Origin of the sequence: Frisingicoccus caecimuris, assembly GCF_004340975.1 — a bacterium.
Lineage (GTDB): Bacteria > Bacillota > Clostridia > Lachnospirales > Lachnospiraceae > Frisingicoccus > Frisingicoccus caecimuris.
The window spans coordinates 1-57,671 of sequence record NZ_SLXA01000007.1; the positions used below are offsets into that span (position 1 = coordinate 1).

53 protein-coding genes, 1 pseudogene and 1 other annotated feature (1 of these 55 running past the window's edge) are annotated in these 57,671 nt (G+C 42.2%); of the genes and pseudogenes, 44 read left to right on the top strand and 10 right to left on the bottom strand.

What is annotated here, in order from left to right; translation table 11 throughout:
* The 3 genes from EV212_RS07950 to EV212_RS07960 all read left to right on the top strand — a co-directional run.
* Positions 1–357: DUF4214 domain-containing protein (locus tag EV212_RS07950; RefSeq protein WP_132091477.1), on the top strand; the 357-nt coding region annotated here is incomplete at its 5' end.
* Positions 358–386: 29 nt separating this feature from the next.
* Complete coding sequence (locus tag EV212_RS07955; protein ID WP_165873334.1) at positions 387–2,120, top strand: DUF4214 domain-containing protein; 1,734 nt, start codon at positions 387–389, stop codon at positions 2,118–2,120.
* Between the two features lie 134 nt (positions 2,121–2,254).
* Positions 2,255–3,979 (top strand): DUF4214 domain-containing protein, encoded by a 1,725-nt coding sequence (locus tag EV212_RS07960; protein ID WP_132091483.1) that lies wholly within the window; start codon positions 2,255–2,257, stop codon positions 3,977–3,979.
* Between the two features lie 69 nt (positions 3,980–4,048).
* Here the strand turns inward: EV212_RS07960 and EV212_RS07965 are convergent, their stop codons facing one another.
* Genes EV212_RS07965 through EV212_RS07980 form a run of 4 tightly spaced genes read right to left on the bottom strand, consistent with a single transcriptional unit; the run spans position 4,049 to position 9,325 of the window.
* Positions 4,049–6,226 (bottom strand): DUF4214 domain-containing protein, encoded by a 2,178-nt coding sequence (locus EV212_RS07965; protein WP_132091486.1) that lies wholly within the window; start codon positions 6,224–6,226, stop codon positions 4,049–4,051.
* On the bottom strand, positions 6,223–7,167 hold the full coding sequence (locus EV212_RS07970) for a GDP-mannose 4,6-dehydratase (protein ID WP_132091489.1): 945 nt from the start codon (positions 7,165–7,167) through the stop codon (positions 6,223–6,225). The genes EV212_RS07965 and EV212_RS07970 overlap by 4 nt, the downstream gene beginning before the upstream one ends.
* A gap of 16 nt (positions 7,168–7,183) precedes the next feature.
* The gene (gmd, locus tag EV212_RS07975; RefSeq protein WP_132091492.1) at positions 7,184–8,215 is read right to left on the bottom strand and encodes a GDP-mannose 4,6-dehydratase; all 1,032 of its coding nucleotides are present in this window, start codon (positions 8,213–8,215) and stop codon (positions 7,184–7,186) included.
* Between the two features lie 39 nt (positions 8,216–8,254).
* The gene (locus EV212_RS07980; protein WP_132091495.1) at positions 8,255–9,325 is read right to left on the bottom strand and encodes a mannose-1-phosphate guanylyltransferase; all 1,071 of its coding nucleotides are present in this window, start codon (positions 9,323–9,325) and stop codon (positions 8,255–8,257) included.
* 143 nt (positions 9,326–9,468) lie between these two features.
* On the opposite strand from EV212_RS07980, the gene EV212_RS07985 reads away from it, so the two are divergent.
* Genes EV212_RS07985 through rfbD form a run of 6 tightly spaced genes read left to right on the top strand, consistent with a single transcriptional unit; the run spans position 9,469 to position 16,907 of the window.
* Positions 9,469–11,802 (top strand): type I phosphomannose isomerase catalytic subunit, encoded by a 2,334-nt coding sequence (locus EV212_RS07985; RefSeq protein ID WP_132091498.1) that lies wholly within the window; start codon positions 9,469–9,471, stop codon positions 11,800–11,802.
* A 28-nt stretch (positions 11,803–11,830) separates the two neighbouring features.
* Positions 11,831–13,558 carry a phospho-sugar mutase gene (locus tag EV212_RS07990; RefSeq protein WP_132091501.1) on the top strand — a complete coding sequence of 576 codons (1,728 nt, stop codon included), beginning with the start codon at positions 11,831–11,833 and terminating at the stop codon, positions 13,556–13,558.
* A 2-nt stretch (positions 13,559–13,560) separates the two neighbouring features.
* Entirely contained in the window at positions 13,561–14,442 is an 882-nt protein-coding gene (rfbA, locus tag EV212_RS07995) for a glucose-1-phosphate thymidylyltransferase RfbA (RefSeq protein WP_132091504.1), read from the top strand.
* 12 nt (positions 14,443–14,454) lie between these two features.
* Positions 14,455–15,030, top strand: a complete 576-nt coding sequence (gene rfbC / locus EV212_RS08000) for a dTDP-4-dehydrorhamnose 3,5-epimerase (RefSeq protein ID WP_132091507.1) — start codon at positions 14,455–14,457, stop codon at positions 15,028–15,030.
* A 3-nt stretch (positions 15,031–15,033) separates the two neighbouring features.
* On the top strand, positions 15,034–16,056 hold the full coding sequence (gene rfbB / locus EV212_RS08005) for a dTDP-glucose 4,6-dehydratase (protein WP_132091510.1): 1,023 nt from the start codon (positions 15,034–15,036) through the stop codon (positions 16,054–16,056).
* On the top strand, positions 16,053–16,907 hold the full coding sequence (gene rfbD, locus EV212_RS08010) for a dTDP-4-dehydrorhamnose reductase (RefSeq protein WP_132091513.1): 855 nt from the start codon (positions 16,053–16,055) through the stop codon (positions 16,905–16,907). The genes rfbB and rfbD overlap by 4 nt, the downstream gene beginning before the upstream one ends.
* A 123-nt stretch (positions 16,908–17,030) precedes the next feature.
* Here the strand turns inward: rfbD and EV212_RS08015 are convergent.
* From EV212_RS08015 to EV212_RS08025, 3 genes and pseudogenes are all read right to left on the bottom strand, one after another.
* Positions 17,031–17,180, bottom strand: a pseudogene (locus EV212_RS08015) (transposase); the annotation flags it as partial.
* Between the two features lie 18 nt (positions 17,181–17,198).
* The gene (locus EV212_RS08020; protein WP_132091516.1) at positions 17,199–18,329 is read right to left on the bottom strand and encodes an STAS-like domain-containing protein; all 1,131 of its coding nucleotides are present in this window, start codon (positions 18,327–18,329) and stop codon (positions 17,199–17,201) included.
* Between the two features lie 106 nt (positions 18,330–18,435).
* Positions 18,436–18,792 (bottom strand): sporulation initiation factor Spo0A C-terminal domain-containing protein, encoded by a 357-nt coding sequence (locus EV212_RS08025; protein WP_132091519.1) that lies wholly within the window; start codon positions 18,790–18,792, stop codon positions 18,436–18,438.
* A 115-nt stretch (positions 18,793–18,907) separates the two neighbouring features.
* Between EV212_RS08025 and EV212_RS08030 the strand changes: the two genes are divergently transcribed.
* Both EV212_RS08030 and EV212_RS08035 read left to right on the top strand, forming a co-directional pair.
* Entirely contained in the window at positions 18,908–19,873 is a 966-nt protein-coding gene (locus EV212_RS08030) for a ketopantoate reductase family protein (protein WP_132091522.1), read from the top strand.
* The gene (locus EV212_RS08035) at positions 19,873–20,520 is read left to right on the top strand and encodes a trimeric intracellular cation channel family protein (RefSeq protein WP_132091526.1); all 648 of its coding nucleotides are present in this window, start codon (positions 19,873–19,875) and stop codon (positions 20,518–20,520) included. Before EV212_RS08030 ends, EV212_RS08035 begins: the two co-directional genes overlap by 1 nt.
* A 64-nt stretch (positions 20,521–20,584) precedes the next feature.
* On the opposite strand, the gene EV212_RS08040 is transcribed toward EV212_RS08035, so the two are convergent.
* On the bottom strand, positions 20,585–21,889 hold the full coding sequence (locus EV212_RS08040) for a GntP family permease (RefSeq protein ID WP_132091530.1): 1,305 nt from the start codon (positions 21,887–21,889) through the stop codon (positions 20,585–20,587).
* Between the two features lie 27 nt (positions 21,890–21,916).
* Entirely contained in the window at positions 21,917–23,491 is a 1,575-nt protein-coding gene (locus tag EV212_RS08045; RefSeq protein WP_132091533.1) for an acyl CoA:acetate/3-ketoacid CoA transferase, read from the bottom strand.
* A 342-nt stretch (positions 23,492–23,833) separates the two neighbouring features.
* Here EV212_RS08045 and EV212_RS08050 point away from each other — a divergent pair, with 342 nt between their 5' ends.
* From EV212_RS08050 to EV212_RS08190, 29 genes are all read left to right on the top strand, one after another.
* On the top strand, positions 23,834–24,712 hold the full coding sequence (locus tag EV212_RS08050) for a LysR family transcriptional regulator (protein ID WP_132091536.1): 879 nt from the start codon (positions 23,834–23,836) through the stop codon (positions 24,710–24,712).
* A gap of 164 nt (positions 24,713–24,876) precedes the next feature.
* Positions 24,877–25,680: an electron transfer flavoprotein subunit beta/FixA family protein gene (locus tag EV212_RS08055; RefSeq protein ID WP_132091539.1), complete on the top strand. Its 804-nt coding sequence runs from the start codon at positions 24,877–24,879 to the stop codon at positions 25,678–25,680.
* A gap of 13 nt (positions 25,681–25,693) precedes the next feature.
* Positions 25,694–26,698 carry an electron transfer flavoprotein subunit alpha/FixB family protein gene (locus EV212_RS08060; RefSeq protein WP_132091542.1) on the top strand — a complete coding sequence of 335 codons (1,005 nt, stop codon included), beginning with the start codon at positions 25,694–25,696 and terminating at the stop codon, positions 26,696–26,698.
* Between the two features lie 128 nt (positions 26,699–26,826).
* Positions 26,827–27,963, top strand: a complete 1,137-nt coding sequence (locus tag EV212_RS08065) for an acyl-CoA dehydrogenase family protein (RefSeq protein ID WP_132091545.1) — start codon at positions 26,827–26,829, stop codon at positions 27,961–27,963.
* A 36-nt stretch (positions 27,964–27,999) separates the two neighbouring features.
* Complete coding sequence (locus tag EV212_RS08070; RefSeq protein WP_132091548.1) at positions 28,000–28,443, top strand: MaoC family dehydratase; 444 nt, start codon at positions 28,000–28,002, stop codon at positions 28,441–28,443.
* Positions 28,444–28,704: 261 nt separating this feature from the next.
* Positions 28,705–30,201 carry an LCP family protein gene (locus EV212_RS08075; RefSeq protein ID WP_132091551.1) on the top strand — a complete coding sequence of 499 codons (1,497 nt, stop codon included), beginning with the start codon at positions 28,705–28,707 and terminating at the stop codon, positions 30,199–30,201.
* A gap of 28 nt (positions 30,202–30,229) precedes the next feature.
* Entirely contained in the window at positions 30,230–32,197 is a 1,968-nt protein-coding gene (locus tag EV212_RS08080; protein WP_132091554.1) for a nucleoside-diphosphate sugar epimerase/dehydratase, read from the top strand.
* The gene (locus tag EV212_RS08085) at positions 32,197–33,399 is read left to right on the top strand and encodes a DegT/DnrJ/EryC1/StrS family aminotransferase (RefSeq protein WP_132091557.1); all 1,203 of its coding nucleotides are present in this window, start codon (positions 32,197–32,199) and stop codon (positions 33,397–33,399) included. Before EV212_RS08080 ends, EV212_RS08085 begins: the two co-directional genes overlap by 1 nt.
* Positions 33,393–34,076: a sugar transferase gene (locus tag EV212_RS08090; RefSeq protein ID WP_132091560.1), complete on the top strand. Its 684-nt coding sequence runs from the start codon at positions 33,393–33,395 to the stop codon at positions 34,074–34,076. Before EV212_RS08085 ends, EV212_RS08090 begins: the two co-directional genes overlap by 7 nt.
* 18 nt (positions 34,077–34,094) lie before the next feature.
* A complete protein-coding gene (locus EV212_RS08095; protein ID WP_132091563.1) occupies positions 34,095–34,823 on the top strand; it encodes an IspD/TarI family cytidylyltransferase in 729 nt (242 codons plus the stop codon).
* Between the two features lie 77 nt (positions 34,824–34,900).
* A complete protein-coding gene (locus tag EV212_RS08100; protein WP_132091566.1) occupies positions 34,901–36,895 on the top strand; it encodes an LCP family protein in 1,995 nt (664 codons plus the stop codon).
* Between the two features lie 129 nt (positions 36,896–37,024).
* The gene (locus EV212_RS08105; protein WP_132091569.1) at positions 37,025–37,210 is read left to right on the top strand and encodes a helix-turn-helix domain-containing protein; all 186 of its coding nucleotides are present in this window, start codon (positions 37,025–37,027) and stop codon (positions 37,208–37,210) included.
* Between the two features lie 356 nt (positions 37,211–37,566).
* The gene (locus EV212_RS08110) at positions 37,567–38,328 is read left to right on the top strand and encodes a DUF4367 domain-containing protein (protein ID WP_165873335.1); all 762 of its coding nucleotides are present in this window, start codon (positions 37,567–37,569) and stop codon (positions 38,326–38,328) included.
* 32 nt (positions 38,329–38,360) lie between these two features.
* Complete coding sequence (locus EV212_RS08115) at positions 38,361–38,831, top strand: hypothetical protein (RefSeq protein ID WP_132091575.1); 471 nt, start codon at positions 38,361–38,363, stop codon at positions 38,829–38,831.
* A gap of 206 nt (positions 38,832–39,037) precedes the next feature.
* Positions 39,038–39,763: a ComF family protein gene (locus EV212_RS08120; protein WP_165873336.1), complete on the top strand. Its 726-nt coding sequence runs from the start codon at positions 39,038–39,040 to the stop codon at positions 39,761–39,763.
* 153 nt (positions 39,764–39,916) lie between these two features.
* Positions 39,917–40,066: a 50S ribosomal protein L33 gene (gene rpmG / locus EV212_RS08125; protein ID WP_132091581.1), complete on the top strand. Its 150-nt coding sequence runs from the start codon at positions 39,917–39,919 to the stop codon at positions 40,064–40,066.
* A gap of 26 nt (positions 40,067–40,092) precedes the next feature.
* Positions 40,093–40,293, top strand: coding sequence for a preprotein translocase subunit SecE (gene secE, locus EV212_RS08130; RefSeq protein ID WP_132091583.1), 201 nt, complete (start codon positions 40,093–40,095; stop codon positions 40,291–40,293).
* Positions 40,294–40,306: 13 nt separating this feature from the next.
* Positions 40,307–40,822 carry a transcription termination/antitermination protein NusG gene (nusG, locus tag EV212_RS08135; RefSeq protein ID WP_132091586.1) on the top strand — a complete coding sequence of 172 codons (516 nt, stop codon included), beginning with the start codon at positions 40,307–40,309 and terminating at the stop codon, positions 40,820–40,822.
* Positions 40,823–40,902: 80 nt separating this feature from the next.
* Complete coding sequence (rplK, locus tag EV212_RS08140; protein WP_132091589.1) at positions 40,903–41,328, top strand: 50S ribosomal protein L11; 426 nt, start codon at positions 40,903–40,905, stop codon at positions 41,326–41,328.
* 69 nt (positions 41,329–41,397) lie between these two features.
* On the top strand, positions 41,398–42,090 hold the full coding sequence (rplA, locus tag EV212_RS08145; protein ID WP_132091592.1) for a 50S ribosomal protein L1: 693 nt from the start codon (positions 41,398–41,400) through the stop codon (positions 42,088–42,090).
* Between the two features lie 78 nt (positions 42,091–42,168).
* Positions 42,169–42,326: a sequence feature (ribosomal protein L10 leader region), on the top strand.
* Positions 42,327–42,357: 31 nt separating this feature from the next.
* Positions 42,358–42,852 carry a 50S ribosomal protein L10 gene (gene rplJ, locus EV212_RS08150; RefSeq protein ID WP_132091861.1) on the top strand — a complete coding sequence of 165 codons (495 nt, stop codon included), beginning with the start codon at positions 42,358–42,360 and terminating at the stop codon, positions 42,850–42,852.
* A 27-nt stretch (positions 42,853–42,879) separates the two neighbouring features.
* Positions 42,880–43,254: a 50S ribosomal protein L7/L12 gene (gene rplL, locus EV212_RS08155; RefSeq protein ID WP_132091596.1), complete on the top strand. Its 375-nt coding sequence runs from the start codon at positions 42,880–42,882 to the stop codon at positions 43,252–43,254.
* A 370-nt stretch (positions 43,255–43,624) separates the two neighbouring features.
* Positions 43,625–44,467 (top strand): tyrosine-type recombinase/integrase, encoded by an 843-nt coding sequence (locus EV212_RS08160; RefSeq protein ID WP_132091599.1) that lies wholly within the window; start codon positions 43,625–43,627, stop codon positions 44,465–44,467.
* A 379-nt stretch (positions 44,468–44,846) separates the two neighbouring features.
* Positions 44,847–48,323 carry an InlB B-repeat-containing protein gene (locus EV212_RS08165; RefSeq protein WP_165873337.1) on the top strand — a complete coding sequence of 1,159 codons (3,477 nt, stop codon included), beginning with the start codon at positions 44,847–44,849 and terminating at the stop codon, positions 48,321–48,323.
* A gap of 15 nt (positions 48,324–48,338) precedes the next feature.
* Positions 48,339–48,590, top strand: a complete 252-nt coding sequence (locus EV212_RS08170) for a hypothetical protein (RefSeq protein ID WP_132091605.1) — start codon at positions 48,339–48,341, stop codon at positions 48,588–48,590.
* Positions 48,583–49,146 (top strand): signal peptidase I, encoded by a 564-nt coding sequence (gene lepB / locus EV212_RS08175; RefSeq protein WP_243115507.1) that lies wholly within the window; start codon positions 48,583–48,585, stop codon positions 49,144–49,146. Before EV212_RS08170 ends, lepB begins: the two co-directional genes overlap by 8 nt.
* 31 nt (positions 49,147–49,177) lie before the next feature.
* Positions 49,178–50,179 (top strand): DUF7601 domain-containing protein, encoded by a 1,002-nt coding sequence (locus EV212_RS08180; protein ID WP_132091608.1) that lies wholly within the window; start codon positions 49,178–49,180, stop codon positions 50,177–50,179.
* A gap of 57 nt (positions 50,180–50,236) precedes the next feature.
* On the top strand, positions 50,237–51,004 hold the full coding sequence (srtB, locus tag EV212_RS08185; protein ID WP_132091611.1) for a class B sortase: 768 nt from the start codon (positions 50,237–50,239) through the stop codon (positions 51,002–51,004).
* 7 nt (positions 51,005–51,011) lie between these two features.
* Positions 51,012–51,641, top strand: a complete 630-nt coding sequence (locus tag EV212_RS08190; protein WP_132091614.1) for a Spy0128 family protein — start codon at positions 51,012–51,014, stop codon at positions 51,639–51,641.
* A 233-nt stretch (positions 51,642–51,874) separates the two neighbouring features.
* Here the strand turns inward: EV212_RS08190 and EV212_RS08195 are convergent, their stop codons facing one another.
* Positions 51,875–53,791 (bottom strand): sigma 54-interacting transcriptional regulator, encoded by a 1,917-nt coding sequence (locus EV212_RS08195; protein WP_132091617.1) that lies wholly within the window; start codon positions 53,789–53,791, stop codon positions 51,875–51,877.
* A gap of 251 nt (positions 53,792–54,042) precedes the next feature.
* On the opposite strand from EV212_RS08195, the gene EV212_RS08200 reads away from it, so the two are divergent.
* The 4 genes in view from EV212_RS08200 to EV212_RS08215 are tightly spaced (at most 46 nt apart) and all read left to right on the top strand, a layout consistent with a single transcriptional unit that may run on beyond the window.
* Positions 54,043–54,552: a TRAP transporter small permease gene (locus tag EV212_RS08200; protein ID WP_132091620.1), complete on the top strand. Its 510-nt coding sequence runs from the start codon at positions 54,043–54,045 to the stop codon at positions 54,550–54,552.
* Entirely contained in the window at positions 54,552–55,820 is a 1,269-nt protein-coding gene (locus EV212_RS08205) for a TRAP transporter large permease (protein WP_132091623.1), read from the top strand. Before EV212_RS08200 ends, EV212_RS08205 begins: the two co-directional genes overlap by 1 nt.
* 43 nt (positions 55,821–55,863) lie before the next feature.
* A complete protein-coding gene (gene dctP, locus EV212_RS08210) occupies positions 55,864–56,922 on the top strand; it encodes a TRAP transporter substrate-binding protein (protein ID WP_132091626.1) in 1,059 nt (352 codons plus the stop codon).
* Positions 56,923–56,968: 46 nt separating this feature from the next.
* Positions 56,969–57,671: the 5' portion of an MBL fold metallo-hydrolase gene (locus EV212_RS08215; protein WP_132091629.1), read on the top strand. The gene runs 47 nt beyond the window's last position; only the first 703 of its 750 coding nucleotides appear in the window; its start codon is at positions 56,969–56,971; the stop codon falls past the right edge of the window.

Consider the following 57,671-nt stretch of genomic DNA (forward strand, 5'->3'; position numbering starts at 1 on the left):
TTTTCGGATGAATTTAAAAATAAAGGGTTGTCGAATGAGGAGTATTTAAATGTACTGTACCGAGTATTTATGGGGAGAGAAGCAGACCCGGTCGGTTTAGCAGCCTGGAAGAAGATGTTAGATGAAGGCTGGAGAAGAGATGTGATTTTTTATGGATTTTCAAAGTCAGATGAATTCAGTGAAATCCTGGGTTCGTTTGGATTACAACAGACGGTGGGTGAAGCCGTATATGTGACAAGAACAGATGCGAAATATCATACAGCGAATTGCAGCAGGATTGGGAATAGCCAGACAAACGTATTGTTGCTTCAAGACGCACGGAGTATTGGATATGCGGCTTGTCCAGAGTGCCATTAAATGAAACAAGAATGATTAGGAGGATTCGAATGAGAAAACGTATAGGAGTAATAGTTTTATCGTTATCGTTGGCTATGACGCCAACAATGAATGCTTTTGCAGCGGATGAAACAGAAGTTACGGAAACAATGCCAGAGACAATCGAGGAGACGGTTATAGGAACAAAAACAGAAACGATTACTGAAACATCAGAGGAAACGTCTTTGCAGGAAGAAATTGAGTCGATAACTGTTGGAGCGACGGAAGAAACGATAGTGGAAACAGAGGATGGAACAGTTTCTGAGACAGAGACAGAATCTAGGGGATTTACGGAGCAGCTGATCGAAGAACATTCGGAAGAGGGAATTTTGGAAGAAGCGCCGGATGAATTTTATGCATGTTATGATGGAATCCTGGATTTTACGGATCCAAATTCAGAAATTATTCCGTTGATCCTTCCATGTACTTATAATTATTCAATGGCACATGAAGTATTGAGGTTGGTCAATCAAGTTCGTGCAGAATATGGAATAGCGCCATTGGTATGGGATTCTGAGCTGGAGGAAGCAGCGTGTGTACGCGCAGTAGAATGCAGCCTTGTTTTTGACCATACGCGTCCGAATGGACAGAGCTGTTCTAGTTTGACAGATAAAATGTATGGAGAAAATATTGCGGCAGGATTTGGAAGTGCAGAATCCGTTGTTGCTGGTTGGATGAATTCAGCAGGGCATAGAGCAAATATTCTGAATCCAGATTTTAAATCCATGGGTGTAAGCGCTGCTTATAGTGATGGAGTCATTTACTGGTCTCAGAATTTTGGCATTTCGAACGGGGATGGGCATTATATTGCAGATGGACAGGAAGGTATGGCGTTGATTATCGAAGCCAGAGGCACAGAGGCGGCTTGTCAGGTAAAAAACTTTGTAATCCGTCTTTACGAAAAAGTATTGGGACGAAAGGCTGATCCTGTAGGATTGGCGGAATGGTTTAATCAATTGATTTTAGGTAATAATACTGGAGCTGATGTGGCACAAGGCTTCTTCTTTAGCGACGAGTTTAAAAGTAAGAATACGTCCAATGAGGCCTATGTTGATGTTTTATATGCTACCATGTTTGACCGGGCGGCAGATCCGAGCGGTAAAAGTGCTTGGTTGGATATATTAGATACTGGCTTCTCAAGAACATATGCCTATAGAGGTTTTGTAGAATCGCAGGAGTTCACAAAGTTATGTGAAAGTTATGGTATTCAGCGCGGCTCGGTGACATTAACGGAACCAAGAGACCAGAATGATGGTATTACACGTTTTGTGTCGCGTTTATATAGCAAGGCTTTAGGTCGTACACCGGATATTTCCGGTTTAAATGCCTGGACGAATGTGATTCTAAATAAAGAATCATCGCCGGAAAAAGTGGCTTTTGGATTTTTCTTTTCAGATGAAATGAAGAAAAAGAATCTTTCTAATGAAGAATTTACCAAAGTGCTTTATCGGGTATTTCTTAACAGGGAAGCGGATAGTGCCGGTCTTGAAAGTTGGGTGAAGTTACTCGAAGACGGTATGCGTCGACAGGCTGTTATGTATGGCGTGTCTAAATCTCAGGAATTTGGAGATATTTTACGGTCTTTTGGATTAGAGCCGACGCAGGGCACAATTGTCTATGTAACCAGCAGTGGAGAAAGATACCATAAAAATGGCTGTAGAACAGTCAGGGGGAATACACTTCCGTTAATCATTGAAGATGCTGAGAGTATTGGATATACACCGTGTGGTGTATGTTATAGATAATTGAAGAATAATAGGATGGTTTAAGTCAGGAGATTTAAAAAGATCTCCTGACTTTTTAAGAAGTGTTAAAAAAAATACGCCAAGCGATATATTATAAACTTAAATATCGATTAGATGATGCTGAGGAACGCGAGATGAAAATTAAAAAAACAAGAGATTTTTTATGTATCTGGATATTTCTTTTAATCTTTTTTGTGCTTGGTAAGGGTGTATATGCAGAAGAGACAGACGGAATTCCGGAAGAACTTTTAGAGGAAATTGAGGAAGAAAATGTTTATACGGATGACATTGGAGGGGACATACTTTTTTCTGAAAACTATGCCGTACCATTCAGTGGAACGATTGAGTATGCAGAGGATGCGGAGACTGCTGTTCAAATATTGCGGCAGCAGATGATAAATCGCAATGGCCTGATTTCAATTTATTATCATGGGGAATATACAGAAGGTATGTCTGCTGAGTTTTTGGAACGGGCGGTGGCCTATGATGATACATTACCAGGCATGGCGGGAGATTATCTTCGATATCATTTTCAGCGTGTTGTTCGTCGAACATATAAAGGAGTGAATGAGGACGGCGAATATATTCGCTTTGAATATGAGATTTATTATTTGAGTTCGTATGATCAGGAACTTGCCGTTAACGAAAAGGTTTGCGATATTCTGGAAGAATTGGATGTGTATTCGGCGGATCGAGAGATGAAGATTCGGAGTGTTTATGCTTATATAACGTCCCATGTGCGTTATGATTCTATGATTTATGAAACATTTAATGTACATTCGGCTTATGGCGCTGCAGTTGAAGGAAAAGCTGTTTGCCAGGGATATTCTTTATTGTTGTATCGGCTTTTGCAGGAGCTCGGCATTCAGAATCGAATGATTTCGGGCGAGGCTGGAGGCACCAGCCATATTTGGAATATTGTGGAGATGGACGGTTATTGGTATAACATGGATGTAACATGGGACTGGGGAAAGGACGAGCAGTTTAAATGGTTATTGGTCGGGGCTGAAAGCTTTGACAGATCTCATATTAGAGACAGTGAGTTCATGGCAGAGGCGTTTTATCATATGTACCCCATGGCCTTAAAAGACTATTATAAAGAACCTGTAGAAGAACCGATAGACCAGGTGGAAGCTTTTGTGACGCGTTTATATAAAGAAATATTAGGAAGGGATGCGGATGCTTTCGGGCTTAAAGAGTGGAGTGAGGTTTTGAAGTCTGGTCGAGAGCAGGGAGCGAAAGTGGCTCAGGGATTTGTAGACAGTGATGAGTTTAAGGCGCGGAATTTATCTGATGATGCCTATATTCACGCCTTATATCGGACATTTTTTGATCGTGAGGCCGACAGTTCGGGTTTGACTGCCTGGAGAAAAGTTCTAGACAGTGGACTTTCAAGAATGCACGTGTTCAGAGGATTTGCAGAGTCGGATGAATTTACGGGGATTTGCGGCCGTTATGGTATTGTTCGAGGAAATGCGAATCTAACGGCGCCAAGAGATCAGAATGAAGGAGTGACAAAATATATTGTCAGAAATTATCGTCTTTGTTTGGGTCGCGAGGCGGATGAGAGAGGCCTGAACGATTGGTGTGATGCAATTTTATCCGGAAGAAATACGGCAAAAGAGGCTGCTTACGGCTTCGTATTCTCACAGGAGTTTTTGAAAAGAAATTTATCGGATGAAGAATATATACGAGTACTTTACCGGGTGTTTATGGACCGGGATGCGGATGGCCCGGGGCTGTCCGGCTGGAAAAGGGTGTTAAATGAAGGTAAGAGCCGGGAACATGTATTTGATGGATTTGCAGATTCGATAGAGTTTGCAAATATCTGTAATAGTTACGGTATTTTGAAAAAATAGTTTAGCTTCTAAGATAAATATTGGAGTGGAATTGTATCAATTCCGCTCCAATATTTTTTAGAACCTATTTTAATGACAGCCGTTTTGCTGGCATAAATAGTGGGCTGTTGGGTCTGTTGGGTCCCAAGTGTGCCATGATGGAATTGGGGAGAAGGCGGGCTTATCAAATGGCCCATTGTTTACATAAGGGTCAATATTGACATGGGTGCCTAAACCACAATTATCATAAATCCATTTAGCGTCTCCGGCCTGAAGGCGAATGCAGCCAAGAGATTGGGTTGTTCCGAGAAGGTTATACATCAAATCTGTATACAATGTTGTATTATCAGCAATTCTATAAGGAACTGAATGGAATAAGTAAGAACCTGTAATCTGGGTACACCATTGAGCTTTTGAACCGCCAACCATTGTGAGCCAGCGGAACTTGTTTGGTGTCCAGTAATCTCCGGTTGGTGTACTTTCGCCGCAGGAAGTAATCATAGCTTTGACAGGGATAGTGTAACCATTATCACCATCCTTTGCAAATACGATCAGATAATTTCCCCATTTATAAACTTTGATGAAATAGGAATCCTGAGGGCCAATAAGATAGTCGACGTCCTGTACAAGCTGGCCGTCGTTATTAAAGTATAATTTATAACCGTCAACATATTCCCATCCGATTTCCATAGCGCCATTTTTGGATGGGTTCAGATAGTATTTCTGTCCGTTTTCAATATGCCATCCCGTTTTACGCTGTCCATTTTCATAGAAATAAGTATTATCATTTTCCTGAATCCATCCGTCACGAACAAGTAAGATACCAACTTTCTGACAGAATATTTTGTATTCAGGGGACATGACAATTTGTTCTAAGACGTAGTCGCGGGTATTTGTCTGAAGTATTGTCAGCCAATTGGTAAGGTCTTCTGCGCCTGGATTACGTTTTAATAAAACATTATATAAATCATTAATATAAGTTTGGTCATCGGTATTCTTCTGGAGATATGTACTGGATGTAAAGAAAGCAGAGGCAAGTTCTTTGGCAACAACACGATGATTTAATACATCGCCGGTCCAGGCATTCAGTTCGTCATTTGTAGGGGTACGTCCAAAACAAGTGCTATATAAATGAGTGATATAAGCGGTAAGTTCTCGATTCTGATCTCTGGATTCGGTAAGAACAACATTGCCCCGGGAAATCCCATGGGTGTTGCAGAATTCGTTAAATTCATCAGAATGGATAAAACCGCCTAAAATATAGTGTTTGGATAAGCCTTCATTCATACATTTAAGCCATGCGTTCTTTCCCTCAACATCCGAAGGACGTCCAAGAATGGTCTGGTATAAGATTTCAATAAAGTCTTCATTACTTAAATTTTTGTTCTGGAATTCATCGCTAAAGATAAAGCCTTCGGCGATGGAGACACCATTAAATCGCTGTTCAAGCAAACCACCGGTCCAGTCATTTAAACCTTCAGCGTCGCCATTACGGTCCAGACACAGTTTGTAAAAATGGCTTACAAACCGTGTGATTTCCAGGTTTTGATCTCTGTTTTCTGTTAAAGGCAACCTTCCGGGAGTGATACCATAGGAAGCGCACATCTTATTATATTCGTCGGAACCAAGAAAACCGTTACACACGAATCTGCGGCTGACACCATCAGAGAAAGCGGTTGTCCAGGTATTCATACCCTCGGCATCGGCTTCACGATTAAAAATTGCGCGGTATAAGAGATGGATATATTCTTCTTCGGTGTGATTTTTATCTAAAAATTCTTTACTAAAGAAGAAACCATTCATAATGTCAGCTCCAGTATTTGTACCGGATACTAAGGTGTCGTACCATTCGCGGAGCCCTTTTCCATCAGGAGTACGTTCGAGAACAATTTCATACATACGTTTTACAAACTGGAAGACATTTTTATTCTCATAATCTTTTTCATCAATGCTGTCTTTTATGTCTGCATCAGCTTCTTTTTTGTCAAGCTCAGTTTCTTCAATTAATGTTTCAGTAACCGTTTCTGATTCCGTTTCTGGAAGTGTGTCTTCTGTTTCAGGAGTCACAGCGGTAGATTCAGTTTGAGGTTCGGTGGTAAATTCTGTTTCGGCGATGGTTTCAGTTCCATTCGTCGGAATTTCAATAGATTCAGTCTGCATTGTTTCGGCATCTGTCGTAGTCAGACTTTCTTCTGCGAAGGCAGGTGTGTAAGAAGAAACCATCAAAGTTGCACACAAAATAAAAATAAGTGATTTGCTTTTTTTCATAATAAAGTTCCTCTCCAATAGTTTAAAGTTTCGAGTAATGTTTGTTTCAGTGAAATTTCAGGATGCCAATTGATAGAATCCTGAAGTTTGGTGATATCGGCCTCAATGACTGGTATATCTGATGGACGAAGTCGTGCAGGGTCAGTGGATACAAGTATTTTTGCAGTAGATAAAGACAAAATGACATTCAGCAGTTCCTGTATGGAAATAGCATGACCACTGCCAATATTGTAGGTTTCGCCGGCTTTTCCGTGTTGAATTAAAATGCCGTAAGCACGGACGACATCTCGAACATCTGTGAAATCGCGTTTAGCAGAGAGATTTCCAACATGGAGGATTGGCTTTTTCTTTCCTGCTTCGATTTCGGCGACTTGTTTACAAAAGTCAGATGCGACAAAAACCGATGTTTGGTTTGGACCGATATGATTAAAAGCACGGACCATGATGAGCTGCATACCGTAGGCGCGGTAGTAAATATTTCCGAGCATATTCTGACAGGCTTTCGTGGCGGCATAAATGTTCCCCGGTCTTGGTGTAACCTGTTCATTAACAGGGGTCTCGTCAGGAAGAATATAGCCATATTCCTCTCCGGACCCGATCAGAAGTATTTTTGGGGAATAACCATCCAGTGAGCGAATCGTATCGAGAATGTTCAGTGTGCCTTTAATATTGATATCCACGGTAATCTGCGGATTATTCCAGGAAAGAGCAACCGAGCTTTGGGCTGCAAGGTGGAAGATATAATCCGGTTTTAATTTAGTGAAAAGTTCTCTGATTTCATCTATATTCAGGATATTTAAGTCATGAACATGGATGTCGGAAACAGATAGATTTTCATTGGGAAGTTTTGTTGCATGAATTTCCCAATCATAGGTTGTGGTCAGATGTTGGATAAGGTAGCTGCCGACAAATCCGGCAGCCCCCACAATCAGTGCTTTCATTAAATTACCTCATGAATTATAAATTATTGTATTTGATTTCTTTTTCTACTAATTCAAGGTCATTTTTTACCATACGTTCAACCAGTTCGGAGAAGGAAATCTCACGTACCCAACCTAAAGTGCTGTCAGCCTTTGCAGGGTTACCGATGAGTAATTCAACTTCAGCCGGACGGAAAAATGCAGGATTAACTTTGACGAGGGTTTTACCGGTAGCCTTGTTTTTACCGATTTCATCTACGCCGCTGCCAGACCATTCAATTTCGATATCCACATGTTTGAAAGCTGTTTCAACAAATTCACGGACAGTACGTGTTTCGTTTGTAGCAATAACGTAATCATCCGGTTTGTCCTGCTGGAGCATAAGCCACATGGCTTTGACATAATCCTTGGAATGTCCCCAGTCTCTTTTCGCATCCATGTTACCGAGTTCTACATGGTCTTGAACACCGAGTTTAATGCGGGCAACGGCATCCGTGATTTTACGAGTGACAAATTCTTTGCCTCGACGTTCACTTTCGTGATTGAATAAAATTCCGCTGCAGGCAAACATGTTATAACTTTCGCGATAATTTTTGGTAATCCAGTGACCATATAATTTGGCAACTCCATAAGGGCTTCTTGGGTAAAAAGGGGTCTTTTCAGTCTGTGGGATTTCCTGAACCAGACCAAACATTTCTGATGTGGAGGCCTGATAGAAACGCGCCTCAGGCTTTACGATACGGATAGCCTCCAACATATTGGTAACGCCAAGGGCATCAATCTGTGCGGTAGCAAGCGGCTGTTCCCAACTGGTTGCAACAAAGGATTGGGCAGCCAGATTATAAACTTCATCAGCCTGAGAGATTTTCATTGCATTCGTTAAAGATACAACATCCGTCATATCGGCATAGATAAAATGGATTTTATCTTTAATATGCTCAACATTGCCGTAATCAACCACACTTTTACGGCGCATGATTCCGTAAACTTCATAACCTTTTTCTAAAAGTAATTCGGCTAAATAGGAGCCGTCCTGTCCATTGATTCCTGTAATTAATGCATGTTTCATTTTTTAAAATCCTCATTTCTATTAAATATTAAACTTGTGTTATAAATAGTTTTCCCTGTCGGTGTCGCGCAATACAGCGAGAATCTTTTTTATATCTCCGGCGGAATTTTTATCGGCGATAAGAAGGGCGTCGTCCGTATCTACAATAATTAAATCTTTAAGGCCAAGAGCTGCGATTAGGCGTTTTTTGCCCTCAATGGTACAATGGCTTGTATTAAGGGCGATGACATTACCGGTAAGCGTGTTTTGGGCATCGTCGGTGCCTTTAACACGTTCAACGGCCAGCCATGATCCGACGTCGTCCCAACCGAAATTTCCCGGAATCAGGTAAATGCCGGAAGCCTTTTCCATAATACCGTAATCAATGGAATCGGAGACAAATTCAGGAAAGATATTTTTGAGTACGTTTTCTTCCTCAGGTGTTTTGATGGCGGCTTGAATTTTTAGAAGGCCATTATAAGTATCGGACATAAAGTTTTTCATATTTTCCAGAATACTGGACAGTTTCCAGATAAACATGCCGCTGTTCCAATAATAGTCACCGCTTTCAACATAAGTTTTGGCTAAATTAAAATCAGGTTTTTCAACAAAACGTTCAACAGAATAAGTTTTCTTTAGCTGTTTGTTTTTGTCCGCCTTAATATAGCCATAACCGGTTTCAGGATAATTCGGCGTGATGCCGATGGTGACGAGATTTGCATTTATCTCAGCGACATCGCAGGCATTGGCAAGGGTTTCGGTGAAAATATCATTATATTTAATCAGGTGGTCGGAAGGGAGCACTATCATAATAGCATCTTCATATTTGCGCTGAATATGCACGGCGCCAAGACCAATGCACGGCGCTGTATTTCGACCGACCGGTTCACATAAAATGTTTTCTGCCGGGATCCCTGGGAGCTGTTCTAAAACCAAATGCTTATAATTCGTATTGGTGGCGATATATATATCCTCAAGGCTAACGAGAGGAAGAATTCGTTCAACGGTAAGCTGAATCATTGTCTTCCCATCATTTGTCAAAGAGAGGAACTGTTTTGGTAAAGATTGTCGGCTTTTAGGCCAGAAACGTTCGCCTTTACCGCCGGCCATGATTAGAGCTGTTTTTTTCATAAAAAGTCTCCTTATATATTTTGTTACATTCTATTAATTAGAATACACTATGGTTGGAAAAAGTACAAGTTTTTTAGGTTGTAGTTTAGTAAGAAATTGCTTATAATAGTCATAGTATTAATTGTAGAAAAAAGGAGCTATTTATGAAGTGTATCGTATTAGCCGGAGGCAAGGGAAACAGCCTGTGGCCCTTGTCCAGAGAAAATTATCCGAAACAGTTCATGGATATAAAAAATAATCGTTCTCTTTTTCAAGAGAGTATCGCGAGGAATATTCCCTTTTGTGATGAGTTTATTATTTCTACTCATGAAGCCTATCATTTTATTGTGGAGAATCAGATGAAAGATTTTCAGGGGTTGAGATATCGGTGCTTTCTGGAAGAAGAACGAAAAAAGACAGCGCCGGCCATTGCTATCATCTGTATGTGTTTTAGTCCGTCGGAGTTGGTTTTTGTTGTGTCATCAGACCAGATTATTGAGGGAGAAAATTATAAGGATACGATTATTCAGGCACAGGCATTGGCCAGGGACGGAGCTATTGTTACCTTTGGTATGCAGCCGGAGGGACCAAGAACAGATTATGGATATATTCATTATGACGGTGAGCAGGTATTGTCATTTAAAGAAAAGCCGGGGTTTGATGAGGCTGAAAAGTATGTAAAGGCCGGAGACTATTTATGGAACAGCGGTAATTTTCTATTCCGTGCGGGTGATTTTCTTCAGGAGTTGAAGAGGCTGGCACCGGAAGCTTATTGGGCCTGTTATGAGTGTATGCGTCATGTGGATATTTCAAGCCGTAACATTCAGCTTCAGAAATATTTTACAAGAGATATACCGGCAATCAGCATGGAACATGCAGTTCTGGAAAAGTCGGATTTGGTTCGTGTGGTTAAATCGGATGTGCTCTGGTACGATGTCGGAGATTTGAATCGCTTATCGGATTATGCAAAAGCCGGAGATGACGAAGGGGTTATTGAAGAGAATTGTCAGGATGTTACGGTGATCAATAGGACGGGAGACCGTCTGGTTGTAGCGAATGGCCTTGAAGATACAGTCATCATTAATACGGAAGATGCCGTATATGTCAGCAAAAAATCGGCGGAATCGGATATTAGAGATATTGTTTTCAAGTATCATGATCAATACGGTAAATATTTTGAAAATCATCATATCTTTTATCGTCAGTGGGGGACTTATGAGGTTTTAGAAGAAACTTCTTATTTTAAAGTGCGGAAAGTGACCTTATATCCAGGGAAAACCCATAGTTTGCATAAACATGATCTGCGGAGTGAACAGTGGATTGTAGCGCGGGGAGTGGCGACAATTACATTAGGACGGGAAACAAAGGAGTATCGGGAGAAGGATTCGGTCTATATTCCTATCGGCGTAGAGCATTCGGTATCGAATTATGAAGAGGAAGATTTAGTGATCATTGAAGTAGCTATCGGAAAAATGCTCAATGATGAAGATAGTGTGACGATTGCGGAAAAAAGGAATTCACTTCGCTTAAATTCATCGATCATAAAGCTGGAACCTGCTTTTAAAGATTATCTTTGGGGTGGGACAAAGTTAAAAGATATTTATCATAAGCAATGCGATTATGACATTGTTGCAGAAAGTTGGGAACTCTCTGCCCATAAAGATGGTCAGAGTACTGTGGCCAGCGGACGCTTTAAGGGAATGCTTTTTGGGGATTATCTTAAAAAAATCGGCCGGGAAGCGCTTGGTTGGAAGAGTCAGGCATTTGAACGTTTTCCTATTTTAGTGAAAATTATTGATGCGAAACAGTCGTTATCAATTCAGGTGCATCCGGACGATGAATTTGCTCTCCGTGAGGAGAATGAATACGGCAAGAATGAAATGTGGCATATTATGGATTGCGAACCGGGGGCTTATATTTACTATGGAGTGAGCCAGTCACTGACAAAAGAAGAACTTAAGAAACGTGTGGAAGATAATACGGTTTTGGAAGCCCTGAATAAAATAGAGGTTCATAAAGGAGACACATTTTTCGTGGATGCAGGTACAATCCATGCGATTGGTGCAGGCATTTTGTTGTGTGAGATTCAGCAGAATTCGAATTGTACGTATCGTCTCTATGATTATGATAGAAGGGATAAGTATGGCAATCCACGGGAACTTCATTTGGAAAAAGCCCAGGCGGTCTCGAACTTAAATATGCGTGAGATTGAAGCCGTGGACAGTCAGCAGAAAGTAACGATATGTAATGGCTATGAAGAAGAAGTTTTGGGAAGCTGTAAATATTTTGAAAGTAAAAAGTATCAGGTTTATACGGAAGTGGAATTTGCGATGAATGATGCCTCTTTTTGCTCGATTATAATTATCGAGGGAGAAGGAATGATTCGTTGTGACGATGAGAGTTTTAAATTTTCAGCGGCAGACAGTTTCTTTATTCCGGCAGGGCAGAGAAAGGTTCTTGTCCGGGGCAAATGTTCGTTCATAAAAACACATGTATAATTAATATAGAAAAGAGGAAATAGGACAGATGAGTTACATGGATGTATATAAAAGTTGGCTTGACAGTGCTTATATTGATGATGCTACAAAAGAAGAGTTAAGAAGAATTCAAGGTAATGAAAAAGAAATCGAGGATCGTTTTTATAAGGATTTAGAGTTTGGAACGGGTGGTTTACGTGGCGTCATCGGCGCAGGAACAAATCGTTTGAACATTTATACAGTTCGTAAGGCAACCCAGGGACTGGCCAATTTTATCATGAGTGAAAACGGTCAGAATAAAGGGGTGGCGATTGCTTTTGATTCCAGACATATGTCTCCGGAATTTTCTAAGGAAGCGGCTTTGTGTTTGAATGCCAATGGCATAAAGACATATCGATTCGAGACACTGCGTCCGACACCGGAGTTGTCGTTTGCCCTTCGTGAATTAGGCTGCATTGCTGGAATCGTTATTACTGCCAGCCATAATCCGCCGGAATATAATGGATATAAAGTATACTGGGAAGATGGTGCGCAGATCACGGCGCCGAAGGACAAGCAGATTATCACAGAAGTAAATAAAGTTACAGATTTGAGCCAGGTAAAGACAATGACTGAGGCGGAAGCTGTAGCTAAAGGGTTATATCATATAATAGGCCAGGAAATTGATGACAGGTATATTGAAGCTTTGAAGACACAGATTATTCATCCGGAATATATTGAAAAGGCTGCAGATGAAATTAAAATTGTATATACGCCGTTACATGGAACCGGCAATCTTCCGGTTCGGCGGGTGTTGAAAGAGCTTGGTTTTAAACATGTCCATGTTGTGCCTGAACAGGAACTGCCGGACGGCGATTTTCCTACGGTTGGTTATCCAAACCCGGAAGATCCGAAGGCCTTTACACTGGCTCTCAATTTGGCGAAACAAATTGACGCGGACATTGTACTGGCGACGGATCCGGACGCGGACCGTCTTGGTGTTTATGCAAAAGATACTGCAACAGGCGAATATGTAAGTTTTACAGGGAATATGTCCGGCATGGTGATTGCACATTATATTCTGAGTCAGAGGAAAGAAAATCATACACTTCCTAAAAACGGCGCTTTGGTAAAAACCATTGTTACGACGAATATGGCGGATGCCTTGGCGAAAGATTTTGATGTTAAGTTGATTGAAGTATTGACCGGCTTTAAATATATCGGCGAGCAGATAAAATTTTTCGAGCAGCAGCACAATTATGAGTATGTGTTTGGCCTTGAGGAGAGTTATGGCTGCCTCGTAGGGACGCATGCGAGGGATAAGGATGCTGTTGTTGCGGTGATGGCCTTATGTGAAGTAGCTGCTTATTGTAAATTAAACAACAAGACACTTTGGAATCAGATGGTGGAACTTTATGAGAAATATGGCTATTATAAAGAGGATTTAAAATCGATTACCTTAAAAGGTATTGATGGTGTTAAGAAGATTCAGGCAATTATGGATGGTTTGAGAAAGAATCCGGTAAAGGCTTTTGGTGAATTTAAGGTGCTGAAAATGCGAGATTATAAAACGAATGAAGTGCTTGATATGGCAGACGGAGAAATCTCAAAAACAGGACTTCCGACATCCAACGTATTATACTATGAATTGGAACCGGATGCATGGTGCTGTGCAAGACCGTCCGGTACAGAACCTAAAATTAAGTTCTATATGGGTGTAAAGGGTGAGAGTGTTAAAGATGCTGATGATAAATTAAAGCATTTAACCGAAGCATTACTGCTTCAGATTGGAGAATAAGTATGAAAGGTATAATTCTTGCCGGAGGAGGAGGCACACGATTATATCCGTTAACAAAAGTAACATCGAAACAATTATTGCCGATATATGATAAACCAATGATATATTATCCGTTGGCAGTGCTTATGCGTGCTGGCATCCGTGAAATCTTAATTATATCTACACCAGAGGATACGCCAAGATTTGAGGCGTTATTGGGCGATGGAAACGAATTTGGACTGGAGATTTCTTATGCGATACAACCAAGTCCGGATGGGCTTGCTCAGGCATTTATTATTGGTGAAGATTTTATTAGCCGTGATTCCGTTGCCATGATTTTGGGAGACAATATTTTTCATGGTCATGGATTGGAAAAAAGACTAAAGGCGGCGGCGGCGAAAACGAGTGGAGCTACGATTTTTGGTTATTATGTAGATGATCCGGAACGGTTTGGTATTGTAGAGTTTGATGCGGAGGGGAAGGCTGTTTCCATAGAGGAAAAGCCGAAGCATCCGAAGTCAAATTATTGTGTGACAGGACTGTATTTTTATGATAATCGTGTAGTCGAATATGCAAAAAGTCTAAAGCCGTCGGCGAGAGGCGAATTGGAGATTACAGATTTAAACAAAATATATTTAGAAAATGGTGAGTTGGAAGTCACTCTGCTTGGGCAGGGATTTACCTGGATGGATACAGGGACACACGAGTCTTTAGTGGATGCGATAAATTTTGTGCGTACGGTTGAGACACATCAGCACCGAAAAATTGCCTGCCTTGAAGAGATTGCTTATTTGAAGGGATGGATATCCAGAAAGCAGCTGGAAGAAATCTATGAAATATATAAAAAAAATCAGTATGGTGTCTATTTAAAAGATATTTTGGACGGTAAATTTTTAGACAAATAGGAGTTTTAAGTGATGAAGGCGATAGAGACAAAAATACCTGGAGTAAAGATTATTGAGCCGGATTGTTTTGGCGATCATAGAGGCTGGTTTATGGAGACTTATAGTACGGCCAAATATGAAGCAATGGGTATTACCAATGTATTTGTCCAGGATAATCACTCGATGTCAGCTAAAAAGGGAACATTGCGTGGCTTGCATTTTCAGAATGCTCCGATGGCTCAGGCAAAGTTGGTGCGTTGTACCAAAGGTGCTGTTGTTGATGTTGCCGTAGATATCCGGAAGGGATCGCCAACTTATAAACAGTGGGTCAGTGTGGAACTAAGTGCAGAGAACAAACGTCAGCTCTATATTCCACAGGGGTTTGCTCATGGCTTTTTGACCTTAACAGATGATGTAGAGTTTGAATATAAAGTGGATAATTTGTATTCAAAAGAGCATGATCGGGGAATACGGTATGATGATCCCTCGATAGGTGTGGATTGGGGAATGTTATTAAATGGTATGGAACCGATTCTTTCGGAAAAAGATGTCAACGGGCCGCTTCTGAAGGATAGCGATGTGAATTTTGTGTACGAGGGAGATAAGTAGAAAATGAAAATATTAGTTACCGGCGGTGCAGGATTTATTGGAGGAAATTTTGTTCATTACATGGTGAATAAATATCCGGAGGATATGATTGTAAATCTGGATTTATTGACCTATGCCGGAAATCTTGAGACACTAAAGCCTGTAGAAAATAAGCCGAATTATAAGTTTGTCAAAGGCAATATCGCAGATCGCAAATTAGTGTTTGACCTCTTTGAAAAGGAAAAGTTCGATGCTATTGTCAACTTTGCTGCCGAATCTCATGTGGATCGCAGTATTGAAGATCCGGAGATTTTTGTCATCACCAATGTATTGGGAACGACAACACTTTTGGATGCATCGAGGGAATTTGGTGTAAAACGTTTTCATCAGGTATCTACGGATGAGGTTTATGGCGATTTGCCATTAGACCGTCCGGATTTATTCTTTACAGAGACAACACCACTGCATACATCCAGCCCTTACAGCAGTTCAAAGGCCAGTGCGGATTTGTTTGTTCTAGCTTATCATCGTACATTTGGCTTACCTGTAACGGTGAGTCGCTGCTCAAATAATTATGGGCCTTATCATTTCCCGGAAAAATTAATCCCATTAATGATATCCAGAGCTCTGGCAGATGAGGAACTTCCAGTGTATGGTACCGGCGAAAATGTTCGGGACTGGCTTCATGTAGAAGATCATTGCGCGGCGATTGATTTGATTTTAAGAAATGGTCGCATTGGAGAGGTTTATAATGTGGGCGGACATAATGAACGGACGAATCTTGAAGTCGTAAAGACAATCCTGAAGGCTTTAGATAAACCGGAAAGTCTGATTAAGTATGTTAAAGACCGTCCGGGACACGATATGCGATATGCGATTGATCCGACGAAACTGGAGACAGAATTAGGTTGGAAGCCGAAATATAATTTTGATACAGGTATTCAGCAGACGATTGAGTGGTATTTGAATCATAAAGAATGGTGGCAGAATATTATCAGTGGTGAGTACACGAAATATTTTGAGAAAATGTATGGAGACAGATTATGAAAATATTAGTGACAGGTGTCAAGGGTCAGCTTGGCTATGATGTGGTTCAGGAAGGCGAAGGCCGCGGACTGGAGATGTTTGGCACGGATGTGGATAATATGGACATTACCGATGCCGGACAGGTAAAACGGGTGATTGAAGAATGTAAGCCGGATGCTGTAATTCACTGTGCGGCTTATACCGCGGTAGATGCGGCTGAGGATAATCAGGAGTTGTGCCGTAAAATTAATGTGGATGGCACGCGAAATATTGCAGAAGTCTGTAAAGATATGGGTATTCCGATAATGTATTTTTCTACAGATTATATTTTTGATGGTCAGGGAGAGAACTTTTGGAAAGAAGACGACCCGAAAAAACCACTAAATGTCTACGGGCAGACAAAATATGAAGGTGAACTGAATGTACAGGAATTGATCGAAAAGTACTTTATTCTCAGAATTTCCTGGGTCTTTGGTGTGAACGGCAATAATTTTATTAAAACTATGCTTCGTGTAGGACCACAGTGTGGAGAAGTCGGTGTGGTTGCGGATCAAATTGGTTCACCGACGTATACGTATGACTTAGCAAAATTGGTCATCGATATGATTCAGACAGATAAGTATGGGACTTATCATGTGACTAATGAAGGTATTTGCAGCTGGTATGAATTTGCCTGTGAAATCTTTAAACAGGCAGGCTTGGATGTTAAGGTGAATCCGTTGACGACAGCAGAATATCCGGCAAAAGCAGCACGGCCGTTTAATAGCCGTATGTCGAAAGATAAGTTGATTAATGCCGGATTTAAGATGTTGCCAAGCTGGCAGGATGGATTGAAGCGTTATTTGAATTTAATATTGGAGAGAGGAATTTAAATTAAATTAAAAAGTCTGTCAATAAGATTCTTCTATGATAAGACTGGGTGAAAGGTTAAAAAAATGAGCGTTTCATGGAATTCGGATATTTTGGTGCCCATTTCTCTGTTACCTGCTCAAGAGCTTCCCGTCTTTATCTGGAACATACTTCAAAGTGTTTCTCACCTGATGGACAACGTCGCGCTGATGTTCTGTTTTTGGAAAGGCAGCTGCAATGGCTTCTTTGATCCCAGTCAGACCATCAGCGCAAAGAATCAGGATATCTTTCACACCGTCCCTTTATAAGATGAACTAATTACCATTTTTTACATGATTAATCATTTTTTCCACTTCTTTTGAGATATTTAGAGGACTCAACTTTACATTTGGATGTTCTCTGGTGAAAACGACAAATAATTCATGGGCAAATCCCTGACCGATTTCTTCGATTCCGGAAAAATCTAATTCTATTTCCTGAAATTTATCAAAACGATTGTATAGGCGTTTTGCTTGAGATCTTGACACAGGGTATGTTTCATATATATTTTTTATTGGTATGCGTGTTTTTATAAAACCGCCGTCAATATCAGCAAACATATCAAATACCTCCTTTAAAACTTTCTTGCTATAATTAGACAATCGCATAAATATTACAGTTCCGCGTTGATTGGCCCATTCTTTTAAAGAATCTATTTCTTTTATGTCCTGGGCTATATCCTCATATTTGTTGTGTGAAAATATTTTACCATCGGACAGAGCAAGAAAATCGTCTAATATTCGAGAAGTAAAGAAAATTCCTTCTCCTGAGTGATTTTTAGTATCCGTTGTTAATTTGCCTTTAAAAAGTTCATTCACAGCATCATCCAGAGAATCGTAATTGTAATAATCTTTAATTTTTTTGAATATTCCGATGCCTTCATCATAAATCGCGATGGTTGTATTCATATAATTTTGAGCGATTAGTATGAATACTTTTTCTGCCTGTGAATGGTCAATGGCGTTGTTCATCATTTCCATAAAAGAATATTGCCATATTTGTTTAACATTATCCGGTAATTTTTCAATATATTTTTTTATATACTTTGCATAAATAATATCTTCTTCATCTAATTGGCCGTCCGTCCTGGTTAAAACGAAGATTTTTGTATCTTCAACGAAAGTATAGGTTCTTGCGTTTTTACTTATTATTTCCGCTTTCTCCAATTCTCGGATGTATCTGTAAATCGTATTGAGTGAGACATTGAAAGCTTCCGAAGCTCTTTTGGCAACATCCTTTTGTCCATCACCGATTTTCTCTAAGATGTATTTTTTTATTTGGTCTCTTTTTTCCGACGTAAAACTCATATAAATCGCCACCTGTGTTTTAACTATATTTTTTTTTATTTTAATTATAATGCTTGCGGGAGTATTTGTAAAGTTAAAATATAATTCAAAACGCCCCATATTTCTACAGGGCGTTTCTAAAAACTGTATATAGGCAATTCGCTTTATAGAGAATTTCAATCATCATTTTATGGCTTGCATCTTTGACGGATGCAAGCCTCCGCTTTTATTGTTGCTCTTTTCTCATTTCTTTTTCTACCTGTTCTGCAAGAATTTCAATAATTTCTCTTGGGAACGGGCGATTGTAAAGGATAACGCCGCATTGTTCTTTAAAGTATTCGTAGCCGGAGTTTTGCCAGAAGGCATCACGGAGCGTCCGAAGATTTTTCTCAACGGCTGTTGGTGCGACCCCAAAATGTTCGGCAACTTTCACGTATACTTCATTATAAATATGGCATAAACGAGATTCGTTTTCGATTACCAGATATATGGCATATTCCAGAAATGGATATCCTTTGTATGCTTTGGAGATCCGTGCCTGAAGCAGGATTTCCCGAATCTTTAGTTCTAAAGTTGACATCATGGTCAAATCGATGGCAGACAAATTTATTGTATAACGAAATTAAAAATAATGAAATAGGTTTTCAGAAAGAAATTTGTATTTTATAATAAAAGTATAGATAAGGGGGAAAGGGAAAATGAAGTTTCTTATTGTAGGCGCCGGGGGTACCGGCGGATGTATTGGCGGATATCTGGCGAAACTGGGAGAGGATGTCACGTTTATTGCGCGTGGCAGACATCTTGAAGCCATGCGTAAAGATGGGCTTCGGGTGAAATCGGCACGTATCGGTGATTTCGTGTCAAATCCAGTGAAGGCATATACAATGGAGGAATATAAGGATGTGCCGGATGTGGTATTTGTCTGCGTAAAATATTATTCATTAGATGAAGCGGTAGAATTTTTAAAACCGATTGTGGGGAAAGATACGATTGTCATTCCCATTTTAAATGTTTATGGCACAGGCGGAAAAATACAGCCAAAGTTGGATTGCACGGTGACCGACGGCTGTGTCTATATTTTTTCAATGATTGAAGCCCCTGGGGTGATTGTTCAGCCAACACCGATTTTCCGGTTATTTTTTGGGCTTCGGGGAGGACGGGAAGCGTCGGGGGTGATTGACAAGGCCGTCAATCCGGAACGTGAAAAACAGGTGCGAGAACGGCTGGGTGAAGTTGAGAAACTTCTGAATGAGGCTGGAATTGAGGCCTGTATGACAGAAAATATTGAAAAAGACGCACTGCAGAAATTTTCTTTTGTGTCGCCCATGGGCGCCGCCGGGCTTTATTATGATGGCGTGGCTGCTGATTTTATGGTACCGGGGGAAAGGCGGGAGATGTTTTTTGATCTGGTGCGTGAAGTGGAAATGGTTGGTCGGTCGATGGGTATTACCTTTGATGTGAATCTGGCAGAAAATGCGGGGAATATTTTGGCCGGTTTAACACCGGATGCCACAACATCCATGCAGCGGGATGTGGCGGCCGGAGGGAAGTCAGAGGTGGACGGTCTGGTACATGAAATGGTACGCCTCGGGGAAACTTATCATGTAGATGTGCCAAATTACCGGCGCATCAGCGAGTGGGTAAAAATGAAAGGGATTCAGTAATGGCATTTGGAGAGATATTTTTTGCTGCTCTGGAAGTGGCGGGAACCATTTCTTTTGCCATCTCCGGAGCGATGGCCGCTCTGGAAAAGCGGGTGGATTTGTTTGGCGTTATTTTCCTTGGAGCGACAACGGCGTTGGCCGGCGGCATTATCCGTGACATACTGGTCGGCAAGACACCGCCCGCCGCCTTTTCAAATTACCGTTATATGGCCATTGCAGTGGTAACGGCGCTTGTTGTATTTTTTATTGCCTGGCTGTCAAAAGAATACTATGAGCACAATGTGGCCGTGGTAAATGCGGTTAATAATGTTTTTGATGCGGCGGGACTTGGGGCTTTTACGATTACCGGGGCGAAGGTCGCGATGCGTATGGGATATATGAATAACGGCTTTTTTGTTGTTTTCCTGGCAATGGTCACAGGCATCGGGGGCGGCGTCCTCAGAGATTTAATGATCGGAGAGATTCCTTTTGTTCTCCGAAAGCGGATTTATGCGGTGGCTTCCATACTGGGAGGTATTGTTTATTATCGCTTAGTGTATTATCAGATGGAAGACATGGCGGCGGCTTTTGTCGGCATCGGCACCGTCTTTGGACTTCGGATGTTGGCTACAGTCTTTAAATGGAATCTTCCTAAGGCTTATGAGTAGGGAGATACAGAGAAAGGGATGAATTCCGATGCGACGGAATTCATCCCTTTGTTATGTAGTGGGACTATACAATACCCATACTTCCAAGGATGATGGCAACAATAACAGCGAGTGTCGGAAGTGCTGTACAGCACATAAAAATGTCAATATAGGAATCTTTGTGGGTCAATCCGCACACACTTAATAAGGTAATAACTGCGCCGTTATGAGGCAGTGTATCTAAACCGCCGCAGGCGATGGAGGCAACTCGGTGGAGTGCTTCCGGAGAAAGCGTCGGATCATTTGCAGCCAGTTCCATATATTTTGGACCGAGAGCTTCCAGGGCGATGGATATACCGCCGGAACCTGAACCGGTGGCGCCGGCCAGCAGAGATGTGGCGATAGCTTCTGAAATCAGTGGGCTGCCTTTAATACCGAAAACAAAGCTGGTCAATGTGGTAAAACCAGGAACGGCTTTAACAACTGCGCCAAAACCATTGGCAGCAGCAGTGTTACCGATGGAGACAAGACCGCCGGCTGCGCCTTCGTTAAGACATTTCTCAAACAGTCTGAAGCATTTGTAGTTTAACAATGCGGTCAGAACAATGGCGATCAAGAGTGAAGCCACCAGTTCCAGTTTCAGTATGTTGAGAGTGATCGGAACGGAAATCAGAGGAATCAGGGAAACAAAAGCGTTCGGAAGTGAAGATTCGTCAAATACTTCCAGGTTTGTCGGTTCTGTAAAGTGAAGACCCTGAGCTTTTAATTTCCGCTCGCGGTATTTCATCCAGAGGACGCCGCCAACGGCCATAACAGCACCGGCTGCCAGAGCCATGATCGGAGCCGCCATCGCGGTCGTGCCATAATACTGGGTCGGAATGATATTCTGAATCTGCGGAGAACCTGGAATACCCGACATGGAGAACGAGAAAGCCCCAAGTGCGATTGGTCCCGGAATGAGTTTATTCGGAATATCAGCTTCCCGATATACAGCCACAGCCAGTGGATAAATGGCAAAAACAACAACAAACAGAGATACGCCTCCGTAGGTCAGAGCCGCGCAGGCGATAACTACGGCCAGAATCGCCTGTTTTGCACCGATAAAACGCGTAATCATCAGACCGACAGATTTAGCGGCCCCTGTGGCTTCCATCATTTTACCAAAAACAGCGCCAAGCAGGAAAGCAGGAAACCAGCTCATGGTGAAATTCGCCATACCCTGCATATAGTTTTCTGTGTACATGGTCAAAACATTGATGGAAGGATCTTCAAACATTCCGAAAAGTGCAACAACAGCTGCACAGATCGGAGCTACCCAAAGAATGGATTGTCCTTTAAATGCAAGAAAAATTAAAAGGACCAATCCCAAAATAATACCAAATAAACTCATAAACAAACCCTCCTCTGTATAAGTTTTTTATTTGACTTTGCTCAAAATTTCATCTTTGATGCCCATTGGCGCATCGGTGAAGATACGGACATCCATCGTCTTCAGATTTTCGGCAACAAGCGGTTTAAATTCCATTTGGTCGAGGACCTGAGTCTGCAGGTCGATGCCTGGAGCAATTTCTGTTACGGTGAGACCTTCAGGAAGCAGCTCAAGAACTGCGCGCTCTGTGATAAATTTTACGTTCATTTTGTTTCTGCGGGCATATGCACCGGAGAAAGTAATTTGTTGAACGGAAGGTACAAATTTTTTGCTCTTGCCTTCCTGAAGAATGACAAGTTTTCCGTCTTCACAGGCAGTTTTTAAACCTCCGGCTGTAAATGTGCCACAGAAAATACAGTTTTTTGTATTTTGGGAAATATTAATAAATCCGCCGCAGCCAGTAACGCCCGGTCCGAATTTGCTGACATTTACATTTCCGTCAGTGTCGGCTTCGGCCATGCCAAGGAAAGTAACATCCAGACCGCCGCCATCATAAAAGTCGAACTGGCTGACTTCCGGAAGTTCTGCCCAGCCGTTGACTCCGGCGCCGAAGGAACCGCCGCCGCTTGGAATGCCGCCGATCATACCGGATTCGGTGGTCAAAATCAATTGATCGGCCAGACCCTCTTCACCGGCTACTGCAGCTACTTTTTCAGGGATACCGACACCGAGATTGACAACGGCGTTTGGAACGAGTTCCATAGCGCAGCGCCTTCCGATCAACGCTTTTGTGTCAAATTTCATTGGTTCCACAGCGCTGACAGGAATCTTGAAAGATCCGGTTAATGCCGGGTTCATGTAATAATCGCTGGTCTGCTGATGTGTTTCTTCCGGGTTTTCCGGAACGACAATAGCATCAACAAAAATGCCCGGAACAGCAACTTTACGAGATGGAATTGTTTCCGGAGCAACGATATTTTTGGCCTGAACGATAACCTTTCCGCCCTTGCCTTTTGCGGCCATAGCAGCGCTCAGGATATCCAGCGGAAGAATCTCATCTTCAATCGTACAGTTTCCGTTGGTATCTGCTGTTGTCACACGAATAAGAGCGATATCTACGTCCGGAAGCAGATAATACAGATATTCATCCCCTTCAATTTCCACGACTTTAACAATATCTTCGGTGGTGCGGGCATTTAATTTTCCACCTTCCAGACGTGGGTCAACATAGGTCTCCAGACCAACATTTGTAATATAGCCTTTGCGGTTTTGCCCCATGGCGCGGTACATTTCGATGATGACACCCTGTGGCAGATTGTATGCTTCCACTTGATTGTTAGCGATCATTTCCACGGCTTTTGGTGAAAAAGCATAATGGCCGCCAATCCAGCGTTTGATCAAACCTTCTTTGGCCCAGCGTTCCTGCTGGCCGCCCCGTTTGTTTCCCTGACCGGCGCCAAACATTACCGTCAGATTATTCGGGACGCCTGTCGCTTCAAAAGAATCGGCTACAGCCTGCATCAGTGCATCCGGGGTCGCGGATGTGAGGAAACCGCTGTTGATGACAAAATCACCGGGCTTGATCATGGCAACGGCCTGTTCCATAGTAACTACTTTGTTCATTCTAAAACCTCCTTTGTAAAAGTTAATCTTTTGACAAACTATTGTAATTTCATTATAGCTTTGCCTTAGTTGGAAAGAGAAATACCAAAAACGCATGAGATTCATGCCTGAAAAACATAAATAAAAACTTTGTAAATGTGAAAAAAGCGAGGAAATATGCGGATAAAAAAGAAGAGTAAGGTTGAATTTTCAGATATCAAAAGGGGAATAACTGGAAAAAAAGAAGGAAAAGTTTGATTGATAAATAAAAAACAATTGGATATACTAAAATTAAAGTGCGCCCTATGGGATGATAATTCAAGTTAGTGTGAAAATATCTTTTGACGTAAAGGGGGAAAACATATGGAATATAGGCAGTTGTATTATTTTGTGTGTATTGCCAGGGTGAGAAGCTTTTCCCAGGCTGCAGAAAAAATTCGGGTTTCTCAATCGTCTTTGAGCCGGACTGTCCAGTGCATAGAGGATGAATACAATGTCCAATTGATCAACCGGACGACCCGGAGTTTCAAATTAACACCTGCCGGAAGAAAATTGCTGGAGAGGGGCGAACGGGTCATTAAAGAATTTGAGGAACTTCAGGAATATCTCCAAAGTTATAGTGTCAATGATGTGGGTGAAATACGACTGGGTATTCCGTCGGTGCTGAATACGATCATGGCGCCGTTGTTTATGCCGGATTTTAATAAGCAATATCCGGACGTGAAGCTTTGTTTTACTGTGGAAGGCAGTCGGCTGATTCATAAAGAGATACTGGAAGGGATGCTTGACGTGGGATTGGTCATTCGGCCTGTCGATGAAAATCGTTTTGACGTGAAAGAAATTATCAGTGACCGTCTGGCTGTCATGGTTCCGGAGGGGCATGCGTTGGCCGGACGCAAAGAGGTGGGAATTGAAGAGCTGAAGGGAGAATCTTTTATTATGCTGGATTCTACATATCAGTTATTCAGCAATGTTTATACGATGTGCCGTAATGAAGGGTTTGAGCCAAACATTATTCATTGCAGTCCAAGCTGGGACTATATTGCCGCGCTGGTGTCTTTGGCGCAGGGAATTTCTGTTCTGCCAAGACCGATTGCACCATATATTGGTAAAGGCGTTGTCGCTGTACCCCTTCGGGGAGAGTTGGCCGAATGGAAAGTGGTGACCATTACCAAGAAAGGCACAAAAGTTTCTGCCAACGTAAAAAATTTAATAAAACATTTAGTTAAAGCCTATAAATGATATAAACAGCGCCGTTGTTTCAATGCAGACGGCGCTTTTTATGTTCTGAAAAAAGAACGTATTTATGCGTTGGCGCGATAAAAGGTATGCAATTTTAATATTTCTCTTTATTAAAATCAGAGGCTATACTTTAAGCAACAGTTTACAACAGAAGGAGGTATATCATGAAAATCTTAGTATGTGTAAAGCAAGTGCCGGATACAACGGAGATTAAGATCGATCCTGTTACGAATACCCTCATTCGGGCAGGTGTACCGAGTATTGTCAATCCATTTGACGCCTGTGCGCTGGAAGTGGCGGCAAGAGTCAAAGATGTGACGCCGGACACGGAAATTACAGTATTGTCCATGGGACCGATGCAGGCCAAGGAGGCTCTGACCGAGTGCCTTTCCGTTGGAGCGGATAAGGCTTATCTTTGCAGCGACAGAGCATTTGGCGGTTCAGATACTTTGGCAACCAGTTATATTTTAGCCAGCGCCATTGCTGCAATTGAAGAAAAAGAAGGTAAATTTGATTTGATTTTGAGCGGAAAACAGGCCATTGATGGTGATACCGGTCAGGTAGGCCCGGAAATTGCCGCCCATATGGGACTGGCCCAGGTAACTTATGCTTCAGAAGTCAGTGTTCATGGAGAGGACGTCATTGTCAAAAGAGAAAGCGACCAGGGGTACGATATTATTTCCGTCAGAAAACCGGCGTTGGTCACAGTTGTCAAAACAGCTTTTGATCCAAGATTTCCGACATTAAAGAGCAAAATGGCGGCGCGGAAGGTGCCGATTCAGGTGATTACGGCGGATGATATTCCAAACATTGATTTAAGCAGATGCGGTCTGAAGGGTTCTCCGACAAAGGTAAAGAAGACCTTTACACCGGTGAGAAATAAGACGTGTGTAAAAATTGCCGGAGAAGAGGCGGCTGTATCCGCAGCGAAACTTGTCGGCATGTTAGCGGATGCGAAGGTGCTGTAAGGAGGTTGGAGTTATGCAGTTTGAGGAATATAGAAACCTTTGGGTATTTGTAGAAACGGAAGAAAATACAGCGAAATCCGTGGGATACGAACTTTTATCCCCGGGACGTGTTTTGGCAGATAAAATGGGCGGAAAGCTTGTTGCTGTAGTCATTGGCGGCAATGTGAAAGATGTTGCTGAAAAAACGATTGATTATGGCGCGGATGAAGTCATTCTTGTAGAGGGTGACGAATATTTTAACTACTCCACAGATGCTTACAGTTATGCGATGAAAACATTAGTGGAAAAATACAAGCCATCCACAATTTTGATCGGCGCCACAAATAATGGACGAGATTTAGGACCAAAGATGGCCTGTGATCTGAATACGGGCCTGACAGCGGACTGTACGATGCTGGATTATGATACGGAAACAGGGAATATGATCTGGACACGTCCGGCCTTTGGCGGGAATCTGATGGCAATGATTCTTTGCCCGGATAATCGGCCTCAGCTTGGTACGGTCCGCCCGGGAATATTCAAGAAGCCAGAGCCGGTCACAGGGAAAATAGGAACCATGATTTATGAAGATATTCATATTGCTCCGGAAAATATCCGGACAAAATTATTAGATCGGATTAAAGAAGTGGCTGAAGCAGTCAATTTGGAAGAAGCAGAAATCATTGTTTCCGGAGGCCGGGGCGTTGGTTCACCGGAAGGATTTGAAATCATCCGAAGGCTGGCTGAAGAATTAAATGCGACGGTAGGAGCTTCTCGTGCCGTAGTAGATGCAGGATGGATGCCTCATGCTCATCAGGTTGGCCAGACAGGAAAAACTGTATCGCCGAAGCTTTATATTGCCTGCGGCATTTCCGGCGCCATTCAGCATTCCGCGGGAATTACCGGATCGGATTGTATCGTAGCGATCAATAAAGATGAAGAAGCGCCGATCTTTGATGTGGCTGATTATGGCATTGTCGGAGATTTATTTACGGTGATTCCTGAATTGATTAAAGAGATTCAGAAATTAAATGCATAAAAACTGAAATATTTATGTGCGTAGCATATAAATTCTATGTTTTTTTAGTATTTCACTTTGAAAAAAATAGAAAGTATAATGAAATTGTGAAAAATAAAACAAAAAACAATTGAGAAGGAGGAAAACACATGGGTTACAAGTTTACAGAAGAACAGAAAGATATTCAGGCAATGGTTCGTGATTTTACAAAGAAGGAAGTAGAACCGAGAGGGCGTGAGATGGACCAGAATGGATGGTGTCATGAGCTTTATCAGAAGTATATTGAAACAGGTCTTCAGTCCACACCTATTCCTGAAGAATACGGCGGCGCCGGACTCAGCGACGTAGAATGCGCCATCATTACCCACGAATTGGCGAAGGGGGACGCCGGTTTTGCGATGGCTATGGAAATTAGCTGGGTATGTACCGACATGATTTTAAAACACGGTAGTGAAGCACAGAAACAGAAATATTTATCCGGCGTTGTTGATGGCAAACTTTTTGCATTCTGTCTGACAGAGCCGGGTGCGGGTTCCGATGCGGCCGGACTTCGTACAAGAGCAAAAAAACAGGCGGACGGCAGCTATGTGATCAACGGAAGTAAAGCATGGATCACAAACTCTGGCATTGCTGATTATTATGTAATCATGGCAGTAACAGATCCGGAAAAAGGCGCCAACGGTATTTCAGCATTTATCGTTGATAAAGGAACACCAGGCCTGATTATTGATGCGGAAGAAGATAAGATGGGTATGCGCAGCTCCGATACACATGGTATGACTTTTGATGACCTGAAAGTTCCTGCAGAAGCATTGCTTGATAAAGAAGGCATGGGCTTCAAGATGGCTATGGAAGGCCTTGACGGCGGACGTGTCAGCTGTACTGCAATTTCTACCGGTATTGCTGAACATGCTCTGGATATTGCTAAAAATTATGCATTGGAACGTGTAGCTTTTGGAAAACCAATCGCAAAACATCAGGCCATTGCATTTAAGATTGCCGATATGGCTATGTACATCGAAGCAATGAAACTGATGCTCTATGATGTGGCTGAAATGAAGGCCAGCGGCGTACGCTGCTCCGTTCAGGCTGCTGAAGCTAAATTGTTTGCTGCTTCCCATACAACACAGATTTGTCTGGATGCTATTCAGGTTTTAGGTGGAAATGGTTACAGCAAAGAATACAATGTTGAGCGTTTGATGCGTGATAATAAACTGATGGAAATTGGTGAAGGAACCAATGAAGTGCAGCGGATCGTTATTAGCGGAGCTGTTCTCAGAAAATAATTCAACGTGAGGAACTTATGAGAGGAGGAAACAAATATGGCTGAAGAAATTAAAAAATTTACAGGTCCTGAATTGAAAGTAGGAATGACTGCCAGCCGGACAAAGACAATAACAAAAGAGGATATCGAGTATTTTGGCAAAGTATCGACAGATACAAATCCAATGCATTTCGATGAAGATTATGCGGCAACCACCCAGTTTGGCAGATGTATTGCCCATGGTGTTATCAGTCTGAGCCTTTGCGGCGCTGTTCTCGGAATGCAGCTTCCGGGACTTGGCACAATTCATATGGGTCAGGAAGTTACTTTTATGAAACCGGTATACCCGGGAGATGTTATTACAGCACATTGTGAAATCATTGATATTCAGTACAAAGAGAAAAAAGATTTTTACATTGTTAAAGTAAAACAGCAGGTTACAAACCAGAATGGCGAAGTTGTGACGGAAGGTATCGCCACATGTATGCCGCCTAGAAATTGAAGCGTTAACCACTGCTTGCCTTGTTAAATTAATAAAAAGTATTGTAAAACTTATATAAGCCTCCCAACTTATATAGTAGGAACACCCCCTGATGCCGGCCGCCCTAATCCGGTATCGGGGGTGCTTTTTTTGTATACAAGGTCTCTGAAAATGTGTTAAAAATGTGATAAATACGGTTTTACATTGCTTTTTGAAAGTTCATGTACTATAATAAGTGGGATATAATGGATGATTCTAAAAAAATTTATACAGAGGTGAATTATGGGAAATAATAAAAACAACCGGAGAAAGAAAAGGAAAAATCGGCATACGGTCGGCAAGATCTTAGCTATACTGCAGATCGTTTTATCGATTGTTTTTGTTGTTGTACTTTTGATGATCAACATTTTGCCAATGAAGTATCTGGCAATTATTTTTGGCATTCTGATGTTTTTGGATGCTTTTGCCCTGGGATCTCAGTTTACACGCAGTGCCCACATCATAGGTAAGGTGGATTGCGTATTGATGCTCTTTCTTCTGGCATTCGCTAACGTCTATCTGATTCGTACCAATGCAACCTTGTTCAGCATTACCAGTAATGATTATAAAGTAGACCGTATTGCCATTGCGGTATTAAATGATGATGCAGCTCAGACACTGAAGGATGCGGCTGATTATGAGTTTGGCGCTCAGGTGATCGGCGGAAGTGATAAGGTGGAGCAGGCCATCGTTGAGGCGTCTAATGAACTTGGACAGGATTTGGCATACTATAATTATGACGACCCATATATGATGGTCCAGGATTTATACGATGGCAATGTGGGGGCGATTATTTACAACACAGCCTATGATTCATCTTTGACAGAACAATTTCCGAATTTCGCTGCGGATATCCGCGAGCTGAAACATATCGAGATTAAGACAAAGGTGGAAACCGTATCCGGTGATAAAAAGGATGTTACAAAGACGCCGTTTACCGTATTTATCAGCGGTATTGATACGGAAGGAAGTATTGCCACGACCAGCAGAAGCGATGTAAATATGCTTGTTACGGTCAATCCAAATACAAATCAGGTTCTGATGACTTCGATTCCAAGAGATTATTATGTACAGCTTCCGGGGATTTCCGGTGAATACCGTGATAAGCTGACCCATGCCGGGCTTTACGGACCTCAGTGTTCCATGGACACACTGTCCCAGTTATTTGGCGTGGATGTAGATTACTATGCAAAGGTGAATTTCACCACATTACGGGATATGGTGGATGCGCTTGGTGGTGTGGATCTGGATTCTGTTTACGAATTTACGACCATCAGCGGTGAATACTTTGTCCAGGGCATGAACTATGGAGTGGACGGTTCTTCTGCTTTAGCCTTTGCCAGAGAGCGTTATAATCTGCCGAATGGCGATAATGACCGTGTCATGAACCAGCAGATTGTTATGAAGGCGATCATTAACAAATGTTTGTCACCGGCCATCTTAACCGGTTACATGGGTATTATGGACAGCTTGTCTGACAGCTTTGAGACATCCTTAAGTCAGCAGCAGATTTCCAGTCTGGTGCGTATGCAGTTGAATGACGGCGACGGATGGGATATGCTGTCTTCCAGAGTTGTGGGTACAGGTGATGAAAATACGTGCTATTCTTCGGGAGATAATGTGCTCTACGTCATGAATCCGGATGAAAACAGCGTCAATACGGCAGCAGACTTTATCAATCGGATTCGAAATGGCGAAACCGTAACACAGGACGAAATTACCGCGAGCATGATGAATTAATTCAAATTGCGGGGAAAGGGATTAGGCGATGGATTCCTTAAAAAAAGAAAAACAAGCGTTAATTAATAAACTCTTTTTAGTCATCGTAGACGCATTGAGCGTGGCCCTCTGTTCTTTTCTGGGCCTGCTCATGCGTTTTGAAATGGATGTGAGCCATATACCGGTTCCCTATATGATGGCGGTGGAACGGATGGTTCCGGCCTTTATCGTGATCACATTGTTGATTTTCTGGGCGGCGAAGCTTTACCATACACTGTGGCGTTTTGCTAATTCCAGGGAACTTGTGGGCATTGTGGCTGCGGTGGCAGGGTCCACGATCTTTACAATAATCTATAGCTATTTTACCTATAATGCAGTGCCGAGAAGCTTTTTTGCTATTTACTTTATCTGTCTTCTGATCTGCGTTTGTTTTACCAGATATTCAACCATCATTATACGGACGCTGATCGAGAGTCGGAATCATGGACGGCATGCCCGGAATACAATGATCATTGGCGCTGGTGAGGCCGGAAATATGGTCATGAAAGAGCTGATCATGAGTAATTATCTGGATGCCCGGATCAAATGTTTTATCGACGATGATAAACATAAGCAGAATAATTATATTCATGGAGTGAAAGTTGTCGGCGGCAGGGATAAGATTATTGAATCGGTGAAAAAATATGATATCAATGAAATTATCATCGCCATGCCGAGTATAGGCAAAAAAACCACAAAAGAAATCGTGGATATTTGTAAAGATACGAACTGTGACCTGAAAATTCTTCCCGGTGTTTATCAGTTTGTGACCGGAGACCTGGATTTGTCCATGATTCGTAATGTTCAGATTGAAGATCTTCTTGGCCGGGAAACTGTGGATGTGGATGTTCAGTCCATTATGAGTTATGTTTCCAAGAAATGTATTCTTGTGACCGGAGGCGGCGGCTCGATCGGAAGTGAATTGTGTCGTCAGATTGCGGCGAATCATCCGCGTCGGCTCATTATTCTGGATATTTATGAGAATAATGCCTATGATATTCAACAGGAATTAAAACAAAAGTATCCACATCTGGATTTGATCGTGCTGATTGGCTCAGTGCGTAATACAAATCGGGTAAATTCGATTTTTGAACAGTATCGGCCGGAGATTGTCTATCATGCGGCGGCTCATAAACATGTGCCGTTAATGGAGGACAGTCCGAATGAGGCGATTAAAAATAATGTATTTGGGACTTATAAGGTTGCGACGGCGGCTGATCGGTACGGCGCCAAACGGTTTGTGCTGATTTCCACCGATAAGGCGGTGAATCCCACCAATATTATGGGAGCCAGCAAGCGGATGTGCGAGATGATCGTACAGTCCTTTAATAATCGTTCGGATACAGATTTTGTTGCCGTGCGGTTTGGAAATGTACTGGGAAGTAATGGCAGTGTCATTCCCCTGTTTAAGAAGCAGATTGAAGCCGGCGGTCCGGTCACGGTGACTCACCCGGATGTGGTGCGTTATTTTATGACGATTCCGGAGGCGGTGAGTCTTGTGCTGGAAGCGGGAGCCACAGCCAAAGGCGGCGAGATTTTTGTACTGGACATGGGTGAGCCGGTGCGTATTGATGATCTGGCGCGAAATCTGATTCGTCTTTCCGGTTATACGGTGGGCGAGGATATAGAGATTGAATATACCGGTCTGAGACCGGGAGAGAAGCTGTTTGAGGAGCTTCTGATGAATGAAGAGGGACTTCAGCAGACGGCAAATAAGATGATTTATGTCGGAAAACCGATAGAATTTGATGAGGATGAATTTCTTCGAAATCTGGAAAAGCTTTATACCTATGCTTATGATGAAACCGACCAGATGAAGGCCATGATATCTAAAATAGTGCCGACCTATCATATCCGGCCGGAAGATAAGAAGCGGGATGCGCTGAAATTGAAGCGGATGGTGTCGGTAGGCGATTCGGAGGTCAGCCAGTATGAGCCTTTCCGACAGAGTAAAACATTGAAAAGAGATGAGACTTGATGAACATTCCTTTTTCACCGCCGGATATTGGCGAAGAAGAAATAAAAGAAGTCGTAGATACATTAAAAAGCGGATGGATTACCACAGGACCGAAAACGAAGTTGTTTGAAAATAAGATTGCAGATTTTTGTCAGACAAGCCGGGCCGTTGCTTTAAATTCAGCGACGGCCTGCATGGAAACAACTCTGCGGCTCCTTGGTGTGGGACCGGGAGATGAGGTCATTACAAGTGCCTATACTTATACGGCAACAGCCAGTGTGGTCTGTCATGTAGGAGCCAGACTGGTGCTGGTGGACACGGGAACCGAGTCCTTTCAGATGGATTATGACAAGCTGGAAGCGGCTGTTACGGAGCGGACGAAGGTGATCATTCCGGTAGAACTGGGCGGCGTGGTTTGTGATTACGACCGTCTTTTTCAAATTGTGGAGAGCAAAAAAGATTTATTCAGACCGTCCAATGATATTCAGAAAAAAATTGGCCGGGTCATCCTTATGGCGGATGCCGCCCATGCTTTTGGAGCGATGCGCCAGGGGAAAATGTGCGGAGAAATTGCCGATTTTACCTGTTTTTCTTTTCATGCGGTAAAGAACCTGACGACAGCGGAAGGCGGTGCGGTGACCTGGAGAGATATTCCGGGGATGGACAATGAGGAATTATACAAGCAGTATATGCTCATGTCACTTCACGGCCAGTCGAAGGATGCTCTGGCTAAAACAAGGTTGGGAGCCTGGGAATACGATATTATAGCGCCTTACTATAAATGTAATATGACGGATATTATGGCATCCATTGGGCTGGCTCAGCTCAAACGTTATCCGGAAATACTGAGACGGCGGAGAGAAATTATCGAAATTTATGATAGAGCTTTAAGCGAATTTCCTGTGACCCACCTGGTGCATTTTAATGAAAAAGATGTATCCAGCGGGCATTTATACCTTGTGCGTCTGACCGGAAGAGACCGTGAGTTTACAAATCAGTTTATTTTGGGAATGGCGGAGGAAGGCGTGGCGACGAATGTTCATTACAAACCGTTGCCTTTATTATCTGCCTATAAAGACATGGGGTTTGATATTAAAAATTATCCAAATGCATTTCATATGTTTGAAAATGAGCTGACCTTGCCGCTGCATACCTGCCTGACCGATGAGCAGGTGGTCTATGTGACGGACACTTTTAAGAAAGTATGGATGGACTTATGTTAAGAAAATGGGATGATTTACCGAAACGTATGCAAAATGAGGCGGTTCGGCCTTATTATGATCAATTGCAGAAAAAGAAAGCAAGTCTTTTTTTGAAACGGTGCATGGATGTGACGCTTTCAGTGGTGCTTTTAGTCATGTTGGCACCGGTGCTTGTGGTATTGGCGATGGCTGTGCGGCTGGATTCTCCGGGGCCGGCCTTTTTCCGTCAGGTTCGTGTGACTCAGTATGGCCGTCAGTTTCGTATTTTTAAATTTCGGACGATGGTCGATCATGCGGATCAGATGGGAAGTCAGGTGACAGCCAGCGGCGATACGCGGATCACACGGTTAGGGGCGATCATGCGGCATTACCGTCTGGACGAGCTTCCTCAGTTGATCAATATCTTACTGGGTGATATGAGCTTCGTGGGAACGCGGCCGGAGGTTGTCAAATATGTTCGTAAATATACGGATGAAATGACGGCAACTCTGCTTTTACCTGCCGGCGTGACCTCGGAGGTTTCCATCAAATATAAAGATGAAGAAAAGTTGCTGGCCGATGTGGCCGATGTGGATGAAACCTACATTCAGGTGGTTTTGCCTGAAAAAATGGAATATAATTTAAAAAGTCTTCGAGAGTATAGCTTGATTCATGAAATAAAAATTATGGTGGATACGGTGATCGCCGTATTCCGGTAAAATGTGAGGCGGGCAGAGATGATTTTTGGAGTAATAGTGGCCGGAGGAGTCGGAAGCAGACTGGGAGCAGATATGCCAAAACAGTTTTTGAAGTTGGCGGACCGGCCGATCATTATTTATACGTTGAATACTTTTTTGCAATGTCCGGAGCTTGAGGATATTTATATAGGGGTACATCCGGAATGGTTGGAATATATGGCCCGGCTTGTACAGGAATATATTCCGGAACAGGAATGGCTCAGGGTACATCTTGTTCCGGGAGGCACTGAGCGCAATGAGACAATAATGAATGTCATCAAACAGATTGAGCAGGAGTTTGGGAATGAGGAACCTCATTATATTATCACTCAGGATGGGGTACGCCCTTTTGTGACCCGGCGATTGATCGAGGAGCATGTGAAGGCAGTTTTGCAGTATGACGCGGTGGATACGGCGATTCCGGCGGTGGATACGATTATCTTGTCCGAAGATGGCAGAACGGTAAAAGATATTCCTGAACGGAAATACCTCTATCAGAGTCAGACCCCTCAGAGCTTTCGGATGGATTTGTTAAAGAATCTGTATCTGGGACTGACACAGGAGGAAAAAGGTATTCTGACAGATGCCTGTAAGATATGCATTGTGCGGCAGGTCCCGGTACATATAGTGGCCGGTGAGGTCTCAAATATGAAGATTACAACGGCTGCGGATTATAAAATAGCCCAGGTTATGGCTGAAAATGGAGAATTAGACACAAAAAGTTGGTGATTTCCGTGCGTTTTTACTATTGTCAGGCCTTTTTACGTCGTGTATAATGTTTTGAAGAAATTGGAAGGGATAGAAATATGCAGAGGAAAAGCACGTTTGAGGATTTCGAAAAATTAATGGATGATGCTGAAGCTTCGAATCCGCCGAAAAGGAAGTCTGAAGAGTCTGAACGTGGGGAAATCGAATTCGACTCCGCACTGTTCAGGCGGCGGTCAGCGCCGAAAATACCGGCCAACGGTTCTGAACTTTTTGATGAATCGGACGGCGAAGAAGCGGAAATTTATGAAGAAGATTACGAAGAGGAAGTTTACGAAACGCGAAAACCGATATATTCTCACAGGAATACCCATGAATTTGATGAAGCGGAGGCTGAGAAACGTTATCGGCAAAGGGAAGCGCGACTTCGTAAGAAAGCGGAAAAACGGCGGCAAAACAGACATTTGGGCGGTAAGATTTTGGCTATCCTGCAGTTCATCTTATCCGTCGTTTTTATGGGACTTATTTTTAAACTGGATGTTTTACCGACAAAATATTTTATTGCTGCCAGTATTATTCTGATATTGCTGGCGCTGATTTGTTTTTTACTTCAATTTCGGAAGCATGCCCATTGGGCGGGGAAAATCATATCCTTTATTGTGATACTCATTATGATTTTCGGCAGTGTATATGTGGCAAAAACCATATACACTTTGAACAGCGTGACAAAAGTAAAAGCATATCAGACAGATAAGATTGTTATTGGGGTACTTGCGGATGATCCGGCCGAGTCACTGGGCGATGCAAAGGATTACAAATTTGGCATTATGGCGGGAAATGACCGTTCCAAAGTGGATTTGGCCATTACCCAGATGAACAACAGTCTGGATTCGGAAATTGATACAGTTGAATATAATTCCTATTCGGAGCAGGTTCAGGCATTATACGATGGCAAGATTGATGCCATGATATACAATCAGGCCCTCGATGAGTTGATTGAAGAAAAAAATCCGGGATTTTTGGAGAAAGTCCGGATTATCGATAACTTTAATGTAGAGACAGAAGTCTATATGGAAGATATTCCGGATCTTCCGATTACAAAAGAACCATTTGTTGTATTCCTCAGCGGCATGGACGTCTATGGAGAACTGGAACAGACCAGCCGGAGCGATGTTAATATCATGGCCTGTGTCAATCCGACGACAAAGCAGGTGCTGCTTGTCAGTGTGCCGAGGGATGCTTATGTGGAGATTCCGGGTATAACCTACGGAGAAAAGGATAAGTTGACCCATGCAGGTATGTATGGCATCCAGTATTCAATTGCTTCTATGGAAGAAATCTTTGATCTGGATATCCGCTATTATGTACGGATTAATTTTACTTCACTGATCATGATGGTTGATGCTCTCGGCGGCATTGATGTGGAATCAGATTATGCCTTTTCCACCTATTATAAGCAGTATGACGCAGACACAGATACATGGAGCTATTATGAATATGACAGGGGTATGAACCATCTGGACGGCGTGCATGCACTGGCTTTTGCAAGAGAGCGTATGAATGCGGCCGGAGGAGATTATCAGCGGGCAAAGAACCAGCAGAAGGTTATTGCGGCCCTTCTTGAAAAAATTAAATCTCCGGCGTTTCTGACCGGATATACCGGGCTTCTTTCCAGTTTGGAAGGTAAGATGGATACCAACTTTACTTCTCAGCAGTTGGCCAGCCTTGTAAAGATGCAGTTAAATGACGGTGCGGACTGGAATATCGTTTCTTCCAGTGTCTATGGCATCTCTTCGCAGGAATATTGTGCATCCTATGCGGGCGCGCCTTTGGATGTAGAAGTGTTGGACGATGATTCTATTGATGCTGTCAAAGAAGTGATTGATAAACTTATGAAGGGCCAGGTGATTTCTGAGCCGAGAGCCACTGACATTCAGGAAGCCTATGAAGTAAATGGAAGCGATGCAGATGATGATTATTATGTTAATAATCATGCGGACGATGATGAGTATGACGACTTCTATTGGGAACATGGCGGCTATCTGGGTGAAGAAGACAGTGAGACTTTTGAGTATTCGGAAGACGAAGAGTATTGATAAGTTGATAATGGAATATTGTATTTAAACGGCGTAGCTTTGGCTATGCCGTTTCTGCATATATTATATTGAATAAACAATTAAAACGGAGTATAATAAGAAAAACGCAATGCGTTTCGGGAGGATGTTATGGATTCTAAAGAAAGATTAATTCAAATCAAAGAAGGATCAGGAATGAACTGGAAAGAGCTTTCGGCATATTTTCAGATTCCATACCGGACAATTCAAGATTGGGAACGGGGTAATCGGAAGATGCCGGAATACGTGCTGCGGTTGATGGAATATAAATTGCGAATGGAGAAGTTGATTGATTAAGGGCAAGGTTGAAAATGAGTTAAATGGCAGGGCGGATTGAAAAATGTTGAGGAATTTTGCACAATTTGGTGTCGAAATTTTATACTAAATGTACAAAGATGAAAAAACTTGAAAAATCGTGTCACAAAATGGCTTGTTAAAACGGATATAGATGATGAGAGCCAAACGAGGGACACTGGTAATTTAGTGGAGAAAGGAGGCTGATGTCGGTGGCAGGCAACCATAAAACTGGTGACGGGCTCTCGAAATTGAAAAAGAACAATGCTTCGGTCCCAGAAAAGTTGGACAACAGCGTTGGCACTTCATCAGAATCTATATCTCCGACCGGGAAAAAAGGGGTTCATACAATCATACATATGAAATCTTTGAATGAAGATGAGGATGCAGAGGATTTTGACCCAGTGCGGGAAGGCTTAATTATAAAGGCGGTAGATAAGTTTCTTGAGGAAGATGCAGACGAGGTTTCTGATGGTGAAGAAGGCCCTCGTATTTTTTCACAGGACTATGAAGCACGCAAAAAGAAGATGCTGCAAACGGCTTTCGATAGAGATGAAAGAGAATCCTTGACCAAACCAAAACGCCGTTTCCGTATCCCGGCCGCTACAGCTGCCGCCGTGATTTTTCTGGCAGTTGCGGCCGGTCTGGGGGCTGCCCGTGCAGACGCTATGCCCGAACCTATCCGTGTCCTTGTGGTGCAGGTGCGATCCCTCTTCAGCAGTGCATCTGTGGATGAAGAAATTTTGTATGGCGAAAATCAGACGACGGATTTCCCGAAGGAAATCCAGACAGTTTATGAGCCGTCAAAGGTGTTGGATGGGTATGAGGTGAGTGAGAGGATAGAACAGGATAAAGTGTTGAAAATTTATTATATCAATGAAAATCAGCAAGAATATAATTTTCAGCAAAGGACACTGGATTATAGCGGTGGTTATGACAATGAAAATTTAAAGTATGAGGATGTTCAGCTTTATGAAGGAGTGTCAGGAATAACCTATGTTAAAAGTAATCAAACATATCTTCAGTGGCAGAAGGATGGATATATTTTTGAGTTCATAGGAAATCAGACACTGGAGGAGTTTAAAGTGCTGGCGGCATCGGTAAAACCGATGGAGGATTAGAAATGTTATCTAAAAAGTACGTGAGAAATACAATGTTGATGTTAGTACTGATGTTCACGTTCGCCTTTTCGATGAATGTACATGCGGAAGAACCGGTGGATAACAATGACTATTCAAATGAGGTAGTACCAGGTTATGAAAAAACTTCACGATGGAGTTACACGAGCAATGTATACGCGGCTTTGACTTTAGATACGGATGGCTCTTCAACAACTTATTGTGATGTAACGGGCTATCAAAACTTAACTACAAAAATTATTGTATATACCTATCTTCAGAGGTTAGATGGCAATACTTGGATCAATGTGGATTCAGTATCTCATACAGCCTATAGCTGGCATGCAGAATATGCTGATTCTATGACTACTGTGGCATGGGGGCATGACTATCGGACCCGGAACAGCATCTATGTGTATTCAGGGGATTCTTATGAAAATATAGTATTATACAGTAATATTCATCATTATCATTCCACAAGTGACAACTCGAACTGCGTTAATTAAAAAAACAAATCGCTGACACCAGTTGAAGCGTCACGAATGAATACACATTAAAATTTAAAGTAATTAAGAACGGAAATTTAAAAGCTTTGCTTAAAAAAACAGAAACAAAAAAATAACCCTTGTATGTTGCTGGATTTAAGTTAAAAATGTTAATGGGCGGTGCCGGTTCCCTAGGCCGGCATCGTTCCGAAAAGAGGCGCGGGATTATGAAATTCTGGGACTTACTGTATCCGCCGAGGTGCCCTTTGTGCGGAGAAATTTTATCTTTAAAAGAAGGTAAAGTTCATCAGGCTTGTTACAGAAAGCTTCTCCGGGTGCGGGAGCCACTGTGTAAACGGTGTGGCAAACCGTTAACTCCGGGGGCCGGAGAGCAAAGGGAATGGTGTATGGATTGTCTGCGCAGCCGCCACCGGCATGGGAAAAGTTTCGATCAGGGCCGGGTTCTTTGGCTGTACAGTGGAGATATCCAGAAATCCATATTGGATTATAAATACAAAGGAATGAAAAGCTATACGGATTTTTATGCGGAAGAAGCCGTGAACCGATGGGGCAGGTGGATTCGGAGTAAAAATCCCCAGATGTTGATTCCGGTTCCACTGCATCCGAGAAAGAAACGGATTCGCGGGTATAATCAGGCAGAATTGCTGGCCAAGTCTATTGGAAAACGGATGGAAATTCCGGTGGGCACGGATGTTTTGTATCGAAAACGTTGGACGGAACCTCAGAAGGCTGTCTCTGGTCAGGAGCGTCGACATAATCTGGCAAAATCTATGGAGATACGACATCTGCCAGAGAATTTGCGTCGGGTACTGCTGATTGATGATATTTATACGACAGGAAGTACGATGGAAGCCTGTGCAGGTATTTTAAAGAAGAATGGTGTGGAAGAAGTCTGTTTTTTGGCCCTGTGTATCGGGTATGGAAATGGATAAATGGGCTTTTTCAGCGTAAAATAAGGAAAAATTTTAAAATAGAGTTGACGACCCCTGTAGATTTGTTATATAATGGATGAGCTATGGAAGCGGTCTTTTTTTTATGCCTAAAATTAAAGACCATAATAAAAAATATAAGTGGAGGTGGAAGTTGTGCGCGTTAAGATCACATTGGCATGTACAGAATGTAAGCAGCGTAATTACAACCTGACGAAAGAGAAGAAAGCTCATCCGGACAGAATGGAAACAAAGAAATACTGCAGATTCTGTAAAAAACACACAATGCACAAGGAAACGAAGTAATTAGCGATTGGCAGGGAGTGAATACTATGGGCGATATAGAAAAAGCAAATAAGCCTGGAAAGCTCAGCCAGATTAAAACCGAATTCAAAAAGGTCATCTGGCCAGACCAGGGAACAGTCCGTAAAGAAACGACCGCCGTTGTCGTTGTCTCTGTTTTATTGGGCTTAGTAATCGCATTACTTGACATCGTTCTCCGTTATGGAGTCGATTTCCTTATTTCGCTGTAGGAAAGGTGAAGTTATGGCAGAAGCAAAATGGTATGTTGTACATACCTATTCAGGCTATGAAAACAAAGTGAAGGCAAACATCGAGAAATCCATTCAGAATTTACATCTGGAGGACCAGATTTTGGATGTTCAGGTGCCGATGCAGAACGTTATGGAAGTAAAGAACGGTCAGAAAAAGAGCGTTCAGAAAAAACTCTTCCCGGGTTATGTATTGCTCCATATGATCATGAACGACGAAACCTGGTACGTTGTGCGTAATACACGTGGTGTTACCGGATTTGTCGGACCGGAGTCGAAACCTGTTCCTCTGACGGAGGCTGAGATGGCTCCGCTGGGCATCAGCAGCGAAAAAGTTCAGATTGATTATGAAATTGGCGATGCAGTGCGTGTGGTATCCGGTGCATGGGAAGAAACCGTGGGTATTATCCGCGGCATTAACCAGGCAAAACAGACGGTAACCATCGGAGTTGAGATGTTCGGCCGTGAGACGTCGGTAGAAATCAGCGTCTTAGATATTCGAAAAATGTAAAACAAAAGAGCCTGCGCGTGTGAGCGGGCTGTGGGAGGGACATTCCCGCAATTACCACAATATTCAGGAGGTATGCTATTATGGCAAAGAAAGTCACAGGATATATTAAATTACAGATTCCTGCTGGTAAAGCAACACCAGCGCCACCAGTTGGTCCTGCTTTGGGTCAGCACGGTGTTAATATCGTACAGTTTACAAAAGAATTTAATGCAAGAACTGCAGACAAAGGCGATTTGATCATCCCTGTTGTTATTACAGTTTACAATGACCGGAGCTTCAGCTTCATTACAAAGACTCCTCCGGCAGCAGTTCTGTTAAAGAAAGCTTGTAAGATCCAGTCTGGTTCCGCAGTGCCGAACAAGACAAAAGTTGCAACAATTTCCAAAGAAGAGATTCAGAAAATCGCTGAAATGAAGATGCCAGACTTAAATGCCAGCAGCCTTGAAGCTGCTATGAGTATGATTGCTGGTACAGCACGAAGCATGGGAATCACAGTAGTAGACTGAGAGCAACTAAAATATTTATAGACAGTGGGAGGGTAGCTCCCGATAATACCACAAGGAGGATTTTAAATCATGAAAAAAGGTAAGAGATATGTAGAGTCTGCAAAATTAGTAGACCGTGCAACTCTTTATGATGTTGACGAAGCAGTAAGTATTTTAAAGAAAACAGCAAATGCGAAATTCGATGAGACGATCGAAGCACACATCCGTCTGGGTGTTGATGGACGTCACGCTGACCAGCAGGTTCGTGGTGCTGTTGTACTGCCGCACGGAACAGGTAAAACTGTTCGTGTACTTGTATTTGCTAAAGGTGACAAGGTTGCTGAAGCAGAGGCGGCAGGTGCAGATTTTGTAGGCGGTGACGAACTTGTTCCAAGAATCCAGAAAGAAGGATGGTTGGATTTCGACGTTGTTGTTGCTACACCGGATATGATGGGTATCGTAGGTCGTTTAGGACGTATCCTCGGACCTAAAGGCTTAATGCCAAACCCAAAAGCCGGTACTGTTACTATGGATGTAACCAAGGCTATCAACGATATTAAAGCTGGTAAGATTGAATACAGACTGGATAAGTCCAACATTATTCATGTGCCAATCGGAAAAGCTTCTTTCACAGAAGAACAGTTAGCGGACAACTTCCATACATTAATCGGAGCAATCAATAAGGCAAAACCAGCCGCTGCTAAAGGCCAGTATCTGAAGAGCGTTGTTGTTACTTCAACAATGGGACCTGGTATCAAGTTGAATACTGTAAAATTAGCATAATTGCTGGTTTTTGATTGACAACCACTTTAAAAGGTGATATACTACAAACGCTTTGCGGATTTTATCAAGTTAAGTGCGAGCGCAGAGCGAATGCTGCCAGAGACAGCAGGTACCGTAATGGTGTAAGTTATGAACGCCTGCCGAGGGAGACTATTGTATCTGAATTTTTCAGATGATATTAAGATAGTTTAGAAAACCTCTCTGTCTATGGATAGAGAGGTTTTTTCAATGGCGGTACACTTAAATTCTACAAGGAGGTGCACCAACGTGGCAAAAGTTGAATTAAAACAGCCGATCGTAGACGAAATTGCTGCATTACTTAAAGATGCAGAGGCATTAGTTGCTGTAGATTATCGTGGTCTTACAGTTGAGGAAGACACACAGCTTCGTAAAACTTTAAGAGAAGCAGGTGTGACTTACAAGGTTTATAAGAACACTTTGATCAAACGTGCCGTAGAGGGAACAGAATGGGAAAAAATCGCAGACGTTCTCGAAGGCCCGACAGCTATCGCTGTAAGCTCTGAAGATGCAACAGCACCAGCCAGAATTTTATTTGAAGCTGGTAAAAAGATGCCGAAGCTTGAACTTAAAGCAGGTATTGTAGCTGGTGAATACTACGATCAGGATATGATCAAAGTTATTGCAACAATTCCTTCCAAAGAAGTACTTCTTGGAAGATTGCTTGGAAGCATTCAGGCTCCTATTGCAAACTTTGCTCGTGTTATTAAACAGATTGCAGAAAAAGACGAAACTGCAGCTTAATTATTATTAAATTGGAGGTAAATTATAATGGCAAAATTAACTACAGCTGAATTTATTGAAGCTATCAAAGAATTATCCGTTTTAGAGTTAAATGAATTAGTAAAAGCATGTGAAGAAGAATTTGGTGTATCCGCAGCAGCAGGCGTTGTTGTTGCAGCAGCAGGTGCTGGTGAAGCAGCAGCTGAAGAAAAGACAGAATTTGATGTTGAATTAACAGAAGTTGGTCCTAACAAAGTTAAAGTCATCAAAGTTGTTCGTGAAATCACAGGTCTTGGCTTAAAAGAAGCTAAAGAAGCTGTTGACAACGCTCCAAAGGTTGTTAAAGAAGGTGCCAGCAAAGAAGAAGCTGAAGAAATCAAAGCTAAATTCGAAGCTGAAGGTGCTAAAGTTACTATTAAATAATTTGGTGCATCTATTCAAAAGGCGTATCGCATATGAACCGACCTCCCAATCGTTAGATTTTTGGTCTGACTTTTGGGGGCCGGTTCATGCGGTACGCCTTTTGTTATTCTCAAGGAGGTATGGTATAATATAAATGTTGGGATTGAGCTTGAAGGGCGGGGTTGTTGACCGGGGATTCATACATTGGATGTGGAATAGCCATTGATGATTTGAAAGAAATTTACAGGCAGAAACAATAGATTAAAAATAGAGTTGCGCAAAAGTGGCAACTTTTTTTTTGCCTATCCGGGCATACGTAATGCGTATGAATTGTAAAAAATCAGAAATACTACAATAGGATGAATAAGGTTTAACAGAGAGGAGCTGCGCTATGGAACATTTTTTAAATGAAGCAATGATTGATGAATTTCGGCTAAGGTTGGAAGAAGAGGAAAAATCGAGTGCAACCATTGATAAATATATCCGGGATGTCCGGACATTTTTTGCATATGCGGGAGTGGCGGAGAGCATTAACAAAACAACAATGATTGCTTATAAAGAATATTTGATTACAAAATATGCAGCAGCCAGTGTGAATTCGATGCTGACGTCTGTGAATATTTTTTTGAAGGAAATGAATTGGCATGACTGTGTTGTGAAAATATTAAAGATTCAACAAGAAGCTTTTCGGGCCAAAGAAAGAGATTTGACAAAGGAAGAGTATTATCAACTGGTGCGTACGGCGGAGAGAAAAGGAAATATAAGGCTGTCTCTGATCATGCAGACGATCGGTTCTACAGGAATACGAATCAGCGAGCTTAAGTATATCACTGTAGCGGCCATAAATCTGGGATATGCATCGGTGTGCTCGAAAGGAAAACGGCGAACGGTTCTTCTTCCGGAAGCGCTTTGCCAGAAATTAAAACACTATGTGAGAGAAAAAAAGATTCAACGGGGCAGTGTTTTTGTTACAAGAACGGGAAAAAACGTAGATCGAAGTAATGTGTGTCATGAGATGAAAGCTCTCGGCAGAGAAGCGGGGGTTATGAAGAAAAAAATCTTTCCGCATAATCTGAGACATCTGTTTGCATTAACCTATTATAGAGCTAAAAAAGATATATCCCACCTGGCTGATTTGCTTGGGCACTCCAACATTAATACGACACGGATATATACGTTGGTCAGTGGAGAGGAACAGGCGAAGCAGATTGAATTTCTTGGGCTGGTTCCTTAGAAAAACGCAAAGGTCGGATTGGATTAAAAATAAAAAGACCACATAATATTCGTTATGTGGTTATAGATTTAACTTGTATATGATAAAAAATGAATTTTAGACGCGCTTAAACAAGGCCGATGAAAATTTTTTCCTTTCGGTCTGTTTTTTGTGAGAAACATTGTTGAAACTTAAAATTTATTCTGATATAATAATACATGTTATCTAAAGACATATATGTAATAAAAGTTTCTTTTACCACATAACGAATATTATGTGGTATTTGGCGACTCCACACATATTGTGCCTAAAAAATATAATTCAGTAGGGAAAGGGATAGTGTTGTCGAAAGATTATTTCCTGAAAAATTAAGAAAGGAAAATGCAAAATGCGGAGAAAAGTGAAAAAATCTTTGACGTTGTTTATGGCTCTCGTCATGCTTGTGTCATTGATTTGCAGCAGGGAATTGTCGGCGTTTGCGGAGGATGTGAGTACAACGGAACAAACAATGTATGAAACCGAAGAAACGACTACAGAAGCATCAGATTCCCTGGAAGAGACCTGGAACGGTCAGACCGACAGTGCTGTGGAAACAGATGAATTTATACCGCAGGAAACGGAGACATTCGACACAGCTGTGGAACCGGAATTGTCGGAGCAGACGATTACGGCGGCCATGTATGGCGGTGAAGCGATCATTACACTGAGCGGCAAGATGCCGGAAGGAGCCACGGCGGAAGCTTGTCCGGTGCAGGTGTCTATTGAAGGCCAGAATGTCCTGGCAGCCTATGACATTACAATCTATGATGTCGAGGGTAATGTTTTTCAGCCGGAAGCAGACGCCATTCGGGTAGAAATTGCAGACGCGGCGGTGGCAGAAGCGCTGGATGGGGAAGAGGATATTTCTGTCTACCATATGGAAGATGCGGAGGCTCTGCCGCAGCAGATTCAAGAAGTAAATACGGAAAATCAGGTTGTGGCATTTGATGCAGAGAGTTTCTCTATTTATGTTGTAACAACACCTCATTTTACGTATACCTATGATTTTTATGATAAGGACCACAATCTGGTGAACGAACAGATTTTATCGGCTGGCGAAATTTTAAATGAGCCAGAGACGCCAGCAGGTGATGAAAATCAGATTTTTGATGGATGGTACACAGTGAATGATGACAAGTTTACAGGCTTTGGAACAGCTCAGCCGCAAATGACTGAAAGCCGGACAATTAAGCTGCATGCTCGGTATAAAGAGGCGTATTATGTTTTCTATAAGGCCGGTGCAGATGTGAATAGCAAAATTCTTTATACACAGACCTATTCAAACGGTGCGGCAATAGTGACGGAGGATGTTCCGTTTAACACCGGTGATGTAAATAAGGCTTTAATCGGATGGTCAAAGGATCCAGCAGCAGAGACACCGGATGAAGAGATGTCTATTCAAGGTTCGGACGTTACTCTGTATCCGGTGGTGAAAAATGCTCATTGGATTACTTTTGATTCACAGGGCGGTTCTGTGGTTGAACCGGTATATGTATTGGCTGGCTCAAAAACAGCAAGACCTGTGGAACCGACGCGCACCGGTTACCGCTTTGATGGCTGGTATACAGATGCAGAATGCACAACAGAATATTCATTTAATGAGACCCTGGATACAAATATCACATTATATGCAAAGTGGAGTCCGGTCAGCGTGAACTATACCGTAATCTATTGGCAGCAAAACCCGGATGATGACGGGTATTCCTTAGCTGGTCATGAGACTCAGAACGGAATGACTGGAACAAAAACAAGCGTAAACTCTGCAGATGATAAGTATGAGGGATTTCATCTGAGTACAACAAAATCCATTGAACAGCAAGATATCGCGGGAGATGGCTCTACGGTTGTCCATGTATATTATGACAGAGACATCTATGAGGTTCAGTTTATAAAGTATCAGGAAGAATACTACGAATATGTAGGAAACAATAAAGGAGACTATAAACAAAAGCTGAGCTGGGGCGGAGTAACTTATGAGTATGTGGGTCCCGGAAATGGAAATTATGTTAAGTTGGGTGGTGGTGAGGAAATAATCGATGAACTGACGATCACTGCCAGATATGGACAAGATATCAGTTCATTGTGGCCGAGCCGACGAACAGGATTATCACAAACATATCCAAGTAACTGGAGAGTCAGTCCGAATGGAAATACTTATCAGTCCGGCATCAGTGCAATGCCGTTGGGAGGAACCAAGTTTTATTATGCTGCAACCAGTGGAAAGTATACGATTCGCACAGAGTATTGGCTGGAGAGCCTGAACGAAAATGGAAGCTATTCTTTAGATCATGCAGATGAGTTCAAGTCAGATAAGAATAATTGGACAACGACAGAAAATGATTATTACGATATTAAAGGTTTCTCGGTCAATACAAATAAAAGTGCGAAACTAGGAACTTCGGCTGAAAAGCATAAGTTTAGCAATAATGTATATGGCTGGCAGTTTTATTATGATCGTAATTCTTATAAAATTCAGTTTTTCGACGCAGATACTAACTTAGCGGAAAAAGATTACTTATATCAGGCAGATATCAGTCACGCGGGATTCACGCCTGAGACGCCAAATGGCAAAGAGGATTATATCTTTGGCGGCTGGTATGGCAATGAATTGCTTCAAGGAGAACCTTATAATTTCGACGGCAAAACCATGCCGGCAGGAGATTTTCCTCTCTATGCGAAATGGATAGCGCCGAGCTATACGGTACATTTTGATTTAAACGGCGGCGAGAACAATGAAGAAGCGTATGCCGATCAGACTGTGGAGAAGGCAGGAAAAGCAGATAAGCCGGAAAATCCAACACGTGTCGGTTATGATTTCGCCGGATGGACAAGAAATGGCGAGCCATTTAATTTTGACACTCAGATTACAGAGAATACAACGTTAGTCGCTCAGTGGATCAGCAAGAATGAATATACCATTACATATGATTCAAATAATGGTATGGGTCAGACCAAGAAGGATTCGGTTTCCTATATTGATGGAGCCGAAGCTAAAATTCTGAATCTTCCGGAAGAATGGACAGCGCCGACCGAGCATGAAGGTTTTATTTGCTGGAATACAGCGGCGGATGGTAACGGTACGGATTATTATCCGGGCGATGTGTATACCATGCCGGCTGAAAATGTAACTTTATATGCAAAGTGGGCTGAAGTGCGCAGCACAACGCTGACCTATAATTTCAATGGCGGTGCTGACGCGGACAACAAGACTTCCATGCTTGTAAATATTGATGTACCAAATAGTGAATATACGATTGCCGGGCCTGTGGTATCAAAGGCTGGTTATGAGTTTATCGGATGGACCACAGATCAAGCGGGAACAGGCACATTGCTTAAAAATGACGATAAAATCCAGGTGGATACTTTGAATCCGGATAATAATGTTCTGTATGCTCAATGGCGGAAGACGGTGACAGTTACGGTAGAGAAGCTTGTTGAGGGCAATATGGGTGATACAAACGAGAGCTTCGACTTCACTTATACTGTTACAAAACCTGATGGAACAACAAAAGATCCAGTGCAGTTTGCATTGAAAAACGGGGAGCAATATCCTATTACGGATTTGCCGCAAGGTTCTTCTGTCAGCGTGACAGAAACCAGCCAGGCAGCGGATGGCTATAGTACAACAGTGACCGTTGGGGATACTACGACAAATTCAAATGAATATAGTGGACAAAATCTGACGGACGATGTGACTGTAACGTTTACAAATATAAAGAATGTGACAGCGCCGACAGGTATTGTCAGAAATGTATTCCCGTTCATTGTGATGGTTGTTATTGCGATTGAAGCAATCATTTGTTTTGTGGTATGGCACTTGAAAAAGCGGATTCGATAATACGAAAGGAATCTTATGGCAGCAAAAGATATGGAAGAAATTGCCGCGTACATGAAGACAATGCGGTTTCGTAAAAAGTTCATCGGCGGTGTGGATGAGACGGACGTCTGGCGTCAGCTCGAAAAACTTCAAAAAGAATACCAGTCTGCTTTTGAAGCCCAGAGGGAACAGAGCCGCGCTCTGATTCGTGAAAGGGAAGCGATCATTGCCGGGTTGAAACAGCAATTGACAGGAGGGACGCGTTCACGAGGTGGCGTTAATGGCTAAACGTAAAAGGAGACCGGAGATGAATACACCGGAGGAAGTCATCGCGGCCCGCCGCCGTCTGCTGGCGAACCGGCAGGAGGTAATCTCTTTTTTCAGTCGATTGATTTTGCTGGCTTTACTGTTCTGGATTCTGTTTGGAGTTGTTTTTGGGATAAAGCCCATGCCGAATGAGGACATGGCACCGCGAATTTGTGCAGGAGATTTAATGCTGTTTTATCGTCTGGATAAAAACCTGAGAAGCAGCGAAGTGGCTGTTTTTAAAAAAGACGGTAAATGGTATACAGGGCGCGTCGTCGCTCAGGGCGGAGATTCCGTGGAGATTACGGAGGACGCCGAACTTAAAGTTAATGGTAGTATCGTTATAGAGAACGATATTTACTATAAAACGCCGAAATATGAGGACTATGTCAGTTATCCGCTGACATTGGCTGATGACGAATACTTTATTCTCTGTGATTATCGTGAGGGTGCAAAAGACAGCAGGTATTTTGGACCGGTTTGCGGAAATGAGATTAAAGGAAAGGTTATTACCCTTATTCGGCGCTCAGGACTATAAAATATTTTAATTAATGAAAGGATGAAATGTTATGAAAAAAAGTAAGATGTTACATCGAATTGCAGCAGCTTTGCTGGCGGGCACAATGATGATGGCTATGGGAACGACCGTGTTTGCAGAGGGTAATGAACCGAGAAATGTGACGATCACAAAAGAAATTACAAAGGACGCCAATGATTATGCTCCGGCCACAACCTTTGGGTTTCAGATTACATCGGGGAGTCCGGTAGAAGCTTCCAAAGGGCAGGATGCCATTTACGCAGGACCGGCTGGCGGCGCTTATTTTGAAGAGGGAGCAGGGGAAATCACATCGGCTCCGGGTGCAAGTGATATTGGTCAGACGACAACAACTGTAGGTACGACAACAATTTCTATTGATGCGAGCAAGTTTACAGCGCCTGGTATCTATCGCTATAACGTTTCTGAAGTTGCAGGAACATATGAAGGTATTACTTATTCGACAGAAACAAAATATTTTGATGTTTATGTAAATTCGAGTAAAGAAGTTTATGCTTATACCTTTACAGATGCAACGGCTACGGATGGCAAGGATGACGGAGTATTTACCAATGATTATACGGACATTCATGATGTAACCATTACAAAGCAGGTTACCGGTAATCAGGGTGATAAGAGCAAAGCGTTCAACTTTACCATTGATGCATCAGGTGCCGACGGTGAAAAATTTTATGTAACTTATGGCGATGGTGAGACAGTAACATTGGGTGCTGATGAGGATGCTAAGATAATCACATTGAAAGATGGTCAGTCTGCAACTATTCATGGTTTATCCGTAACAGATACATATAGTGTTGAAGAAGCGGATTATACAAGCGATGGTTATACAACAACAGTTGATGGCGCTAAGAGCGGTACTATCAGCGAAGATAAAACAGTAACATTTACAAACGAGAAAAATGCTTCAACTCCAACCGGTATCATGATGAACGTTGCACCTTACGTTCTGATGGTGGCTGTTGCTGCAGTTTTGGCAGTTGTATTCCTTCGCAGAAAAAATAATTTTGAAAACTAATAACATTTTTTGATGAGAAGGCCTGACAGGGGCAGTACATACAGGAGGCAGACGGACATGGAAAGAGCGGCGTTGTTGGCCCGGGCCGGAAATCGGGCGCTCAGTGTCATTGTGGGCATATTCATCCTGGTGATGCTGATGTACGGTGGGTATTCTCTATGGGATACGGCCATGCTCTATCAGGGGGCTTTCGTTTCCAATGATTTGTTAAAGTACAAGCCTTCTCCCGAAAATGCGGATGGTCCCACCCTTGCGGAGCTCGCGGCGCTGAACCCGGATGTCCGAGGGTGGCTGACCATCGATGATACCCATATCGACTATCCGGTCGTTCAGGGGAAGACGGATATGGATTATATCAATAAGAATGTCTATGGGGAATTCGCCTTGTCCGGTTCGATTTTTATGGACAGCCGGAACGCGGCGGATTTCTCAGACAGTTATTGTCTGCTCTATGGCCATCATATGGACAATGGGGCCATGTTTGGAGATGTGGTCGAGTTTGTAAATAAAGACTATTTTGACGACCACCGGACAGGGACCCTGTATCTCACAGACGGGAGTGTTTACGCGATTGAACTCTTTGCCTGTATGGAGATTGATGCTTTTGACAGTGTTGTCTATCAGCCAACTGCCCAGGAAGAGGGAAATGTCCAGCCGCTCCTGGATTATATCCGGGAGGGAGCGGTCCAATACCGGGAACTTGGTGTGGCAAAGACGGATCAGATCATCGGTCTGTCGACCTGTGCAGAAGCTCTGACCAATGGCCGGGTCGTTGTCTTTGGTTGGATGAAGAGAGCAGAAAAGGTTCAGGAAGGAGGTGCCTGACATAACAATGAGATTAAAAATGAAACGGCTCCGTGGGTTTGTGTGCGTTTCGCTGATACTGGCTTTACTGGCTCTGCCGGGAATGGCTTTTGCGGAAGAACGTGGATGTACGGTGACCATACCGACATATGTGGAAGTTACCGGGACTTCCTCACTGACAGATGCGGAATTTGAAGTTGTGCTGGCTGGTCTGGATACGGAAGAGCCGATGCCGGAGAAGAGCAGCGGTACAGTGAAAGGTTCCGGTCAGGTGGTTTTAGGACCGATGACTTATACGGTGCCGGGAGATTATCATTATCGCATTTCTCAAAAGGTGGGAAATGCTGAGGGCTATACTTACGATACAGCCGTTTATACGGTCACCGTCCGCGTGGTGAACGGCGAGGACGGCGGACTGAATGCCGAAGTATGGGCCGTTAAAGACGGAGGCTCCGACAAAGTGGAAGAAATTCTATTCAGCAATGCGTACAAAGCGCCGGAGGATCCGAAGAAGCCGGAAGAACCGAATAAACCGGCGGCACCGCAGACCGGCGATCAGACCCATGTGCGCCTGTTCGCAGCCTTGCTGGCGTTATCTGTTCTGGTGATGATTCTCAGCGGATTCAGACAGAGCAGAAAAGATCGGCGTTTTGATTAAAAGCAGGTAAGGGTTAGGACCTGTTGACAAATTAAAGAGAAATGGCCTTCTGTATGGTATAATTATTATATCAATTGCGGGAGGCCATTTTTTATGATGAGAAAACAGAGCGAACAAATTCAAATAGAAAGGCTGGTAAAAGCGGTGTAAATAACCGGGTTTACCAGCCTTTCTATTTTATACAAAAATATACCTGGAAAAATGAGATTATCAACAGGTCCAGCTTGAAACATTTAAATATTAATATTATGTTTTTTAAGCTTTTGATAAAGCGTAGGACGACTGATGCCTAAGCGGGATGCGGCTTCACTTTTATTCCCCCCACAGTCTTCAAGCACTTTTTTGATAATGGATTGTTCTTCATGTTCTAAAAGCTTTTCTTTGGAATCTGTGAAGGAATGGGAGAGAGGCTGAGGTGCCTCTTGATTTGATAATGCAATTCCCATTGCTTCCCTTACGATTTTTGCATCCACATCCTTTTTGAGTGAAATGACTACCAGGCGTTCGATGATATTGGCGAGTTCGCGAATGTTTCCGGGCCAATCATAATTTATGAGAATTTTCATTCCCTCAGGTTTTATATGTATTGGCGGGCGTTTGAGTTTTGTGCACTCTTTTTTGAGAAAATGATGAATTAAAAGCTCTAAATCTTCTTTCCGTTTTCTTAGCGGAGGGAGCTCTATAGCTAAGACATTGAGACGGTAGAAGAAGTCTTCTCTGAATTGTCCGTTTTTAACCATTTCGTGTAGATTTTTATTGGTTGCAGCTATAATTCGGACATTTACAGGAATGATTTTATCATCGCCCAGCCGCATGATTCTTTTCTCTTCAAGGACTCGCAAAAGGCGCGCTTGGATAGACATATCAATTTCGCCAATTTCATCAAGGAATATGGTCCCATTATGGGCCAGTTCAAAAAGACCGGTTTTTCCATTCTTTCTGGCGCCAGTGAACGCACCTTCTTTATAGCCAAACAATTCGGATTCCAAAAGCGTTGGGGGGATTGCGGCACAGTTTACAGCAACAAACGGTCCGTTAATGCGCAAGCTGCAATTGTGAATACTTTGGGCAAACAATTCTTTGCCTGTTCCGGACTCACCGGTAATTAAAACCGTTGAATCTACGCCGCTGTATCGCCTTGCCATCATAATGCTTTTCTTTAATATGGCAGAATTGCCGATAATGTCAGCAAATGTATGTGAAGCTATAAGTCCGTGTTTGAATAGTTGGTTTCGAATGCTTTGCTCTATACCCTGGATATCCTGTATGCGTTGGAGTTTCATTACAGCTCCGGATATTTTTTCCCCATACCGAACTGGATAAATCGAAGATATATATTTCGTATTTTTATATTCCTGAAGCACGTTTAGCATTGCTTCGTCTTTTTTCATGGAAGTAATTACCTGTTCCACCCATGGAAATGTCATGCTATTATCTGAAGAAGTGAGGAATTTTTCTTCATTAAATAATGAGGATGCAAGTTGGTTCATTAAAGTGATATTTCCCGCTGGGTCAAACATTATGAGTCCTTCGTTGATGATATTAAAAATGGTATTCAGTTCCTCGTTCTGTTTATTCTTTGCGTCAATCTGATCAATAATTATTTGAGCTTCGCGTAAAGCGATAAGAATTTCATCAGCACTTGTTTCTAATATTATTCTTTCGAGTCCTTCCTGCCTGGCAAAACGAGTTTCATCATATCCACCGACAAGTATGCGTACGCCATCACTATGGGCCTTGATTGCTGCAGCTTCATAGTCCTCAACAGAATTTACTTCATAATACTTAATATCAGAATTCAGAACACATTTTACTTCACTGGCAGCATCTAAAAGAGATTTGGTCCCGGCGAGACCAACTAAACCGTAAGTTTTCTGAGCCTGTACCAATTCACAAAGAAGATTGCTTATAGAGAATGGGATTTCTACAACTGGTACAGAGATGTTTGTGGAACGCAGTTTTGATATATACCCTGCTCTTGAAATCAGAATTTGGGTGCCCTGAGCAACCATTTTTTTTGCCACAGATATACCTTCTTCATAGTTTGAAACTTTTATTACGCTAATCGTTCCTTTCGGATAATTCCTGCTTACAGATAAAGCGGTATAATATGTGGAATCTAATTCTAATATAAACGCAATTCGGGCCATGGGATTCTCCTTTCAGCTTTATAAGAATATTGTAAAATAATTTTACATTTTACGCAATAAAAACTTACACTTTACACAAGAAAGGGAATGATGAAATGGTTTTCTGCTGTTTTTCCGGCATTTTTTATCAATAAGCAATTTGGCATCGAACTTGCGGATATATGAGAATGAGCATGATAATTGGAGGTGATGTTTTAAAATTAAAAGGTTTTAGAAAATAGCTATGATAAGTAAATGAAAGGGGGATACACTTGAAGAATTATAGCAAAATTCTAGATATTATACAGCAGATATATAAATGGATTATAATTTTTGCAATGGCTGTATTTTCAGTTGTGATTATCGCATCAGTTTTTTGGCGATATTTTTTGAGAAATCCGATTACCTGGGCTGAACAATTGTCTCGATTTTTGTTCGTATGGACGATTATGTTAGGGATTCCGGTATACTACAGAGTGGGGCTGGCGACGTATCTTGATTTGTTGGTGGAAAAATTTCCGACAACACTCAAACAGATCGTCAGTATTGCGATGGATATTCTGGTTGGCTTTTTTGCAGTATATTATGGGTATTCAGGCTTACTTTACGTAACTCAATCGGGCTCTTCAATATTTCAGGGACTTGGCATTCCAAGTGGCTGCGTGTATGCGTCAGAACTTGCCTGTAGCGCCTATTTAATTTTATGTGTGATTGAAAGTGTCATTAAGAAGATATCAAGATTTGGAAATACAAATTTATTAGGGGGAGGAGGCGATGTGTAATGCTTGTAATATTGATTGGATCATTTTTTCTATTTTTAATTTTAGGGATGCCAATTGCTTTTGTAATGGGAACATCCGCAAGCCTGGCTTTTTTATACGAAGGGATTTCTCCGGCTGTGCTTGCTCAGCGAACATTTACAGCAACTAATTCATTTGCTTTATTGGCAATTCCATTGTTCATGCTCGCTGGAAATCTTATGGAAAGAACAGATATAACAAAAGATCTCATTAATTTTTGCGATAAACTTGTAGGCCATATCAGAGGTGGTCTGGCACATACAACTTGCCTTACCGGAATTCTTATGGCAGCAATGTGTGGTTCCAATAATGCCTCTGCCTCCGCCATCGGTTCGATGATGATTCCGGCCCTTCGAAAGGAAGGATATGACACGCCATTTGCAGTATCACTTGTTGCGGCTGCCGGGAATCTTGGACCGATTATTCCACCAAGTATTATTATGATTATTTATGCCAGTGCAACAAATCTGCCGATTAAAGACTTATTTATGTCTGGTGTTATTCCGGGAATTCTTATGGGTGTCGGATTTATGACATATAGCTATTTACATGCAAAGAAACTTGGAATGCAGACAAAACCGAAAGCAGCTCTTGGTGAAATATGGCAGGCTTTTAAAAAGGCATTTTTTGCATTGCTTACACCAGTTATTATACTTGTAGGTATTGCAACGGGTGTATTTACAGCTACAGAATCCGGTGCTGTTGCAGTGTTATACTGTTGTATTTACGGATTAGTACGTAAGAAGCTTACACTTAAGGACATGGTTGACAGTCTGTATCAGGCAGCTATATCTACGTTGGGTCCAATGATTGTCATTTGTTTTGCTTCAGCTTTCTCCTATTTACTTAGTTATTGTAACTTTGCAGACACAGCAGTAGGTGCAATCATGTCCATTTCATCTAACAAATATATTGTTATGCTTCTTATTATTGCTTTAATTATGTTGATTGGTATGTTTGTTGAAGTTACAGCGGCATGTATTATGATGATTCCGATGTTTACAAAGCTTATTGCAGCATTATCACTTAATCCGCTTTGGTTTGCAATCATCGTAATTATTGTCTTCTGTATTGGAGCGATTACGCCGCCGGTTGGAATTACTCTTTATGTATCTTGTGGTGTTGCGAATCTGCCTCTTCGCGATGCAATCAAGCCGATATGGCCATTTGTATTTATAATGCTGGGCGTAACACTTCTTATTGTTTTTGTTCCACATGTAGCAACATTGCTGCCGGCACTTTTAAATTGATCATATGCACAATAAAACGTGCAATATATAAAGGAGGATTCTTATGAAAAAACGTATAATTGCTGTATTACTCACGGGTGTTATGATGCTCTCTTTAGCAGGATGCGGCGGTAAAACAGAAAGTTCAGCAGGAGAAACGAAGGATGGCGTTTCAACGGAAAGTACGGAAACTGTAGAGCTTAAACTCGGACATCCGTTGGGACCGGGAACGAGTCAGCATATTTATCTTGAAAAATGGGCAGAAGCTGTAGCGGAAGCTTCCAATGGTAAATATCAGATTACAATTTATCCTAGTTCCCAGTTCGGGGAAGCTCGAGAACTTGTGGAGTCCCTTTCCAATGGCATTTATAATATTGGTTGGGTAGATTCGAGTACAATGGATTTCCTTGTTCCTGAAGCAAATATGTTATATCTTGCGTTTTTCTTTGAAGATTACGCACAGCTGTGGAGTGCGATTGATGGAAATACAGGCGCAAAACTGACCGAAATTACAGAAGAAAAAGCGAATATCCACCTTTTATCCGCATTTAGTCTTGGATGTCGTGAAATTTTCTCTAATAAAGAAATTGTTGACTTGTCCAGTTTAAAAAATCTCAAATTTAGAGTGCCGGAACTGGATATGTGGATCAATACCTTTAAAACCCTTGGTATGAATCCTACTCCGGTTGCCTGGTCTGAGCTTTATACGGCTCTGGCTTCAGGTATTGTTGATGGGGCATGTGCAAACTGGGAGACGATTGCGCTTCAGCAGATGTATACAGAAGCACCATATATTTGGGAGTCTAATCATTTCTTCCAAACAGGCTTCCCTGCTTTTAATCTTGAGTTCTGGAATTCTCTTTCAGAAGAGGATCAGCAGATGTTTACAGAAACATGTCTTGAAATTGCAGCAGAACAGCGTGCAAATGTAGAAGAACTTGATGGCGAGTATAAAGAAGAAATTCTTAATAATGGTGGAAATATTCTTGCAAGAAATGATTTTGCTGATATCGATGAAGTGATTGAAACATATCAGAATGGCCTTTGGAAGGATATGGTTGCTCAGGCGGATGCACAGGAGCTTTATGAAATTATGTGTACTGACACAGGAAAAAATCCTTGATAATAAAGGAACCCAAAATTAAGAGCTGTATAAAGGGGATGAGTATATGGGCATAAAGCTCGAATATGTGGGGTGGTCTTCGTTTATCATGACATCTCCGGATGGGATGAGAGTGATGACAGATCCATTCTTGAGTGGAAATGAAAATTATAAAATTTTGCCAAGTCCGGTGGATCCAAAAGATATAATCGTTGATTTGATCATTTGCAGTCATTGTTCAGAAGACCACTTTGCTCAAACATTTGATATTATGGATAATGACCCAAAAACAAAACTTTTGGGGGATCTTAGCACTTTAGCACTGGCGGAAGAAGCCGGATACGGCAATATGTGGGGAGAACGCACAGAGCTTATTACGAGTGGAGCATATTATTCTCAGGGAGATTTTACGATACATGCGACCAGTGCGAGACACATTGCATTTAGACGTCTGGAAAATGGTACTTACATTACAGGGGAACCTATGTGCTTTATTATACAGATCAAAGATGGGCCTACATGCTTTTTTGGTGGAGATACTTCTCTGACATATGATATGAAGCTTTGGGGAGAACTATTTAAGCCGGATGTAGCTTTTATTGGAATCGGTGGAGCCGATATGAAGGGGAGATGCCTTAGTGAGCTGAATGCACAAACAGCCGCGATGTGTGTTGAAATGCTGGGTGTAAAAAAGGTGATTCCAATGCATTATCGTCTGGAGGAGCATTTGTCAGATTTTAAAAAATATTTGGTTGAATTGTGCCCGGAAT

Excerpts from the sequence above, each read along its gene's own strand:
- EV212_RS07955 (WP_165873334.1), top strand. The coding sequence starts at position 387 with ATGAGAAAACGTATAGGAGTAATAGTTTTATCGTTATCGTTGGCTATG.
- EV212_RS07960 (WP_132091483.1), top strand. The coding sequence starts at position 2,255 with ATGAAAATTAAAAAAACAAGAGATTTTTTATGTATCTGGATATTTCTT.
- EV212_RS07965 (WP_132091486.1), bottom strand. The coding sequence starts at position 6,226 with ATGAAAAAAAGCAAATCACTTATTTTTATTTTGTGTGCAACTTTGATG.
- EV212_RS07970 (WP_132091489.1), bottom strand. The coding sequence starts at position 7,167 with ATGAAAGCACTGATTGTGGGGGCTGCCGGATTTGTCGGCAGCTACCTT.
- gmd (WP_132091492.1), bottom strand. The coding sequence starts at position 8,215 with ATGAAACATGCATTAATTACAGGAATCAATGGACAGGACGGCTCCTAT.
- EV212_RS07980 (WP_132091495.1), bottom strand. The coding sequence starts at position 9,325 with ATGAAAAAAACAGCTCTAATCATGGCCGGCGGTAAAGGCGAACGTTTC.
- EV212_RS07985 (WP_132091498.1), top strand. The coding sequence starts at position 9,469 with ATGAAGTGTATCGTATTAGCCGGAGGCAAGGGAAACAGCCTGTGGCCC.
- EV212_RS07990 (WP_132091501.1), top strand. The coding sequence starts at position 11,831 with ATGAGTTACATGGATGTATATAAAAGTTGGCTTGACAGTGCTTATATT.
- rfbA (WP_132091504.1), top strand. The coding sequence starts at position 13,561 with ATGAAAGGTATAATTCTTGCCGGAGGAGGAGGCACACGATTATATCCG.
- rfbC (WP_132091507.1), top strand. The coding sequence starts at position 14,455 with ATGAAGGCGATAGAGACAAAAATACCTGGAGTAAAGATTATTGAGCCG.
- rfbB (WP_132091510.1), top strand. The coding sequence starts at position 15,034 with ATGAAAATATTAGTTACCGGCGGTGCAGGATTTATTGGAGGAAATTTT.
- rfbD (WP_132091513.1), top strand. The coding sequence starts at position 16,053 with ATGAAAATATTAGTGACAGGTGTCAAGGGTCAGCTTGGCTATGATGTG.
- EV212_RS08020 (WP_132091516.1), bottom strand. The coding sequence starts at position 18,329 with ATGGGGCGTTTTGAATTATATTTTAACTTTACAAATACTCCCGCAAGC.
- EV212_RS08025 (WP_132091519.1), bottom strand. The coding sequence starts at position 18,792 with ATGATGTCAACTTTAGAACTAAAGATTCGGGAAATCCTGCTTCAGGCA.
- EV212_RS08030 (WP_132091522.1), top strand. The coding sequence starts at position 18,908 with ATGAAGTTTCTTATTGTAGGCGCCGGGGGTACCGGCGGATGTATTGGC.
- EV212_RS08035 (WP_132091526.1), top strand. The coding sequence starts at position 19,873 with ATGGCATTTGGAGAGATATTTTTTGCTGCTCTGGAAGTGGCGGGAACC.
- EV212_RS08040 (WP_132091530.1), bottom strand. The coding sequence starts at position 21,889 with ATGAGTTTATTTGGTATTATTTTGGGATTGGTCCTTTTAATTTTTCTT.
- EV212_RS08045 (WP_132091533.1), bottom strand. The coding sequence starts at position 23,491 with ATGAACAAAGTAGTTACTATGGAACAGGCCGTTGCCATGATCAAGCCC.
- EV212_RS08050 (WP_132091536.1), top strand. The coding sequence starts at position 23,834 with ATGGAATATAGGCAGTTGTATTATTTTGTGTGTATTGCCAGGGTGAGA.
- EV212_RS08055 (WP_132091539.1), top strand. The coding sequence starts at position 24,877 with ATGAAAATCTTAGTATGTGTAAAGCAAGTGCCGGATACAACGGAGATT.
- EV212_RS08060 (WP_132091542.1), top strand. The coding sequence starts at position 25,694 with ATGCAGTTTGAGGAATATAGAAACCTTTGGGTATTTGTAGAAACGGAA.
- EV212_RS08065 (WP_132091545.1), top strand. The coding sequence starts at position 26,827 with ATGGGTTACAAGTTTACAGAAGAACAGAAAGATATTCAGGCAATGGTT.
- EV212_RS08070 (WP_132091548.1), top strand. The coding sequence starts at position 28,000 with ATGGCTGAAGAAATTAAAAAATTTACAGGTCCTGAATTGAAAGTAGGA.
- EV212_RS08075 (WP_132091551.1), top strand. The coding sequence starts at position 28,705 with ATGGGAAATAATAAAAACAACCGGAGAAAGAAAAGGAAAAATCGGCAT.
- EV212_RS08080 (WP_132091554.1), top strand. The coding sequence starts at position 30,230 with ATGGATTCCTTAAAAAAAGAAAAACAAGCGTTAATTAATAAACTCTTT.
- EV212_RS08085 (WP_132091557.1), top strand. The coding sequence starts at position 32,197 with ATGAACATTCCTTTTTCACCGCCGGATATTGGCGAAGAAGAAATAAAA.
- EV212_RS08090 (WP_132091560.1), top strand. The coding sequence starts at position 33,393 with ATGTTAAGAAAATGGGATGATTTACCGAAACGTATGCAAAATGAGGCG.
- EV212_RS08095 (WP_132091563.1), top strand. The coding sequence starts at position 34,095 with ATGATTTTTGGAGTAATAGTGGCCGGAGGAGTCGGAAGCAGACTGGGA.
- EV212_RS08100 (WP_132091566.1), top strand. The coding sequence starts at position 34,901 with ATGCAGAGGAAAAGCACGTTTGAGGATTTCGAAAAATTAATGGATGAT.
- EV212_RS08105 (WP_132091569.1), top strand. The coding sequence starts at position 37,025 with ATGGATTCTAAAGAAAGATTAATTCAAATCAAAGAAGGATCAGGAATG.
- EV212_RS08110 (WP_165873335.1), top strand. The coding sequence starts at position 37,567 with ATGAAATCTTTGAATGAAGATGAGGATGCAGAGGATTTTGACCCAGTG.
- EV212_RS08115 (WP_132091575.1), top strand. The coding sequence starts at position 38,361 with ATGTTGATGTTAGTACTGATGTTCACGTTCGCCTTTTCGATGAATGTA.
- EV212_RS08120 (WP_165873336.1), top strand. The coding sequence starts at position 39,038 with ATGAAATTCTGGGACTTACTGTATCCGCCGAGGTGCCCTTTGTGCGGA.
- secE (WP_132091583.1), top strand. The coding sequence starts at position 40,093 with ATGGGCGATATAGAAAAAGCAAATAAGCCTGGAAAGCTCAGCCAGATT.
- nusG (WP_132091586.1), top strand. The coding sequence starts at position 40,307 with ATGGCAGAAGCAAAATGGTATGTTGTACATACCTATTCAGGCTATGAA.
- rplK (WP_132091589.1), top strand. The coding sequence starts at position 40,903 with ATGGCAAAGAAAGTCACAGGATATATTAAATTACAGATTCCTGCTGGT.
- rplA (WP_132091592.1), top strand. The coding sequence starts at position 41,398 with ATGAAAAAAGGTAAGAGATATGTAGAGTCTGCAAAATTAGTAGACCGT.
- rplL (WP_132091596.1), top strand. The coding sequence starts at position 42,880 with ATGGCAAAATTAACTACAGCTGAATTTATTGAAGCTATCAAAGAATTA.
- EV212_RS08160 (WP_132091599.1), top strand. The coding sequence starts at position 43,625 with ATGGAACATTTTTTAAATGAAGCAATGATTGATGAATTTCGGCTAAGG.
- EV212_RS08170 (WP_132091605.1), top strand. The coding sequence starts at position 48,339 with ATGGCAGCAAAAGATATGGAAGAAATTGCCGCGTACATGAAGACAATG.
- lepB (WP_243115507.1), top strand. The coding sequence starts at position 48,583 with ATGGCTAAACGTAAAAGGAGACCGGAGATGAATACACCGGAGGAAGTC.
- EV212_RS08180 (WP_132091608.1), top strand. The coding sequence starts at position 49,178 with ATGAAAAAAAGTAAGATGTTACATCGAATTGCAGCAGCTTTGCTGGCG.
- srtB (WP_132091611.1), top strand. The coding sequence starts at position 50,237 with ATGGAAAGAGCGGCGTTGTTGGCCCGGGCCGGAAATCGGGCGCTCAGT.
- EV212_RS08190 (WP_132091614.1), top strand. The coding sequence starts at position 51,012 with ATGAGATTAAAAATGAAACGGCTCCGTGGGTTTGTGTGCGTTTCGCTG.
- EV212_RS08195 (WP_132091617.1), bottom strand. The coding sequence starts at position 53,791 with ATGGCCCGAATTGCGTTTATATTAGAATTAGATTCCACATATTATACC.
- EV212_RS08205 (WP_132091623.1), top strand. The coding sequence starts at position 54,552 with ATGCTTGTAATATTGATTGGATCATTTTTTCTATTTTTAATTTTAGGG.
- dctP (WP_132091626.1), top strand. The coding sequence starts at position 55,864 with ATGAAAAAACGTATAATTGCTGTATTACTCACGGGTGTTATGATGCTC.